At 72.0% G+C, this 43958-nt stretch carries 43 protein-coding genes and 1 pseudogene (1 of these 44 cut by a window edge); 25 read left to right on the forward strand and 19 right to left on the reverse strand.

What is annotated here, in order from left to right:
* The 5 genes from IEZ00_RS22105 to IEZ00_RS22125 all read right to left on the reverse strand — a co-directional run.
* Window positions 1–263 carry the 5' end (the start) of a nuclear transport factor 2 family protein gene (locus IEZ00_RS22105; RefSeq protein WP_229795976.1) on the reverse strand. 532 nt of this gene lie to the left of the window's left edge, so only the first 263 of its 795 coding nucleotides appear in the window; its start codon is at window positions 261–263; the stop codon falls past the left edge of the window.
* Complete coding sequence (locus tag IEZ00_RS22110) at window positions 260–607, reverse strand: VOC family protein (RefSeq protein ID WP_189225216.1); 348 nt, start codon at window positions 605–607, stop codon at window positions 260–262. Before IEZ00_RS22110 ends, IEZ00_RS22105 begins: the two co-directional genes overlap by 4 nt.
* Before the next feature lie 4 nt (window positions 608–611).
* Window positions 612–1022: a hypothetical protein gene (locus IEZ00_RS22115; protein ID WP_229795977.1), complete on the reverse strand. Its 411-nt coding sequence runs from the start codon at window positions 1020–1022 to the stop codon at window positions 612–614.
* 12 nt (window positions 1023–1034) lie between these two features.
* A complete protein-coding gene (locus IEZ00_RS22120) occupies window positions 1035–1655 on the reverse strand; it encodes a hypothetical protein (RefSeq protein ID WP_189225217.1) in 621 nt (206 codons plus the stop codon).
* A 299-nt stretch (window positions 1656–1954) separates the two neighbouring features.
* Window positions 1955–3451 carry an LVIVD repeat-containing protein gene (locus IEZ00_RS22125; RefSeq protein ID WP_209620017.1) on the reverse strand — a complete coding sequence of 499 codons (1497 nt, stop codon included), beginning with the start codon at window positions 3449–3451 and terminating at the stop codon, window positions 1955–1957.
* Window positions 3452–3598: 147 nt separating this feature from the next.
* Between IEZ00_RS22125 and IEZ00_RS22130 the strand changes: the two genes are divergently transcribed.
* A complete protein-coding gene (locus IEZ00_RS22130) occupies window positions 3599–4234 on the forward strand; it encodes a DUF305 domain-containing protein (protein WP_189225218.1) in 636 nt (211 codons plus the stop codon).
* Here IEZ00_RS22130 and IEZ00_RS22135 read toward each other — a convergent pair.
* The 7 genes from IEZ00_RS22135 to IEZ00_RS22165 all read right to left on the reverse strand — a co-directional run bounded on the left by IEZ00_RS22135 (window position 4221) and on the right by IEZ00_RS22165 (window position 11430).
* Entirely contained in the window at window positions 4221–4796 is a 576-nt protein-coding gene (locus IEZ00_RS22135; RefSeq protein ID WP_189225219.1) for a DUF3558 family protein, read from the reverse strand. The two genes, IEZ00_RS22130 and IEZ00_RS22135, sit on opposite strands and share 14 nt — an antisense overlap.
* 478 nt (window positions 4797–5274) lie before the next feature.
* Window positions 5275–5922 (reverse strand): hypothetical protein, encoded by a 648-nt coding sequence (locus IEZ00_RS22140; RefSeq protein WP_189225220.1) that lies wholly within the window; start codon window positions 5920–5922, stop codon window positions 5275–5277.
* A 48-nt stretch (window positions 5923–5970) separates the two neighbouring features.
* The gene (locus tag IEZ00_RS22145) at window positions 5971–6453 is read right to left on the reverse strand and encodes a nucleoside deaminase (protein ID WP_189225221.1); all 483 of its coding nucleotides are present in this window, start codon (window positions 6451–6453) and stop codon (window positions 5971–5973) included.
* 16 nt (window positions 6454–6469) lie between these two features.
* Window positions 6470–8707, reverse strand: coding sequence for a xanthine dehydrogenase family protein molybdopterin-binding subunit (locus tag IEZ00_RS22150; protein ID WP_229795978.1), 2238 nt, complete (start codon window positions 8705–8707; stop codon window positions 6470–6472).
* A complete protein-coding gene (locus IEZ00_RS22155) occupies window positions 8704–10080 on the reverse strand; it encodes an 8-oxoguanine deaminase (protein ID WP_189225222.1) in 1377 nt (458 codons plus the stop codon). Before IEZ00_RS22155 ends, IEZ00_RS22150 begins: the two co-directional genes overlap by 4 nt.
* The gene (locus IEZ00_RS22160) at window positions 10077–10538 is read right to left on the reverse strand and encodes a (2Fe-2S)-binding protein (RefSeq protein WP_189225223.1); all 462 of its coding nucleotides are present in this window, start codon (window positions 10536–10538) and stop codon (window positions 10077–10079) included. The genes IEZ00_RS22155 and IEZ00_RS22160 overlap by 4 nt, the downstream gene beginning before the upstream one ends.
* 1 nt (window position 10539) lies before the next feature.
* Entirely contained in the window at window positions 10540–11430 is an 891-nt protein-coding gene (locus tag IEZ00_RS22165; RefSeq protein WP_189225224.1) for an FAD binding domain-containing protein, read from the reverse strand.
* A gap of 171 nt (window positions 11431–11601) precedes the next feature.
* Between IEZ00_RS22165 and IEZ00_RS22170 the strand changes: the two genes are divergently transcribed.
* Window positions 11602–13086 (forward strand): PucR family transcriptional regulator, encoded by a 1485-nt coding sequence (locus IEZ00_RS22170; protein WP_189225225.1) that lies wholly within the window; start codon window positions 11602–11604, stop codon window positions 13084–13086.
* 190 nt (window positions 13087–13276) lie between these two features.
* Here IEZ00_RS22170 and IEZ00_RS22175 read toward each other — a convergent pair whose 3' ends face one another.
* Window positions 13277–13627, reverse strand: coding sequence for an Imm1 family immunity protein (locus tag IEZ00_RS22175; RefSeq protein ID WP_189225226.1), 351 nt, complete (start codon window positions 13625–13627; stop codon window positions 13277–13279).
* Window positions 13628–13631: 4 nt separating this feature from the next.
* The gene (locus tag IEZ00_RS22180) at window positions 13632–15041 is read right to left on the reverse strand and encodes a DUF1996 domain-containing protein (protein ID WP_189225227.1); all 1410 of its coding nucleotides are present in this window, start codon (window positions 15039–15041) and stop codon (window positions 13632–13634) included.
* Window positions 15042–15306: 265 nt separating this feature from the next.
* On the opposite strand from IEZ00_RS22180, the gene IEZ00_RS22185 reads away from it, so the two are divergent.
* The 5 genes from IEZ00_RS22185 to IEZ00_RS22205 all read left to right on the forward strand — a co-directional run bounded on the left by IEZ00_RS22185 (window position 15307) and on the right by IEZ00_RS22205 (window position 20353).
* Entirely contained in the window at window positions 15307–16233 is a 927-nt protein-coding gene (locus tag IEZ00_RS22185; protein WP_189225228.1) for an SMP-30/gluconolactonase/LRE family protein, read from the forward strand.
* Window positions 16234–16462: 229 nt separating this feature from the next.
* Window positions 16463–18934: a sensor histidine kinase gene (locus IEZ00_RS22190; protein WP_189225229.1), complete on the forward strand. Its 2472-nt coding sequence runs from the start codon at window positions 16463–16465 to the stop codon at window positions 18932–18934.
* A 42-nt stretch (window positions 18935–18976) separates the two neighbouring features.
* Entirely contained in the window at window positions 18977–19408 is a 432-nt protein-coding gene (locus IEZ00_RS22195) for a roadblock/LC7 domain-containing protein (protein WP_189225230.1), read from the forward strand.
* Entirely contained in the window at window positions 19408–19779 is a 372-nt protein-coding gene (locus tag IEZ00_RS22200) for a DUF742 domain-containing protein (RefSeq protein ID WP_189225231.1), read from the forward strand. The genes IEZ00_RS22195 and IEZ00_RS22200 overlap by 1 nt, the downstream gene beginning before the upstream one ends.
* A complete protein-coding gene (locus IEZ00_RS22205) occupies window positions 19760–20353 on the forward strand; it encodes a GTP-binding protein (protein WP_189225232.1) in 594 nt (197 codons plus the stop codon). The genes IEZ00_RS22200 and IEZ00_RS22205 overlap by 20 nt, the downstream gene beginning before the upstream one ends.
* Before the next feature lie 208 nt (window positions 20354–20561).
* Here the strand turns inward: IEZ00_RS22205 and IEZ00_RS22210 are convergent, their stop codons facing one another.
* The 3 genes from IEZ00_RS22210 to IEZ00_RS22220 form a co-directional block, all read right to left on the reverse strand.
* Window positions 20562–21926, reverse strand: coding sequence for a tryptophanase (locus IEZ00_RS22210; RefSeq protein WP_229795979.1), 1365 nt, complete (start codon window positions 21924–21926; stop codon window positions 20562–20564).
* Between the two features lie 11 nt (window positions 21927–21937).
* Window positions 21938–22930: a tryptophan dimethylallyltransferase family protein gene (locus IEZ00_RS22215; protein ID WP_189225233.1), complete on the reverse strand. Its 993-nt coding sequence runs from the start codon at window positions 22928–22930 to the stop codon at window positions 21938–21940.
* Window positions 22931–23372: 442 nt separating this feature from the next.
* Window positions 23373–24236 carry a 3-hydroxybutyryl-CoA dehydrogenase gene (locus IEZ00_RS22220; protein WP_189225234.1) on the reverse strand — a complete coding sequence of 288 codons (864 nt, stop codon included), beginning with the start codon at window positions 24234–24236 and terminating at the stop codon, window positions 23373–23375.
* Between the two features lie 142 nt (window positions 24237–24378).
* Here IEZ00_RS22220 and IEZ00_RS22225 point away from each other — a divergent pair, with 142 nt between their 5' ends.
* Window positions 24379–25401 carry a serine hydrolase domain-containing protein gene (locus IEZ00_RS22225; RefSeq protein ID WP_189225235.1) on the forward strand — a complete coding sequence of 341 codons (1023 nt, stop codon included), beginning with the start codon at window positions 24379–24381 and terminating at the stop codon, window positions 25399–25401.
* 94 nt (window positions 25402–25495) lie between these two features.
* Here IEZ00_RS22225 and eat read toward each other — a convergent pair whose 3' ends face one another.
* The gene (eat, locus tag IEZ00_RS22230; protein WP_189225236.1) at window positions 25496–26914 is read right to left on the reverse strand and encodes an ethanolamine permease; all 1419 of its coding nucleotides are present in this window, start codon (window positions 26912–26914) and stop codon (window positions 25496–25498) included.
* 134 nt (window positions 26915–27048) lie between these two features.
* Here eat and IEZ00_RS22235 point away from each other — a divergent pair, with 134 nt between their 5' ends.
* The 5 genes from IEZ00_RS22235 to IEZ00_RS22255 are packed head-to-tail and all read left to right on the forward strand — an operon-like array spanning window position 27049 to window position 31940.
* On the forward strand, window positions 27049–28389 hold the full coding sequence (locus IEZ00_RS22235; RefSeq protein ID WP_189225237.1) for a glutamine synthetase family protein: 1341 nt from the start codon (window positions 27049–27051) through the stop codon (window positions 28387–28389).
* Window positions 28370–29074, forward strand: coding sequence for a gamma-glutamyl-gamma-aminobutyrate hydrolase family protein (locus IEZ00_RS22240; protein WP_189225238.1), 705 nt, complete (start codon window positions 28370–28372; stop codon window positions 29072–29074). The genes IEZ00_RS22235 and IEZ00_RS22240 overlap by 20 nt, the downstream gene beginning before the upstream one ends.
* A complete protein-coding gene (locus IEZ00_RS22245; RefSeq protein ID WP_189225239.1) occupies window positions 29071–30429 on the forward strand; it encodes an aldehyde dehydrogenase family protein in 1359 nt (452 codons plus the stop codon). The genes IEZ00_RS22240 and IEZ00_RS22245 overlap by 4 nt, the downstream gene beginning before the upstream one ends.
* A 45-nt stretch (window positions 30430–30474) precedes the next feature.
* A complete protein-coding gene (locus IEZ00_RS22250; protein ID WP_189225240.1) occupies window positions 30475–31242 on the forward strand; it encodes a 3-oxoacyl-ACP reductase in 768 nt (255 codons plus the stop codon).
* A complete protein-coding gene (locus tag IEZ00_RS22255; protein WP_189225241.1) occupies window positions 31242–31940 on the forward strand; it encodes a FadR/GntR family transcriptional regulator in 699 nt (232 codons plus the stop codon). Before IEZ00_RS22250 ends, IEZ00_RS22255 begins: the two co-directional genes overlap by 1 nt.
* 11 nt (window positions 31941–31951) lie before the next feature.
* Here the strand turns inward: IEZ00_RS22255 and IEZ00_RS22260 are convergent, their stop codons facing one another.
* Window positions 31952–32152 carry a hypothetical protein gene (locus IEZ00_RS22260; protein ID WP_229795980.1) on the reverse strand — a complete coding sequence of 67 codons (201 nt, stop codon included), beginning with the start codon at window positions 32150–32152 and terminating at the stop codon, window positions 31952–31954.
* 145 nt (window positions 32153–32297) lie between these two features.
* Between IEZ00_RS22260 and IEZ00_RS22265 the strand changes: the two genes are divergently transcribed.
* The 12 genes and pseudogenes from IEZ00_RS22265 to IEZ00_RS36950 all read left to right on the forward strand — a co-directional run.
* Window positions 32298–33158 carry a helix-turn-helix domain-containing protein gene (locus IEZ00_RS22265; protein WP_189225243.1) on the forward strand — a complete coding sequence of 287 codons (861 nt, stop codon included), beginning with the start codon at window positions 32298–32300 and terminating at the stop codon, window positions 33156–33158.
* A 1-nt stretch (window position 33159) separates the two neighbouring features.
* Window positions 33160–33333, forward strand: coding sequence for a DUF397 domain-containing protein (locus IEZ00_RS22270; protein ID WP_189225244.1), 174 nt, complete (start codon window positions 33160–33162; stop codon window positions 33331–33333).
* 92 nt (window positions 33334–33425) lie between these two features.
* Window positions 33426–35537, forward strand: coding sequence for an ATP-binding protein (locus tag IEZ00_RS37820; protein ID WP_268248824.1), 2112 nt, complete (start codon window positions 33426–33428; stop codon window positions 35535–35537).
* Between the two features lie 106 nt (window positions 35538–35643).
* Window positions 35644–35859, forward strand: coding sequence for a helix-turn-helix domain-containing protein (locus IEZ00_RS22280; RefSeq protein ID WP_189225245.1), 216 nt, complete (start codon window positions 35644–35646; stop codon window positions 35857–35859).
* Window positions 35860–35862: 3 nt separating this feature from the next.
* Complete coding sequence (locus IEZ00_RS22285; RefSeq protein ID WP_189225246.1) at window positions 35863–36552, forward strand: Clp protease N-terminal domain-containing protein; 690 nt, start codon at window positions 35863–35865, stop codon at window positions 36550–36552.
* Window positions 36553–37225: 673 nt separating this feature from the next.
* Window positions 37226–39274 (forward strand): threonine--tRNA ligase, encoded by a 2049-nt coding sequence (gene thrS / locus IEZ00_RS22290; protein WP_189225247.1) that lies wholly within the window; start codon window positions 37226–37228, stop codon window positions 39272–39274.
* Window positions 39271–39819 (forward strand): HIT family protein, encoded by a 549-nt coding sequence (locus IEZ00_RS22295; RefSeq protein WP_189225248.1) that lies wholly within the window; start codon window positions 39271–39273, stop codon window positions 39817–39819. Before thrS ends, IEZ00_RS22295 begins: the two co-directional genes overlap by 4 nt.
* A 159-nt stretch (window positions 39820–39978) precedes the next feature.
* Window positions 39979–40818: a helix-turn-helix domain-containing protein gene (locus IEZ00_RS22300; RefSeq protein WP_189225249.1), complete on the forward strand. Its 840-nt coding sequence runs from the start codon at window positions 39979–39981 to the stop codon at window positions 40816–40818.
* A gap of 61 nt (window positions 40819–40879) precedes the next feature.
* Window positions 40880–41488, forward strand: coding sequence for a phosphatidylinositol phosphate synthase (gene pgsA / locus IEZ00_RS22305; protein ID WP_189225250.1), 609 nt, complete (start codon window positions 40880–40882; stop codon window positions 41486–41488).
* Window positions 41485–42417, forward strand: coding sequence for a phosphatidylinositol mannoside acyltransferase (locus IEZ00_RS22310; protein ID WP_189225251.1), 933 nt, complete (start codon window positions 41485–41487; stop codon window positions 42415–42417). Before pgsA ends, IEZ00_RS22310 begins: the two co-directional genes overlap by 4 nt.
* Window positions 42414–43541: a glycosyltransferase family 4 protein gene (locus tag IEZ00_RS22315; RefSeq protein WP_189225252.1), complete on the forward strand. Its 1128-nt coding sequence runs from the start codon at window positions 42414–42416 to the stop codon at window positions 43539–43541. The genes IEZ00_RS22310 and IEZ00_RS22315 overlap by 4 nt, the downstream gene beginning before the upstream one ends.
* A pseudogene (locus IEZ00_RS36950) lies at window positions 43538–43958 on the forward strand (exopolyphosphatase); the annotation flags it as partial. The gene IEZ00_RS22315 and the pseudogene IEZ00_RS36950, both read left to right, overlap by 4 nt.

Raw genomic sequence — 43958 nt, forward strand, 5'->3', positions numbered from 1 at the left:
TTGCGCACCTCGTCGAACAGGCACCACTCGTCGAGGCGGCGGAGGAGGAAAGCGCGACCGGACAGCAGCGGGCGCACGGTGCTCGCCCAGGACGCGAAGTCCACTCCGGTCGCGGCGATTCGCCCGATGTGGGCGGCCACCGCCGACTCCGCCATGGCGGAGTCGGCATCCGCGAGCACCGCGGCGATGACGTCGCGATCGGCGAACGGGACCGCGGCGGCCAGGACGCGCTGGTGCGCCTCGTAGCGCGCGTGCTCGTTCACCGGCCCGCCGTGTTCACCACGCAGAACAGGTTGCCTTCCGGGTCCGCCAGCACCACGAAGTCGGCATCGGGCGGGTAGTCCCACGCAACGCGCCTGGCCCCCAGCGAGATGAGCCGCTCGACCTCCGACCGCTGCTCCGCCTCGCCGGTCACGTGCAGGTCGAGGTGCGTCCGGTCGGTTTCGTCCAGCGCGATGGCCTGGCCGTTCCCCTCCTCGGGCACGAGGACGGGCGTCTCGTCGCCGACCACGCCGTCGTGGACCTTGTAGCCGAGCGCCTCGGTCCAGAACTTCGTCGCCCGGCGGGCGTTCCCGACGTTCAGGACTACGGTTCCGATGCGCACCATGGCGTCATTGTGCGGCAAGTGGACCGGACCGCGCGATGATGGCGGGCAAGGCGTGCGCGAAGCTGGCGAGGCTCTTGTACGGCTCGCCGGACAGCACTTGGTCCGCGACGCCGAACGGGAAGCCGACGATGCCGCTGATGGCCACGGCGTACGCGCCCTGCGCCCGTTCGTGCGCGATCCAGTGCCCGCCGTACGCCTCGACCGCCACCTGCCCGGTGTAGGCGCCGACCAGTTCCCACCACAGGTCGAACCGCTCACCTCGCAACGGCTCGTCGGCCGACAGCTCGGCGCACACCTCGTCGAGCAGGGCGAGGCTGTCGACGGTCCGGTCCAGCTGTCTGCCGAACTGCGCGTCGACCAGCTCCACGCACTGGTTGGCGAGGCGGAGCATGTCGAAGTCCGGGGTGGTGTCCACGGGATGAGTGTGTCATCGGGCGGCAACGGCTTTTCGTCTCCGCGACGACCCGGCGATCCTGCGGGTCACCGGGTAGCAGACCACGAGCAGCAAGGACATCAGCGGGATGGACTGCCCGAGCAGGAACTCGCCCAGCGCGTAGTCGGCGAACGGCACGGCCAGGCACGCGGCGAACGCCCACGGGGGCGCGGTGGGCAGTCTGCCCGCCGAGGCCCACGGCGTGCGCCCACCCGGCTTGGCCACCGACAACCACACCTGGCAGGCCAGCGCGGAGGCCATCAGCAGTGCGCCGACGCGGGTCAGCGCGGCGGATCCGTCCGGGTGCAGGTTCGGGCTGAGCACGAAGATCCCGACGTAGAGCTGGATCAGCGTGATCCCGAACTTCAGCAGCACCCACCAGTGGCGGAAGTAGCCCCACGGCGTCAGGCCGGACAGCATCAGACCGGTGAAGGCCGCGGTCGTCGCGGCGAACTGGAGCACCTCGACGTCCAGCAGGTGCGCGATCTCGAACGCGTGCCGCCGTTGGTCGCCAACGGCGCCCGAGGCGTAGCCGACGACCGCGAACAGGGCCAGCGCCATGCACATCCACGTCGTGGAGCTGACCACGTGGGTCCACACCAAGAGCTTTCGCATCCGTCCCCCCCAACATGTAGGTGTACTACACATAGTACGCCTACATGTTACGTACATGGACTTGCAAGGAGTGCTCCCCGGTCGATTCGGCATACTTGCGGCGGCGCGGAACGGGAGAAGCGGGCTGCGGCCGGGAATGTCCGGCACGGCGAAGCCTTTGGCCATGTCCGACGAGTACACGTAGCTGTTGTAGTAGTAAGCCGACCCGAGCTCGCGTTCTTGCTCTCGGACAGCGGCAGGGAACGTGAAGAGGCCCGCCGCGGGCATCGCGGCGGGCCTCTCCTGCGTTCGGCGGATCGCTACCGGAACAGCTCCCGGTAGTGGCCCTGGGTCTGCACGTTCAGCTCGCCGACCCGCACCAGCTTCGCCGTGGCCACCCGCGGATCGCGGATGTCCAGCACGTCGAAGCCCTTGGCCATGTCCGACGAGTACACGTATCCGTTGTAGTAGTAGGCCGACCACGAGCCGCCGCCCGCGCCATTGGGCAGCGGGCCGCGCTCGAAGAACCCGATCTCCCTGGGCCTGGACGAGTCGGTGAAGTCCCACACCGAGATACCGCCCTGGTACCACGCCTGGACCATGATGTCCTTGCCCTGCACCGGGATCAGCGACCCGTTGTGCGCCACGCAGTTCTCCGTCTCACCCTGGTGGCGGGGGATCTTGAAGTAGCTGCGGAACACCAGCTTCCGGTCGTCGCCGCGACCGGTGATGTCGTAGATGCCGTTCGCGCCCCGGTTCGGGCCGATCGCCGCGTTGCAGGTCGCCGCGCCGCCGCCGCCCAGCTCGTCGGTGAAGACGACCTTGGTGCCGGTGTTGTTGAACGTCGCCGAGTGCCAGAACGCGAAGTTCACGTCGTCCTGGACCCGGTGGATCTCCCTCGGCCGCTCCCGGTCGGAGATGTCCCACAGCACGCCGTCACCCATGCAGGCGCCCGCCGCCAGGTCCTTGGACGGGTAGACGGTGATGTCGTGGCAGCCGGAGGTGGCCCGCACGTAGCCGCTCTCGATCGTGCCCTCGCGTCCGGGGTTGCCGCCGTCGGGGAAGACCACGCGCTCGTCGAGCAGCGAGGCCGCCGCCGGGTTGCGCAGCGGCACCTTCACGATGGAGATCAGGTCGTGCGGCGGCTTGCAGTCCGGGAACGCCGCGTCCGGTCCGTACGAGGAGACGTACAGGTAGACGTCGCGGCCCCGCTTGTCCGGCACCATGGTGTGGGTGTGCGAACCGCACTTGGTCTCGACCGCGGCGACGTAGCGCGGGTTGCGCTTGTCGCTGATGTCGAAGACCTTGATGCCCTCCCACGCGTCCTTGTTGGACGCGGGCAGCGATGTGCTGGAGCAGGAGCTGTCGCTGCGCGAGGAGTCGGTGGACAGGAAGAGCAGGTTGTCCTTGACCGAGATGTCGTTCTGCGAGCCGGGGCACAGCACCGAGCTGACGATCTTGGGCTGGTGCGGGTTGCGGATGTCGTAGATGACGAATCCGTTGTAGTTGCCGTCGAAGGCGTAGCCGTCCTGGAAGGCCAGGTCGGTGTAGGTGGACGAGGTGTTGTCGAACGGCGCCTGCTTGGGCAGGTTCGCCAGGTGCTTGATGTTGCGGCTGTTGCGGATCTCGTCGACGCCGGGAATTCCGGCGCCCTGCTGCTCCGCGCTCTCCAGCTGCGCTTCGGACAGACCAGCGAGGTCGTCGTCGGGCGCGGCGGTGGCCTGAGGACCCCACGCCACGGCCGACAAGGCCAACGCGAACGCCCCCACGGCCGCCGCGGTCGCCCGCCGACGGCTCGTGTCGCGATTGTTCTCCACAGGTTCCCCTTCCGACCTGGTGCAGGGAAGGGCAGTATTACCCTTTTGCAAGGCTAAGTACCAGACCCGAACGACCGGTTTTCAGTGGTTCTCACCGGGCGCGATGGCAGGTACCTTGGCGGCCGGGTGGCAGTGGAGGGGGCGAGGATGCGGATCGGGTTGGCGGCGGCGGTGCTGGTCGCGGTGGGCTCGGTGGCCGGGTGCACCGGTGGGGCCGCCCAGGACAGCGCCCCGATCATCGCGCCCCAGGGGCCGGGGGAGCAGGCCCAGACCCTGTCCCCGGACGACATCGGCACCGAGCGCTGGACCGCGCCCAGCGAGGCCGACCTGGCCTACGTGGCCAAGATGATCCGCCACCACGAGCAGGCGCTGGAGATGACCGCGCTGGCCCCCGACCGGGCCCAGCACGAGGCCGTGCGGGGGCTGGCCGCGCGCATCCACGACACCCAGGGCCCCGAGGCGCGGGCCATGGAGTCCTGGCGCGATCAGTTCGCCGCGCAAGCGCCCGCGCACGGCCACTCCGGCGGGCTGCCGCACGTGGACCACGCCTCGATGCCCGGCATGGCCACCCCCGAGCAGCTGGCCGCGCTGCGCGCGGCGGGCGGCGCGGACTTCGACCGGCTGTTCCTCCAGCTGATGATCGCCCACCACGAGGGTGCGATGCGGATGGCCGTGGAGGTGCTGACCACCGGCTCGGACGTGCGGGTGGAGGAGATGGCCACCGACGTGCTGGCCACCCAGACCGACGAGGTGGAGCGGATGAAGGCGATCAGGATCCCGTAGCGCGCAAGGTCTCCACCATGGCCGCCAGCGCGTCCACGCCCAGTTCGCAGGAGTCGACGGGGCGATCGCCCACCGTGGCGTGCGCCGCCTCGGTGGCCGAGACGAACACCGACACCACGCAGCTGCCGCTGTCGCTGCGCGAGGACACGCCGGGATAGCCCGCCACGTCCACGTCGCGGTACTCGTTGACCCGGGGCACGTTGCCGTCCGCGGCGTCCTGCCAGTCGCGGTACATCTCGTCCGGGGTGATCCCCGAACCCAGCGTGACCGACACCTGCGTGCCGTCGCCCGCCTCCAGGTAGCAGATCATCGCCGCGGACCCACCCGCGGGCGTCAAGTCCAGCCGTGCCAGCCGGTCCGCGCCGATCGCGTCGCAGGGCTGGGTGTAGTAGCGCTCCATGGCCGCGCCCAGGGAGGGCTGGTTCGGCGCGCCGCGCTGGGCGCTGGGTGGACCCCCGGTCGCGCCACCGGTGGTCCACAGCAGTAACACCGCCCCGGCGGCGAGCACCGCTGCCGCGATCAACGCGAACACCGGCCAGCGTCGGCGAGCGTTCCTGACCATCCTTGGCCCCTCCAGGGGAATCGGCTCCGGGCAGGATAGGGGCGCCACCCGGTGGCACGACCTGTTCCGGAGGACGGAGCTTCGGTCAACCGATCGGTTGAACCGGGGTTGACCGGGGTCAGCCGGAGGCCACGGCGCGGGAATCCGCAGCCCCTCGCCGACAGTGGTGTGCGCGGCATCGGTGGGAAGAGGTGGACGGAGGCGACGCGGCCCCGCCGTCCTTGTGGGACGAGACGGCAGGGTAGCGGTTCAGATCGACGTCCCGGTAGTCGTGCGCCGATGAATTTCCATCCCGCGCGGCTTCGGCCCGGTCGCGGCGCGTCCCGTCGGACGCGCGGGAGGGACCGGTAATCAACGACACCCGCACCTCGGGCACGCCTGCGAGTACCACCCGGAGTGCGAGCGCGGGCCGTTGACCGCTACCCGTTGCTCCGAACGTCCCATCCGCGGTGTCCGAACGCGCGGCTCGTGCGGCGGGTCAGGCGGACAGGCGCGGCACGACGGCGCGGCCCGCGGTCTCCAGCACCTCGGCCGCGGTGGTGTCGGCGCCGAAGTAGGTGAACGACACCATCAGGTCGGCCTTGCTCAGCACGAGCTGGCAGGCCGACTCCAGGCCGTTGCGGGCGCAGTAGGAGAACTGCGCGTCCGCGCCCAACTGGGGCAGGGACAGCTCCCCGGCGATGGTGTAGCTCGTGCCGCCGTACTCGAACGTGCCGCACTCCAGCGCCTTGCGGCTCAGCTCGACGGTTTCCGCGGCGGCGGCCACGCGCCAGTAGGAGACGCTGTACTGGTGCAGGTAGAAGCCGGACCGGTCGATCCAGTCGGCGGCCATCCGGGTCGCCGACATCGCGCCGTCGGTGGACAGCTCCCCTGGGCACAGCACGACCGTGTAGTTCTTCTGCTCGCCGCTTGAGTTGCGGGTGTAGCCCAGCGGCGCCAGCACGTCGTCGGGCAGTTGGGCCTGACGCAGCCGAGGCTCGATCAGCGCGGGGTCGGGCCGGGCCGCGGTGGTGGTCGTGGTCGTGGTGGGCGTCGCGCTGGACGACGTTGCGGTGGTCGATGCCACTGGTGCGGCCGAACAGCCTGCCAGCACCAGCAGGGCGAGGAAAGTCCCCCCGTGTCTCATGAGGGGGAACGCTAGCGCAGGGGTTCGCCCCGAAGATCACCCCCGGCGTCAGTAGTCGACGCGATCGGTGCGGGACAGCCACGCGGCGAAGGGCGCGGCGTCGTCATCGGTGGTGATCCGCTCCACCGCCAGGTTCCACGTCTCGCGCGGCCTGCCGAACAAGTCGTGGAACTCCCGGTCGTCGAAGCCCGCCGCGGCGGCGTCGTGCCGGTCCGCGGCGTAGACGATCCGGTCCACCCGCGCCCACAGCGCCGCCGCCAGGCACAGCGGGCACGGCTCGCAGGAGGACACCAGGACGCAGCCGGTCAGCCGGAACCGGCCCAGCGCCCGGCAGGCCGCGCGGATGGCCACCACCTCGGCGTGCGCGGTCGGGTCCAGCGTCGCGGTGACGCGGTTGGTGCCCTCGCCGACGACCTCGCCGTCGCGGACCACGACCGCGCCGAAGGGGCCGCCGCCTTCGGTCACGCTGCGGGTGGCCAGCTCGATGGCCGTGCGCAGCCAGGAGTGCTCGGCGGTGGTGGACGTGGTCAAGGGCGCGCTCCGGGGGTCAGGTGCCGGTGATGTGCTCGGGGCGGACCGGCACGCGGGTCAGGGCGAGACCGGTGGCGGCCCGGATCGCCGCCACGATGGCCGGGGTGGAGGATATGGTGGGCGGCTCGCCGACGCCGCGCACGCCGTAGGGCGCGTTCGGGTCGGCCAGTTCCAGCACGTCGACACCCATCGGCGGCATGTCCAGCGTAGTGGGGATCAGGTAGTCGGTGAACGACGGGTTGCGCACCCGGCCGCCGGAGGTGCGGATCTCCTCCATCACCGCCAGGCCCAGGCCCTGCGCGGAACCGCCCTGGATCTGCCCGACCACCGCCTGCGGGTTCAGCGCGCGGCCGACGTCCTGCGCGCAGTCCAGCCGGACCACCTTGACCAGGCCCAGTTCGGTGTCCACATCCACCACCGCGCGGTGGGCGGCGAAGCCGTACTGCACGTGCGCGTTCCCCTGGCCGGTCACCGGGGCGATCGGCTCGGTCCGGCGGTGGCGGTACTCGGCGGTCCGGTCGACCACCCGGTCGCCCAGCAGCTCCGCCAGGTCGACCTCGGACAGGTCCTCGGTGCCCGCCATGGCGGCCAGTTCGGCGCGGACCGCGGCGCACGCGGCTTTGACCGCGCCACCGGTGACGTAGGTCTGGCGCGAGGCCGAGGTCGATCCGCCGTCGCCGATGGTGGTGTCCATGGGCAGGATCGCCACCCGGCGCACGCCCAGTTCGGTCCGCACGATCTGCTGCACGACCGTGACCAGGCCCTGGCCCACCTCGCACGCCGCGGTGTGCGCCTGCGCCACCGGCTCGCCGTTGACGACCTGCAGGCGCACCCGTGCCGTGGAGTAGTCGTCGTAGCCCTCGGAGAAGCAGATGTTCTTGATCCCCACCGCGTAGCCCACACCGCGCACCACGCCCTCGCCATGCGTGGTGTTGGCGACGCCGCCGGGCATGTCCCGCAGGTCCAGCGCGCCGCTCGGCGGCGGCAGCGGCTTGTCGCGGACCAGTTCCAGCAGTCGCGCCACGGGCGCGGCCGAGTCGACGAGCTGGCCGGTCGGCATCACCGAACCCTCCGCCATGGCGTTGCGCAGGCGCAGCTCCACCGGGTGCAGGCCCAGCTCGGCGGCCAGTCTGTCCATTTGGGACTCGTAGGCGAAAGCCGCCTGCACCGCGCCGAACCCGCGCATCGCGCCGCAGGGCGGGTTGTTGGTGTAGAGGCCCCAGGCGTCCACGGTCACGTTGTCGACCTCGTACGGGCCGATGCCCAGTGTCGCGGCGTTTGCCACGACGGCTCCGGTGCTGGAGGCGTACGCGCCGCCGTCGAGGTAGATCTTCGCCTTGACGTACGACAGCTTCCCGGTGCGGTCCGCGCCGTGCTCGTAGTGCAGCACCGCCGGGTGGCGGTGCACGTGCCCGTAGAACGACTCCTCGCGGTTGTAGACCATCTTCACCGGCCTGCCGGTGCGCAGCGCCAGCAGACAGGCGTGGACCTGCATGGACAGGTCTTCGCGCCCGCCGAACGCGCCGCCCACCCCGGACAGCGTCAGCCGCACCTTGTCCTCGGGCATCCCCAGCGCGCGGGCGACCTGCTCCCGGTCCACGTGCAGCCACTGGGTGGCGACGTAGAGGTCCACCCCGCCGTCCTCGGCGGGCACCGCCAGCCCGGACTCCGGCCCCAGGAAAGCCTGGTCCTGCATGCCGACCTCGTAGCGGCCGGTGACCACCACCGCCGCGGTGGCCGCCTGGTCGCCGCGGCGGACCGGCACGTGCCGCAGCAGGTTCCCGCCGGGGTGCAGCGGGGCCGCCCCGGCCGCGGTCTCCACGTCCACCACGGGTTCGAGCACCTCGTAGGCGACCTTGACGCGCCGCATCGCCCGACGCGCGGTCTCGGGGTGGTCAGCGGCCACCAGCGCCACCGGTTCTCCCTGGTAGCGCACGACCCCCTCGGCCAGCACCGGCTGGTCCTTGCGCTCCAGGCCGTAGCGGTTGAGCCCCGGCACGTCCTCGTGCGTGAGCACCGCCCGCACGCCCGGCACCCGGATCGCCTCGGTGAGGTCGACGGAGACGATCCTCGCGTGCGGGTGCGGGCTGCGCAGCGTCGCGCCCCAGACCATGTCCTCGTGCCACAGGTCCGAGGCGTAGGCGAACTCGCCGCGCACCTTGAGGTTGCCGTCGGGGCGCCGGGGGCTGGTGCCGATGCCCCCGGTCACCTCGGAGGTCAGCGCGGAGGTCAGGGCGGTCCGGATCGGGCTCACGTGATCCCCCCTCGTCGTTCGGCGGTGGCCTTCAGGCGGGCGGCGGCGGTGCGCAGCTCGCGCGCCAGCTCGGTCGCGGAGGCGGTGCGCAGCTCCCCGTCGTCGACCACGGTCCGGCCGCCCACCAGCAGCAGCTTGAGCCGCGGGCGGGGACCGAGCACCAGCGCGGCCACCGGGTCGTCGACGCCCGCGTGGTCCAGCCCGTCCAGCCGCCACACCGCCAGGTCGGCCAGCTTGCCCGGCTCGATCGAGCCGATCTCGTCCTGCCACCCCAGGCACCGCGCGCCGCCCATGGTGGCCAGCCACAGCGCCTGCCGGACGCCCAGCGCCTCGGGACCGCCGCGCTGGCGGGCCTGCAGCAGCGCCTGGTGCAGCTCCTCGACCAGGCCGCCGGACTCGTTGGACGCCGCGCCGTCCACGCCCAGTCCCACCGCGGCCCCCGCGTCGAGCAGCTCGCGCACCGGGGCGATACCTGTGCCCAGTCTGCCGTTGGAGGTGGGGCAGTGCGCGGAGCCGGTCCCGGTGGCGCCCAAGCGCTCGACCTCCTCCGGCGACAGGTGCACGGTGTGCGCCAGCCACACGTCCGCGCCCAGCCAGCCGAGCCGCTCGGCGTACTCGGTGGGCGTGCAGCCGTACTCGGCCCGGCACCGGTGCTGCTCGTCGGTGGTCTCGGCGAGGTGCGTGTGCAGCCGGACGCCCTTGGCGCGGGCCAGCTCCGCCGCGCCGACCATCAGCTCCCGGCTGACCGAGAACGGCGAGCACGGGCCCACGGCCACGCGCACCAGCGCGTCGGGGGAGGGGTCGTGGTGGGTGTCGATCGCCTCCTCCGTCGCCGCCAGCGCGGCGTCGGTCTCCTCCACCAGGTCGTCCGGGGGCAGCCCGCCCCGCGACCGGCCGCGGTCCATCGAGCCGCGCACGGCGTGCAGCCGCAGGCCGATCCGCCGCCCGGCCGAGACCAGCGCCCCGAACTGGTCGCCCCCCTCGCGCGGGAACACGTAGTGGTGGTCGGCGGCGGTGGTGCAGCCGGTGGTGGCGAGCCTGGCCAGCCCGGCCGAGGCCGCACCGTGGGTGCTCTCCGCGTCCAGCCCCCGCCACACCGGGTACAGCGCGGTCAGCCACTGGAACAGCGGGACGTCCTGGGCCAAGCCCCTGGTGGCCCACTGGTAGAGGTGGTGGTGGGTGTTGACCAGGCCGGGCGTGACCAGGCAGCCGCTGCCGTCGACCCAGGTGTGCGGTCCGGACGGCCTCGGGGCCTGGCCGGGGCCCACCGCCGCGATCCGGCCGCCCTCGACCACCACGTGGCCGAACGCGAACTCGGTGCCGGCGGAGTCCACTGTGGACACGGCGACGCCGTCGATGACGGTGGGCCTCATCGCCTCCGCGCCGCCAATCGCACCGCGTCCAGGATCTTCTCGTACCCGGTGCAGCGGCACAGGTTGCCCGCCAGCGCCTCGCGGATCTCCGGGTCGCTGGGCGCGGCCACCCGGTTGAGCAGGTCGTGCGCGGCGACCACGAGACCGGGGGTGCAGAACCCGCACTGCACCGCCCCCGCCTCCACGAACGCCTCCTGCACGGGGTCCAGCTCGTCGCCCACGGCCAGGCCCTCGACCGTGCGCACCTCGCGCCCGTGCGCCTGCCCGGCCGCCACCAGGCACGCGCACACCGGCACGTCGTCCAGGTACACCGTGCAGGAGCCGCACTCGCCCTGCTCGCAGGCGTTCTTGGCACCGGGCAGCCCCAGCCGCTCGCGCAGCAGGAACAGCAGGCTCTCACCCTCCCAGACGTCGTCGGCCCGCCGGGCCTCCCCGTTTACGGTTACGTCCACGCGCATGTCAGACGCTCCCTCCCCAGCGGTCCCGGTGGTCCTGGTAGTCCTGCCACGCCCAGCCCAGCGCCCGCCGGGCCAGCACGGCCAGCGCGTGCCCGCGGTATGCCGCGGTGCCCCGCACGTCGTCGATCGGGCTCGCGGCCTCGGCGACCAGTTCGCCGAACCGGCGCCGCACCGGTTCCGGCAGCGGCCGCGGCGACCGCCACTGGTCCGCGGCGGTCAGCTCGCCGGACAGGAACTCCTCGGCGGCGCTCGCCCGGCGCGGGGTCGGCGCGGCCGAGCCGATGGCGGCGGCGACGCGCGCGGCGGCCGGGTGCAGCGCGATGGCGAACGAGCACACCGCGATCACCATGGCGTTGCGCGTGCCCACCTTGCAGAACTGCTGTGGTCCCCGCGCCCGCGGTATCAGCACCGCGGCGATCAGCTCGTCCGGCTCCAGCGCGTTGCGCTTGACGCCCAGGTAGAACTCGGTCGCCGGGATGAGCCGGGTGCCGCGCGCGGACACCGCCTCGACCACCGCGTCGACGGTCAGCAGCACCGGGTGCGCGTCACCCGCCGGGGAGGCCGCGCCGAGGTTGCCGCCGACCGTGCCCCGGTTGCGGATCTGCGGCGAGCCCACCGTGCGCGACGCCGCCGCCAGCCCCGGCAGCGCCCCGCCCAGCTCGTCGATGACCCGCGCGTAGGGCACCCCGGACCCCAGGCGCACCACCCCGGCCCGCTCCGACCACTGGCGCAGCTCCGCCACGCGGGTCAGGTCCAGCAGCGCGGCGGGCCTGCGGTGGTCGAAGTTCAGCTCCACCATCACGTCCGTGCCGCCCGCGATGGGGACCGCGTCGGGGTGCTCGGCCTTGAGCGCCAGCGCTTCGGCCAGGGTGTCGGGGCGGAGGAAGTCCATCGGCGACCTCGGGTGTGTGCGGTGCGTGCGGGCCAGTACACCGATTCCGGTGGCGGATCAGCTACGGCGGCGGTGCATGAATTCCAGGCTCCTACAGGGTGTTGATTTGTGCTTTCCTACAAACACGATCGGGTGACCGTAAGTGGTGGTTGTGACAGCGGGGAGGCAGGCGTGTTGCTGGTGCGCGGCCTGCTGGGGGCGCCGGAGCTGCGGCTGCGCCTGGTGACCGGCGAAGACCTGCTCGACCGACCGGTCACCGGTCTGTACGGCACCGAGCTGCCCGACCCTGCCCGCTACCTGAGCGGCGGCGAGCTGGTGCTGTCGGGGCTGCTGTGGCACCGCACCGCGGCCGACTGCGAGAGGTTCGCCGCCGCGCTCGCGGGCGCGGGCGTGGCGGCGCTGGCGGCCAGCGGCACCGACGGCAGCGGCCTGCCCGCCGCGCTGGTGGACGCCTGCCGCAGGCACCGGGTGCCGCTGCTGGAGGTCCCCGTCGACCTCTCCTTCGCGGTGATCACCGAGCGGGTCGTGCTGGCGCTGGCGGCCGAGCGCGGCGGCGCGCTGCTGGACGGGCACCGGCGGCTGCTCGCGGTGGCGGCGGGCGAGGGCGGGCTGCCCGCGCTGCTGGCCGCGGGCGCGGCGGAACTGGACGCGCCGTGCCGGGTGCTGTCGACGACCGGGCGCGTGGTCGCCGGGCCGGAGCTGGACCCGCGGGTGTGCACGGCGCTGGTGCGGGAGTTCCTGCGGGCCGACCGGCTGCCGGTGGTGGTGCGCCGCACCACGCTGCTGCCGGTGGCCGAGCGGGGTGGTGACCGGATGACCGGGTGGGTGCTGGCGGTGGACGGCGACCGGGCGCGCGACGAACTGGCCGCCGAGCTGGCCAGCCTGGTCGGCCTGGAGCGGGCGCGGGTGGTGCAGGCCCGGCGGATCGGCAACCGCGCCGCCGGGCCGCTGCTGCGCGAGGTGCGCTCGGGCACCGGCGAGCTGGCCGCGCACGTGGCCGCCGCCGGGTGGGAGCCCGACGTGCCGCTGCGCGTGGTGTCGGCGTCCGCTTCGGACGGTCGCACCGAGCTGGTCGCCGCCCTGCTGGAGGAGGTGCTGGCCGCGGTGACCCCGCACGCGCTGGTCTGCGCGGTCGGCGCGGAGGTCTGCGCGGTCGCCCCGTCCGGCGCGGGCTGGGCGGAGGCGGCGCGGTCGGCGCTGCACACCGTCGAACCGGCGCTGGGCTCGACCTGCGTGGCGGTCGGCATCTCCTCCCCGGTGCTCGCGGCGGGACTGCGCGGTGCGGCGGTGGAGGCCGCGCACGCGCGCCGGCTGGGTGCCCGGCGCGGCGGCCGGACCCGCGTGGTGGCGGGGGAGGAGATCGCGGCGCACCAGTTGCTGCTGGCGAGCGCGCCCGAGGAGCTGCGCGGCTCGCTGCGCCGCCGGGTGCTGGGCCCGGTGCTGGACTACGACGCCGAGCACGGCTCGGACCTGGTGGGCACGCTGCGGGTGTTCCTGGACTGCTCCGGCTCCTGGACCACCGCCGCCGCCAGGCTGCACGTCCACGTCAACACGCTGCGGTACCGGGTCGGCCGGGTGGAGCGGCTGCTCGGTGCGGACCTGTCGGACTTCGCCCGCCGCGTCGACCTGTACCTGGCGTTGCGAGCGGGCGGATAACCGGCGCGCGGTGTTGTGGGGCGATCCGGCGGTGTGTGACGGCTCTCCCGCGCGGCCCGGAACGTCGTACGCCCGCCGCGCCGGGGCGAGGCAGGCGTACGACGTGCTGCCGGGGTCGACCTGCGCGGCGCTCGGGGTGCCGCACCGGTCGGCGGGGCCCCTGACCCGCCGGGGCACGGGAGAGGCTCCCTCACCTCACCCGCTGCCAGGGCACCAGGGTGGGCCGCTGACCGGTGGTGAGGAACTCGTCGATCGCCACCGCCAGCTCGGTGACCGGGATCTCGCAGTGCGACGGGAAGCGCAGACCCGCGTAGCGGGGGCCCATCCGGGGTCCTTCGCCCAGGCTGGCCCAGGAGCCCGTCATCGCGTCGGCGAACAGGATCGCGCCCCGATCGCCGCGCACGCCCACCCACGCGGTGTGCTCGCAGTCGCTGTGCACCAGCGCGGCGTTGCGGGCCACGACCAGCCTGTCCAGCAGCCGGTGCACGTCCTCGGTGCGGCGGACCTGCTCGACGCCGCTGTCGTAGTGCGCCTGGATCACGGGGTCACTCCTTGCAGCGCTTGCCGGTGTTCACGCAGTCGACCAGCCGGTTCATGATCTCCTCGCCCATCACGTTGGCGAAGTCGTCGTGGTCGGAGAACGGGTTGTGCTCCTCCTCCGGGAAGGCGTCGACCGCGTACTGGCCGTTGACCTGGACGTCCCTGGGGATGTTGTAGGTCAGGCTGATGCGCAGCTGCGGCACGGCGGTGAAGCCCTGCGGGCAGCGGCCGTTCTGGTCGGGGTAGACGATGTGGTCGCGGTGGTTGGCGCTGTCGGTGTTCTTGCCGTCCCAGCAGCTGGCGAAGTCGTGGATGCGCTTGACCTTGCTGCCCTGCGGGCAGATCGGGTACTTGTTCATCAGCACCTTGTCCTCGAAACCGGTGCAGGTCCACGAGTTCCGGGCGTTCTTCGGGCCGTTGGTGGTGACCTTGGCGTCGCCGTAGAGGATGCGCAGGAACTGCGGCATCGCGGTGACCTTGCCGACCGGGCTGCCGCGGAAGGTCAGGTCCACCACCTCCGGGCGCTGGATCTCGCCCTCGTTGCCGGGCAGTTCGTTCTCGTCGCTGGCGCTCTTGCCCTCGCCCTTCTCCACCGCATCGGGCTCGGCGGCCCGCTGCTCCTCGGCGACCTGCGCGTCGGCGGCGTCGCCGTCCTTGACCGTGCACGGCGACAGCCGCAGCAGGTTGCGGGTCCGCGCGCCCGCGCGGTTCATCGCCTGGGAGATCTGGACGATCGTGCCGACGCGCTGGTTGCGCAGCGGCCGCAGCACCTGGTTGTTGACGAAGTTGGCGTCGTCGACGTTGCCGCTCTGCAGCTTCTGGTTGGCCTGGGTGACCTGGTCCTTGAGGGCCTGCAGGCCGCGGTCGACCTCAGCGCGGGCGCGCTGCGGGACGTTGCGCAGCTTGCGCCGCAGGTCCGGGCACTCGACGGTGGCCTTGGCCGGTTCGCCCGGCTCCTCCTCCTCGTTCTCCCGGTCGATCCGGACCACGGGCCAGAAGTAGGTGGACTTGTCGCCGTTCTTGCAGGTGGTGTCGGCCTCGGCGAGGCTCTCGTTGGTCGAGTCGGCGTCGGTGGACACGTTGCCCACGTAGTCGTGCAGGTGCTGGGCGCCGTTGCGCACGCCGGGCTGGGCGATGAAGTTGTCCGGGTTGAAGTGGCCGTTCTCGTTGCGGCCGCAGTCGACGGTGAACGTCCCGGTGGAGGCGTCGCGCTGGGGGCGGGGGGTGTTGACGTTGCGGGCCTGCTTGGTGATGTCGACGAACAGGGAGATGTCGGCCCCGTCCGCCTGGGCCGTGCCCTGGTCACCGGCGCTGGAGATCGCGACGGCCAGGCCGATCGTGAGCGCCAGCCCGGTCGCGCCTGCTGTCAGCTTCGTGCGCCGGGAGAAGCGGTGCCGCCCCTGGTTTCGCGTCATGGAAGTGTCACCTCGTCGTAGGTACGCGCATCGATCGCTTGCTTCGAACCCCGACCGCCGGTGGGCGGTGGACACCGGGGCATACGTACCGGTGCCAGTCCGCGACCTGGCCGTTATTGTTTCGTTATATTTGGTGACCCCTATCTTCGGCCCAGGTCGGCGCGCGGCCTGCCCCCGCCGGTGTTCCTGTCGGTTGCACGTGAGGTCTTCACCCGCGCCCACGCCTGCGGAAGACTCGCGAACCGGACAACCGTAAGGAGTGGCCATGTCTCGCACTTTCGGCGTGCTGGCGGCGGTAGTGGTCGGGTTCGCGCTCGTCACCGCCACTCCCGCCGCCGCTGAGCACGTCCATCCGTTCCCCACCGAGATCCCGCTGCCCGAGGGCTTCAGGCCGGAGGGCATCGCCATCGGCGCCGAACCCATCGCGTACTTCGGCTCCCTCGCCGACGGCGACCTCTACCGGGCCGACCTGCGCACCGGTCGGGGCGAGGTCTTCAGCCAGGGGCCGGGAACGCAGTCGGTGGGTCTCCAGATCGACCGGCGTGAGCGGCTGTTCGTGGCGGGCGGCGCGACGGGTGACGCGCGGGTCGTCGACGCCCGCTCCGGCGAAATCCTCAAGTCCTACCGGTTCTCCAGCGGTGACACGTTCGTCAACGACGTGGTTGTCACCCCTAGTGCCGCGTACTTCACGGACAGTTATAGGGCGACCCTTTACAAGGTGCCGTTCGGGCGTTTCGGGCAACTACCCGACACTTTCGTCAGCGTGCCTCTAACGGGTGATTTTGTGCTGACCCCCGGAGTCATCAACGCGAATGGCATCACCACCACCCCGGACGGCCGGGCGCTGCTGGTGGTGCAGAGCAACACCGGCAAGCTGTTCCGGGTCGACCCGGACACCGGGCACTCCGCCGAGGTCGACCTCGGCGGCGAGGTGCTGACCAACGGCGACGGGCTGCTGCGCGAGGGGCGGACCCTGCGCGTGGTGCTGAACCGGGTCAACACGCTGGCCTCCTTCACCCTGAACAAGGCCGGGACCAGCGGAAAGCTCACCTCCGCGATCACCGACCCGCGCTTTGACGTGCCGACCACGGTCGCCGAGTTCGGCACCCGGCTGTACCTGCCCAACGCCCGCTTCACCACCACGCCCACCCCCACCACGCCGTACAACGCGGTTTCCGTGCCCAAGCCCTGAACACCAGGGGGTCGACGGGAATCCCCTAATCGCCCCTAGTTCCCGCCGACCCCCTGTCCGGTGCCGCGCCCCAGTGGGTAGCCTGACCGTCGCACGGTGCGAGTGATCGCTGTCTCTTCGTAGTTTTGATCTTCAGTGTTACCGTTCTGTAGCCGATCTGGTGACGAGGAGGCGGCGCGCTCGCGCTGCACCTGACCTGGCAACGGAGTTCACGAGGCTGCGGAGCGCTGTGAAGCAGAAGAGCACAACGGAGACGAACTACAAGACCATCCGTTCACGTCTCACGGGTGTCGTCGTCGTCCCCAGCATCGTCTTGCTCGTGATGTGGGCGCTGTTCTCCTCGTACACCGTTTTCGACGGTTACTACCTGCGGACGGTCGCCGCGGGCGTGAAGGACGCGTCCATCCCCGCGCTGCAGACCTTCGCCGCGCTGCAGAAGGAGCGCGAGCTCAGCCTGACCAGCCTGAGCCAGCCGGAGACCGACAAGACGGCGCTGCGGACGCAGTACGAGGAGACCGACCGGGCGCTGGGCGCGATGAACAGCGCGCTCGACGAGCTGGCGACCTCGGCGCCCCAGGAGATCGTCGACCGGATCAACGGTCTGGACGTCCTGCTCGGCCAGCTCTCGCAGAAGCGGTCGCAGCTGGAGACGGGCAAGGCGTCCAAGAGCGAGATCTACACCTACTACAACAGCCTGCTCGACGCGGGCACCGCGCTGTTCAACGTGCAGGCGCGCACGGTGCCCGACGCCGAGTCGGTGCAGAACGCCATCTTCGCGCCCGAGTTCTTCAAGGCGGCCGACTGGATGTCCAGGGCCACCTCGATCGCCTCGGCCGCGCTGGCGGCGGGCTCGTTCAGCCCCGAGGAGCACATCGAGTTCGCCAACCTCGTCGGCGCCTACCACGCGACCTACGAGTCCGGCCAGCCCTACGCGCTGCCCGAGGTGCGCAGGCACTACCAGGCCATGGTCGAGAGCGAGGCCTGGAGGAAGCTGGTCGAGTTCGAGAACAGGCTGGTGCAGAACCAGAGCAGGCCCGCGAACGCCGGGTCGCTGTCGGACTGGCAGGGCATCAGCGGCCCGATCGCGGCCGAGCTGAACGCGCTGACCAGCGAGCAGGCCGCGGGCGCGGTGGACATCACCATGGCCAACGGCGAGAGCAAGTTCCGCACCGTGCTGATCGGCAGCCTGGTCGGCCTGCTCGCGGTGATCATCGGCATCCTGATCGCGATCCGCACCTCGAACCGGCTGGTCAACCGCGCGCTGATCACCCGTCTGGCGGCGCTGCGGAAGGACTCCCTGGCGCTGGCCCACGAGCGGCTGCCCGACATCGTCGACCGGCTGCGCGAGGGCAAGCACGTCGACGTGGAGGCGGAGGTCCCGCCGCTGGACTACGGCAGCGACGAGATCGGCCAGGTGGCCGACGCGTTCAACGCCGCCCAGTTCACCGCGGTCGCCGCGGCGGTCAAGGAGAGCCAGGCCCGCGAGGGCGTCAACCGGGTCTTCCTCGACATCGCCCACCGCAACCAGGGCCTGGTGCACCGCCAGCTCAAGATCCTGGACAAGCTGGAGCGCGAGGAGGAGAACCCCGACCAGCTCGACGCGCTGTTCCAGCTCGACCACCTGGCCACCCGCGCCCGCCGCAACGCCGAGAACCTGATCATCCTGGCGGGCGAGCAGCCGGGCAGGCAGTGGCGCAAGCCGGTGCGGCTGCTGGACGTGCTGCGCGCCGCGGTCGCCGAGACCGAGCAGTACGTCCGGGTCAAGGTCAACCCGGTGCCCGACGTGGCGCTGGTGGGCGCCGCGGTGGCCGACACCATCCACCTGGTCGCCGAGCTGGTGGACAACGCCACCGCGTTCTCCTCGCCGCGCTCCCAGGTGCAGATCCACGCCAGCGAGGTGCCCCAGGGCGTCGTGGTGGAGATCGAGGACCACGGACTCGGCATCAGCCCGGAGGACCGCGAGCAGCACAACGCGATGCTGGCCGACCCGCCGGAGTTCGACGCGGTGCGGCTGCGCGGCGAGTCCCGCCTCGGCCTGTTCGTGGTGGCCCGGCTGGCCGCGCGCCGGGGCATCCACGTGGAGTTGCGCGAATCCCCCTACGGCGGCACGCTGGCCTTGGTGCTCATGCCGACGTCGATCGTGGCGAGCCCGAACTCGCCGACCGAACCCGCGGACACCACCCTCCTGCTGTCCCGGCGCAGCCTGCACGACCACGCGGTCGCCGAGCGGGACGAGGACGAGGAGGAGCCGGTGGTCGCCGCGGGGAACAACGGGTCGGTGCCGGAGGCCAGGTTTCCCGAACCCTCCCAGCTGGAGGGCTTCTGGGCCCAGGCCGAGGCGGCCGCGAACCAGCAGCACGATCCCCAGCCCGAGGACGAGCGACTGAGCGGTGGGCTGGACCTGACGCCGCACAGCGGCTCCCTGGAGCTGCCGCAGCGCACGCGGACCGGGGGCGACCTCGCGGCGGAGTCGCCGCGGCCCGACGCGGGCGATCCCGCGGGGGGCAAGCCCGAGCTGCCCCGCAGGCGCAGGCAGCAGCACATCGCGCCGCAGTTGGTGCGCAACGATTTCCACCCGACGCCCGAACCGCTCGCCGAGGTCGACGTCGAGCAGGCCGCCGAACGGGTCCGCAACGGCCTGTCGGCGTTCCAGCGGGGCACTCGCAACGCCCGCCGCTCCGACGACGCCTTCGAGAAGTGATCCGCAGTGGACGGACGACTGGAAACCGGAAAGGCAACCCCGATGAACGACATGACCAGCCAGCACAACGAACTGAACTGGTTGTTGGAGGACCTGGTCGGCCGTGTGGTCGGTGCCCGGCACGCGGTGGTCCTGTCCGCGGACGGTCTGCTGCTGGGCCGCTCCGCCGGCCTGTCCAAGGACGACTCCGACCACCTGTCCGCGATGGCGTCGGCCTTCCAGAGCCTGGCCCGCGGCACCGGCCGCCACTTCGGCGGCGGCAAGGTCCGGCAGACCATCGTGGAGATGGAGCACGCCTACCTCTTCGTCACGGCGGCAGGCCACGGGGCGTGCCTGGCGGTGCTGGGCGAGGAGGACTCCGACATGGGCATGATCGCCTACGAGATGAACATGCTCGTGAAGCGGGTGGGCACCTACCTGTCGTCCGCGCCGCGGGGCACCTCGGTGTTGCCCACCGCACGCAGGTCGTCCTGATGTCCAGGCGCGAGGACTGGTGGTACGACGAGGCGGCGGGTCCGCTGGTCCGCCCCTACGCGATGGTGCGCGGCCGGACCCGGCCGCTGCGCCCGGAACTGCACCTGGTGACGCAGGTGCGCGCGATGCCGTCGCCGTCGGACCCGGATTCGCTGTCCGTGGAGCACCTTGAGATCATGGAGCTGTGCAAGCGGCCGCTGTCGGTGGCAGAGGTCGCCGCTTACCTCGACGTCCCCCTCGTGGTGGTCAAGGTGCTGCTCAGCGATCTCATCCAGCGCGGTGACGTCGTGATCAGGGACCCCTCGCGGATCGCCGAGGTGCCCGACCGGAACCTGTTGCAGGCAGTGCTGGATGGTGTGCGTGGAATCTGAGCGGCCGGGCGGGGAACTCCTCGTCCCCACCCCAGTCAAGATCGTCATCGCCGGGGGCTTCGGCACCGGGAAGACGACCATGGTCAACTCGGTCAGCGAGATACCCCCGCTGCACACGGAGGAGCTGCTCACCGAGGCGGGCGTCGGCGTGGACGACGTGGCGGGCCTGGAGAACAAGGAGACCACCACGGTCGCCCTGGACTTCGGCCGCATCACGATCAACCCCGAGGTCGTGCTGTACCTGTTCGGCACACCGGGCCAGAACCGCTTCTGGTTCATGTGGGACGAACTGGCCTACGGCGCGATCGGCGCGGTGATCCTGGTCGACACCCGCAGGCTGGACAGCAGCTTCCCGTCGATCGACTTCTTCGAGCGGCGGGGCATCCCGTTCATCATCGCGGTGAACTGCTTCGAAGGCGCGCACAGCTACGCCGTCGACGAGGTCCGGCGCGCACTGGACGTGGACGACGCGATTCCCGTGGTGCTGTGCGACGCGCGGAAGCGGGAGTCCAGCAAGACTGTGCTGGTGAGCCTGATCCAGCACACCATGGACCGCCTCGACGCGATGGCCTGAGCGGAAAACCGTTGGCGCGCCCAACCCCGCGCCAACGGTTTCCACCCGAACGCTCAACTCGCGCGGAACCCGGTGGGCACCGCGCGAGGCCGCGTCGGCCTGTCGGCATGCCTTTCGCGGAAAATCACGCTCTTCGATTTTCCGCGAAACGCGTGCCGATGGGCCGACTTCCGGGCGGCCGAGCCTGCCGCGCCGGAGGCGCGGCAATTCAACACGGCTCCAGTCGGCAGTTGAAGTGGCGCAGCAGGGCGGGCACTTCGACCAGGCGGTAGCCGGGCACCCGCTCGGGGCGCTTGGCGATCTCACCGAGGGTTTCGGCCACGTACTCCAGGTGGCTCTTGGTGTAGACGCGGCGCGGGATGGCCATGCGGACCAGTTCGTAGGGCGCCGGGGTGATCAGCTCGCCCGACTCGTCCAGCTCGCCCAGGTACAGCGATCCCAGTTCGGCGCAGCGGATGCCGCCCGCCAGGTACATCTCCTGGGCCAGCGCGTGGCCGGGGAACCGGCTGGGCGGGATGTGCGGCAGCAGGCGTCCGGCGTTGAGGTAGAGCGCGTGCACGCCCGCGGGGCGGACGCTGTCCACGCCGACGTCGGCGATCAGCTCGGCCAGGTAGGCGGTCTGCTCGGCGCGCGAGCGCAGGTAGGCCGGGTCGGTCACCTCGACCAGGCCCTGCGCCAGCATCTCCAGGTCGCGGCCGGACAGCCCGCCGTAGGTGCGGAACCCCTCGGTGGCGATGAGCAGCAGTTCGCAGCGCTTGGCCAGTTCCGGGTCGCGCATCGCCAGCAGCCCGCCCATGTGGACGATGCCGTCCTTCTTCAGGCTCGCCACGCAGCCGTCGGCCAGTGCGAAGGCCTCTTGGGCCACTTGCCGGGGGGTGCGGTCGGCGTAGCCGGGTTCCCGCTGGGTGACCAGCCAGGCGTTCTCGGCGAAGCGGGCGGCGTCGAGGAAGAACGGCACGCCGTGCTCGCGGGTGAGCCGGGCCACCGCCTCCAGGTTGGCCATGGACACCGGCTGGCCGCCGCCGCCGTTGTTGGTGATGGTCATGATGACCAGGCCGACCTCGTCGGGGCCGGAGAGCACGCGCTGCAAGGCTTCCAGGTCGATGTCGCCCTTGAAGGGGGAGTAGCTGTCGAGGTCCTTGGCCTCGGCGCAGGGCAGGTCCAGCGCGACCGCCCCGACCAGTTCCACGTTGGCGCGGGTGGTGTCGAAGTGGGTGTTGCTGACCGACAGCTGTCCCGGTTTGAGCAGCGCGTTGAACAGGATGCGCTCCGCGGCGCGGCCCTGGTGCACGGGGAACAGGTGCGGGTAGCCGGTCAGCTCCTCGACGACCTCCCGGAACCTGAAGAAGGAGCGCGCGCCCGCGTAGCTCTCGTCGCCGCGCAGTCCGGCCGCCTGCTGGTCCGCCGACAGCGCGCCGGTTCCCGAGTCGCTGAGCAGGTCGATCGTCACGTCGGCCGCGCTGAGGTTGAACGGGTTGTACCCGGCGGCGGCCAGGGCGCGTTCGCGGTGTTCGCGCGTGGTGATCGGGATCGGCTCGACGGCCTTGATCCGGTAGGGCTCCATCAGGGGCATTCAGGAAACTCCTAGTTCGCCAGGCTGCTCTCGCGGGGGGAGGCCACGTCGTAGGCCTCGGAGGAGAGGTAGACGGTGATGCCGGGTCTGGGCTTGCCGGTGCGCAGGGAGACGTGGGCGATCAGGCCCACTCCCTCGTCCAGCGGGCGTTGGGCGATGCTGCGCAGCGCGGTGTCGAACTGCGCGGTGTCCAGGCCGTACGCCGCCATCGCGGCGTGCACGCGCGCCACGGCTTCCGCGTCGTCGCTGACGTAGTCGCGCACCGGCAGGTACAGCGAATAGCCGCTCGGCCGGGAGGTGTCGCCGTCCAGGAAGGTGTAGCTGGAGATCAGCGGTCTCCGGTCGAAGGTCCTGGTGCCGCCGCCGACGATGCGGCAGAAGTCGTCCAGTCGCTCCGCGTCGACGTCACGGGCGGCGTGCGCGGCTCGTTGCGCGACAGCGGCTTCGGCGTCGTGGTGGGAGACGTAGACCTTCACCCGCGCGCGTCTGCGGTCGAGCAGGTCGAGCGCGAAGAAGGAGTACCGGTCGGCGCCGGGCCTGGTCATCGCGTGGTCGAGCAGGGTTTGGTGTCCGCCCGCGAAGCCGGTCCGCGCCAGTCCTTCCCGCACCAGGTCGTCGGCGGCGTGCTCGCCGCGCACCTGCGGGTTGAAGTACACCTTCACCGCGGGCGGTTCGCCCGCGCGGAAGACGAGCGAGTACCAGAAGGTGAAGTCGCTGTGCGGCTGGTCGGGGAGGAACAGCTCCCGGACGTGGTCGAAGCGGCTGAGGTCCAACCGCTGCCTGCGTCCCATCGCGGCCAGGGCGTCGAGCGCGCTCTGCGTGTTCGCCCGGCGGGACGGCGTGCCCGCGGTGGGTTCGACGATGGCGCGCACCACCGGCGGAGCGCCTGCTTCGAATGCTGTGGAGAACTCCACGGGGGTGTGGTCGTCGGCGACGTCAGACGGCCAGGTGGGTGGTTGGGACAGTGGTCGCGAGCCGCCGGGGCCGAGCGCGTCACCGAGCATTCCGAGGGAATCCTCGGTGTTCCTGGTAATGCCCAGGGAGTGCAGGAGAGCGTGCAGTTGGCGGCCCGTGAAATCGCGTACCGAATCCTCGTGTGCGTCCAAGACTGGGTCTCCTCGTGGGGTGCGAAGGAGAAAGTACGCCATGCGAACCAATCTTGTCCACCGTATGCCCCAATTGTGACATAACGCGGTGGAAGGGCATCACCGGCGTGTCGCAAGCCTTACGGAATGCCTGTTCCAAGTAGCGAGGAATACTCCGAACGGCCGATTGACGACCTCTCTGTTCATTCGTTCGCACCAATGCGCCACGAGGTGTCATAACGCATGGTGGCATTATGGGAAAAGTGCTCCCGTGCGATACGCTGGAAGTTTCCCGGCACGCTTTGCGCTGACGGCCGTCAGGGGCGCGGGACCGCTCGGAGCGGTCCCGCACCCCTCGACGTCAGTCCGCGTAGCTGTGAAAACCGCGTCCGCTCTTCTTGCCCAGCAAGCCCGCGTCGACCATGCGCAGCAGCAGCGGCGGCGGCGAGTACAAGGGCTCCTTGAACTCCTCGTACATCGACTCGGCGATGGCCTTGGTGGTGTCCAGGCCGATCAGGTCGGCCAGCCGCAGCGGGCCCATCGGGTGCGCGCAGCCCAGCACCATGCCGTTGTCGATGTCGTCGGCCGAGGCGAAGCCCGACTCCAGCATCCGGATCGCCGAGAGCAGGTAGGGGATCAGCAGGGCGTTGACCACGAAGCCCGCGCGGTCCTGCGAGCGGATGACCTGCTTGCCCAGCACACCGGTGACGAAGGCTTCGGCGCGTTCCCGCGTCCGCTCGCCGGTCAGCAGCGACGGCACCAGTTCCACCAGCTTGAGCACCGGCACCGGGTTGAAGAAGTGCACGCCGATGACCTGCTCGGGGCGCTCGGTGGCCATGCCCAGCTTCATGATCGGGATGGAGGAGGTGTTCGAGGCGAAGATGGCCGCCGGATCTTCGACGACCTTGTCCAACGCCGTGAACACCTCGGTCTTGACCTGCTCGTTCTCCGCGACGGCCTCGACGACCAGGTTGCGGTCGGCGAAGTCGGCGAGGTCGGTGGTGAACCGCAGCCGCTCCAGCGCGGCGTCGCGGTCCTCGGCGCTGAGCTTGCCGCTGCGCACGCCGCGGCCCAGCGAGGAGGCGATCCGCGCCTGCGCCGCCTCGGTGGCGTCGGCGCTGACCTCGGCGATCAGCACGTCCAGTCCCGCGCGGGCGCACACCTCGGCGATGCCGGAGCCCATCAGGCCGGAGCCCACCACACCTACACGTTGAATGTCACTCACACCCCGATCCTGCCAGGGGCGACGGCGGGCGGCGCACCCCGCACCGGCGGGGCTCGCCCGACCGGGGTGGGGTTTTCCACAGCGGATCGGGTGGCGGACCTCATGGTCGGGATCACCGCGCGTCCCTAGCGTTGTCGTCGTGATGATCAAATCCTTGGTCCTGGCCACCAGCATGGCCCTGACCAGCCAGTTCCCCGCCGCGGAGCTCGACTCCTGGGTGGCGGGCGGCTGGGCGTCGGCGGCCCTGCTCAAGGTCGAGGACGCCGCGGGCGTGCGGGGGCACGCCGCCGGGGAGGCGCACGAGGACGGCTACTTCCGCATCGGCAGCGCGACCAAGACCTTCGTCGCCACCGTCGTCCTGCAGCTGGTCGACGAGCGGAAGGTGGGTCTGGACGACCCGATCGACCGGTACGTCGCGGGGGTGCCGATGGGCGACCGGATGACCGTGCGCCAAGTCCTCAACCACACCAGCGGCCTCTACGACTACGCCCACGAGCAGGGCTACTCGACCAACCGGTGGCGCGGTGACGCGCGGTTCCGCTCCTACCGGCCGCAGGAACTGCTGGACGTGGCCGCAGGCAGGCCGTCCTACTTCGATCCCGGCGAGGGCTGGCACTACTCGAACACCAACTACGTCGTCGCGGGTCTGCTCGTCGAGCGGGTCACCGGCAACCGATACGGCGACGAGATCGCCGACCGCATCCTGAAGCCGTTGCGGCTCAAGCGCACCAGCGTGCCGGGCAACCGCGCCGGCCTGCCGGAACCGCACGCGCGCGGCTACTCCGAAGTGGACGGACGACTGGTCGACGCCACGCTGATGAACCCGTCGCTGGACTGGGCGGCGGGGGAGATGATCTCCACCGCAGACGACCTCAACACCTTCTTCGGCGCGCTGCTGAGCGGGCGGTTGACCAGCGCGGCCTCGTTGGCGGCCATGCGCGAGGCGGTGCCGACCGGCACCATCTTCCGCTACGGACTCGGGCTGCAGAGCTTCGACCTGCCCTGCGGTCGCCAGGTGTGGGGCCACGGCGGGGAACTGATCGGCTACCTCACCTACGCCGTCCGCGACGACACCGGCCGGACTGCCACCCTGTCCTACAACCCGCTGCCCGCCGAAGTGCCCGGCGAAGCCGTCATCGGGCTCTTCGCCTCGCTCTACTGCTGACCCCGAACCACCGCGCCTGCAAGTACCACCCGACCCCTGAGGGTGGGCCGGTAACTACTACCGGCCCACCCTCAGGCCCGATTCGGCGACCGCGTCAGCCGCCGAGTTCGCGCTCGGCCTGGGCGATGGCGGCGAACTCCTCCTCCGGGGCCGCGGCGACCAGGTGGCGGCGGCTGTAGAACCAGAAGTAGGCCAGCGCCACCACGACGATGCCCGCGGTGATGCCGGCGGCGAGCTCGTCCACGAAGAACGTGGCCACCACGGCGGCGACCGCCAGCACCAGCGCCACGCCGGTGGTCACCGCTCCGCCTGGGGTGCGGTAGGGGCGCTCCAGGTCGGGTTCGCGGACCCGCAGCACGATGTGCGACACCATCATCAGCACGTAGGACAGGGCCGCCCCGAACACCGCGATGTTGATCAGCAGCGCCCCGTCGCGGGTGATCGCGGCCAGCAGGAAGCCGATCGCGCCGGGCACGATCAGCGCCAGGTAGGGCGTCTTGCGCCGTCCTGTGCGCGACAGCCAGCGGGGCAGGTAGCCCGCCCGCGACAGGGCGAACAGTTGGCGGGAGTAGGCGAAGATGATCGAGAAGAAGCTCGCGACCAGCCCGGCCAGGCCGACGTAGTTGACGACCTGCGCGAGCGCGTTGTCCCCGCCGTAGGCCGCGCGCACCGCCGCGGGCAGCGGGTTGTCCGACGCCTTCAGCGCCTCCGCGCCCGCACCGCCGGGGGCGAACACCAGGATCGTCGCGGCGAACAGCAGCAGCACGGCCATCGCGGCGATGATCCCGCGCGGCATGTCCCGCTTGGGGTCGCGCGCCTCCTCGGCCGCCAGCGGCACGCCCTCCACGGCGAGGAAGAACCAGATCGCGTACACCAGCGCGCCCAGCGCGCCCGTGACGCCGAAGGGCAGGAACCCGTCGCCCTCGGCCAGGTCGAACAGCTTTGCGGAGTCGAACCTGCCGATCATGCCGATCACGAACGCCAGCAGCGCCACCACCGCGATGCCGGTGATGACGAACATCAGCCGCAGCGCCTCGCCGACGCCGTAGAGGTGCACACCGACGAAGATCGCGAAGCAGGCCAGGTACACCGGCCAGGAGTTGGTCAGCCCGAACAGCCCCAGCGTCTCGACGTAGCCGCCGATGAACACCGCGATGGCGGCGGGCGCGATGGCGTACTCGATGAGGATGGCGATGCCGGTGGCGAAGCCGCCCAGCGGTCCCAGAGCCCGCCGGGCGAACCCGTAGCCCGCTCCCGCCACGGGCAGCGCCGCGGCCAGTTCGGCCAGGCCGAACACCATGCACGTGTACATCGTGGCCATCAGCACGGTGGCGATGAGCAGACCGCCCCACCCGCCCTGCGCCAGGCCGAAGTTCCACCCGGCGAAGTCGCCGGAGATGACGTAGGAGACACCCAGCCCCGCCAGCAGGACCCAGCCCGCCGCGCCGCGCTTGAGCTGCCGGTGCTCCAGGTAGTCGCCGCCCACCTTCTCGTACTCGACGTGCTTGGCCATCTGCGCCCCTCACTGGGTGTGCCAATGGGTCGGCCGCGCTCCTTTGCAGGACTGGTCGAGGGTGGCGCGGGTCACCCTGTGGTGTCAAGATGAGGCGTCCAATGGCTCGCTGTCATACCTTTGGAGGACTGCGGATGCTCACCGTCGAGGAGTTGCGCGAGCTCGTGGACAGCGGGGAGATCGACACGGTCCTGGTGGCGATCGTGGACATGCAGGGCCGCCTGCAGGGCAAGCGCTGCGCCGCGCGCTACTTCGTCGAGGAAGTGCTCCCGCACGCCGCCGAGGGCTGCAACTACCTGATGGCGGTGGACGTGGAGATGAACCCGGTCAGCGGCTACGCCATGTCCTCCTGGGAGCGGGGCTACGGCGACTTCACGATGAAGCCGGACCTGTCGACGCTGCGCCGCGTGCCCTGGCAGGAGGGCACCGCGATGGTGCTGTGCGACGTGCGGTGGGACAACGGCGACCCGGTTCCCCCTTCGCCGCGCCAGGTCCTGCGCCGCCAGCTGGACCGGCTGGCCGAGCGGGGGCTGCGCGCCTACGTCGGCACCGAGCTGGAGTTCATCGTCTTCAACGACACCTTCGAGGACGCCTGGTCGCGCGGCTACCGCGACCTGACGCCCGCCAACCAGTACAACGTGGACTACTCGCTGCTGGGCACCGCGCGCGTCGAGCCGCTGCTGCGCGCCATCCGCAACAACATGGCGGGCGCCGGGCTGTACGTCGAGTCGGCCAAGGGCGAGTGCAACCCCGGCCAGCACGAGATCGCCTTCCGCTACGACGAGGCGCTGTCCACTTGCGACAACCACAGCATCTACAAGAACGGCGCCAAGGAGATCGCCGCCCAGCACGGCAAGTCCTTGACGTTCATGGCCAAGTACAACGAGCGCGAGGGCAACTCCTGCCACATCCACCTGAGCCTGCGCTCGGCCGACGGGGAGCCGGTGTTCGCCGAGGGGGAGGGCATGTCCCCGCTGATGCGCCACTTCCTGGCGGGCCAGCTGGCCTGCCTGCGCGAGCTGACCTACTTCCTGGCCCCGAACATCAACTCCTACAAGCGCTTCGTGCAGGGCAGCTTCGCCCCGACGGCGGTGGCCTGGGGTCGCGACAACCGCACCTGCGCGCTGCGCGTGGTCGGCCACGGCCAGTCGCTGCGCTTCGAGAACCGCGTCCCCGGCGGGGACGTCAACCCGTACCTGGCGGTGGCCGCGCTCATCGCGGCAGGCCTGCACGGGCTGGAGAACGAGCTGCCGCTGGAGGAGGAGTTCGTCGGCAACGCCTACGACTCGGGCCGGGCGACCGTGCCGACGACGCTGCGCGACGCGGCGTCGTTGCTGGCGCGCAGCGACATCGCGCGCGACGCCTTCGGCCAGGACGTGGTGGACCACTACCTCAACGCGGCCCGCGTGGAACTGGCCGCCTACGAGTCGGCGGTGACCGACTGGGAGAGGGTCCGTGGCTTCGAACGGCTCTAAGCCCCTCATCGGCGTGACCACCTACCTGGAGCGGGCCCGCTTCGGTGTGTGGGACGTGGACGCGGCCGTGCTGCACCGCGACTACCTGGACTCAGTGGTGCGCGCGGGCGGCAACCCGGTGCTGCTGCCGCCGATGGGCGAGTGGGACGCCGGGGCCGTCGGCTTCCTCGACGGGCTGGTGCTCGCCGGCGGCGCGGACGTGGACCCGGCCCGCTACGGCGCGGCCAGGGACCCGCGCACCGGTCCGGCGCGCCCGGACCGCGACGCCGCCGAGCTGGCGCTGGCGCGGGCCGCGCTGGAGCTGGACCTGCCGCTGCTGGCGGTGTGCCGGGGGATGCAGGTGCTCAACGTGGCGCTGGGCGGCACGCTGCGCCAGCACGTCGACGGCCACAACCCCGCGCCTGCGGTGTTCGAGCGCACCGAGATCACCGTCGCCCCCGGCACCGCGCTGGCCGCGGTCGTCGGCGATCGCACCGGGGTCAACTGCCACCACCACCAGGCGCTCGACGAGCTGGGCAAGGGCTTGGAGGTGGTGGCCGTGGCGCCGGACGGCGTGGTGGAGGCGGTGGAGCTGCCGGACGCGAGGTTCGCGCTCGGCGTGCAGTCGCACCCGGAGACCGACCGCGAGGACCTGCGCCTGTTCGGCGCGCTGGTGCGCGCGGCGCAGGAAGGACGGCAGAGGTGACCGCTTTCGAGGTGATCAACCCGGCGACCGGGCGACGGGTGGCGGAGGTCGAGCCGACCTCGCTGGAGGAGACCGACGCCGCCATCGCGCGCGCCCAGGCCGCTTTCCCAGCGTGGCGCGAGGTGGCCCCCGGTGACCGCGCCCGGCTGCTGCGCCGGTTCGCCGAGGCGGTGGACGGCGCGGTGGAGGAGCTGGCCCGGCTGGAGGTGCTCAACTCCGGCCACACCATCGGCAACGCGCGGTGGGAGGCGGGCAACGTCCGCGACGTGCTGCACTACTACGCCGCCGCGCCGGAACGCCTGTTCGGCAAGCAGATCCCGGTGCCCGGCGGGTGGGACGTGACCTTCCAGGAGCCGCTGGGCGTGGTCGGCGTGATCGTGCCGTGGAACTTCCCGATGCCCATCGCGGGCTGGGGCTTCGCGCCCGCGCTCGCGGCGGGCAACACCGTCGTGCTCAAGCCCGCCGAGCTGACCCCGCTGACCGCCGTGAAGCTGGCCGAGCTGGCCCGCGAGGCGGGCATCCCCGAGGACGTGTTCCAGGTGCTGCCCGGCAAGGGCAGCGTGGTGGGGCAGCGTTTCGTGACGCACCCGGCGGTGCGCAAGGTGGTGTTCACCGGCTCCACCGAGGTCGGCAAGCGGGTCATGGCGGGCTGCGCGGACCAGGTCAAGCGGGTGACCCTGGAGCTGGGCGGCAAGAGCGCGAACATCGTCTTCGCCGACGCGGACCTGGAGCGGGCCGCCGCCACCGCGCCCTACGGCGTGTTCGACAACGCCGGGCAGGACTGCTGCGCCCGGTCGCGCATCCTGGTGCAGGCGTCGGTCTACGACCGGTTCATGGAGCTGCTGGAACCGGCGGTGCGCGGTGTCGTGGTGGGCGAGCCGGGCGACGAGCGGACCGAGATGGGGCCGCTGATCTCCGCGGCGCACCGCGAGAAGGTCGCCTCCTACGTGCCGGAGGGCGCACCGGTGGCGTTCCGCGGGTCCGCGCCGGACGGTCCCGGTTTCTGGTTCCCGCCGACGGTCCTCGCGCCCGTGGCGGCCACCGACCGCGCCGCGGTGGAGGAGATCTTCGGCCCGGTGGTGGCGGTGCTGCCGTTCACCGACGAGCAGGACGCGGTGCGGCTGGCCAACGACAGCGAGTTCGGCCTGTCCGGCTCGATCTGGACCCGCGACGTCGGGCGCGCGCTGCGCGTCTCGCGGGCGGTGGAGTCGGGCAACCTGTCGGTCAACTCGCACTCGTCGGTCCGCTACTGGACCCCGTTCGGCGGGTTCAAGCAGTCCGGCCTCGGCCGCGAGCTGGGGCCCGACGCCCTGGACGCCTTCACCGAGACCAAGAACGTCTTCATCGCCCACTGAGGCGTCCGCTGAGACGCCCACTGGGGCACCGCTTCGAGGAGAGACATGGCACAGCGACTCGACGGCCGGGTGGCCGTCATCACCGGCGGCGGCAGCGGCATCGGCCTGGCCTCGGCGCGCAGGCTGGCGAGCGAGGGCGCCAGGGTGGTGGTCGCCGACGTCGACGGCGACGCGGGGCGGGCCGCCGCGGACGAGGTGGGCGGCCTGTTCGTCCAGGTCGACGTCACCGACGAGGAGCAGGTGGAGGCGCTGTTCCAGACCGCGGTGGACACCTACGGCTCGCTGGACGTGGCGTTCAACAACGCGGGCATCTCCCCGCCCGACGACGACTCGATCCTGACCACCGGGATGGCGGCCTGGCAGCGGGTGCAGCAGGTCAACCTGACCTCGGTGTACCTGTGCTGCCGGTTCGCCATCCCGCACATGCTCAGGCAGGGCAGGGGATCGGTCATCAACACCGCGTCGTTCGTGGCCACCATGGGCGCGGCCACCTCGCAGATCTCCTACACCGCTTCCAAGGGCGGTGTGCTGGCGATGAGCCGCGAGCTGGGCGTGCAGTTCGCCCGGCAGGGGGTGCGGGTCAACGCGCTGTCGCCGGGGCCGGTGAACACCCCGCTGCTGCGCGAGCTGTTCGCCAAGGACCCCGAGCGCGCCGCGCGGCGGCTGGTGCACGTGCCGCTGGGCCGGTTCGCCGAGCCGGAGGAGATCGCCGCCGCCGTGGCGTTCCTGGCCAGCGACGACTCCTCGTTCATCACCGCGTCGAACTTCCTGGTCGACGGCGGCATCTCCGGCGCCTACGTGACACCGCTCTGATGGCGCTGCGGGACGCGTTGTTCCGCCCGGTGCGGGCGGGCAACGCGTTCGAGGAGACCGTGGAGCGGCTGGTGCAGGCCATCCGGCTGGGCGTGGTCGCGCCGGGGGAGCGGCTGCCCGCCGAGCGCGAGCTGGCGGGCAGGCTGGGGATCAGCCGGGTCACCCTGCGCGAGGCGATCAAGTCGTTGCAGGACAACGGTTACGTGGAGTCCCGGCGGGGCCGCTACGGCGGCACGTTCGTCAACGCGGAGCTGCCCGCCGCGCAGCCGGTGGGGCGGATCTCGGGGGAGGAGCTGGCGGACGCGCTGACGCTGCGCGCCGTGCTGGAGACCGGCGCGGCCGAGTGCGCGGCGGGCCGGGCGCTGGGGCCGGGGGAGCGGCGCGAGCTGGGCGCGCGGCTGGCCGAGTGCGCCCAGGCCGGGCGGGCGGACTACCGGCGCAAGGACTCCCGGCTGCACCTGGCCATCGCGGAGGCGGCGGGCTCGCCGTCGCTGACCGCCGCCGTGGCCGACGCGCGGATGCGGGTCAACGAGCTGCTGGACCGGATTCCGCTGCTGCCGCCCAACCTGGCGCACTCCAACGAGCAGCACGAGCTGGTCGTGTCGCACATCCTGCACGGCGACGCGGACGCCGCGCGGCGGGCGATGGCCGAGCACCTGGACGGCACGGCCTCGCTGCTGCGCGGCTTCCTCGCCTGACGACCCGAAAATCACTCTTTCGAGTATTCTTCGAACCGCGCGTCGGCTTTGGCGAGCACCTCCGCCCACTGCTCCCGGAATTGCTCGAACCCCCTCCTGGTGAACGACAGCAACACCTCGGTGCCGCCGGAAAAGGCCAGCTCAACGATCTCTCCTTCGTCGCAGACGGTACTGCTGAGGGAGAAGTCCTCGGAGATGTCGACCTGGGCCATGACCTGCACCGGACCGCTCTCGTACACGGGGCCTCGCTCACGTATAGTCGGTCATGAGAAATTTTACGGGGTTAAGTACGGCTTGGTCTCTTCATTTAAGTCATACATTCCCCATAAGTCAGTGCCCTGGAAGAGTGAGGTTCGCGTGGCGGACGCGCAGCAGACGGTCGAGCGGATGCAACTGGGCTTGGTGCTGCAGGAGTTGCGCTCCCGGTCGGGCAGGTCGCAGCAGGAGGCGGGCCAGGCCATCGGCCGGGCGTACGTGCGCATCAGCCAGGTCGAGCACGGCAAGGGCGCGCTCAAGCAGGAGGAGCTGGTCGTCCTGCTCGACCTGTACGGGGCGAGCCGCGCGGAACGCGAAACCGTGCTGGCGCTGGGCGTCCAGGCCCGCCGCCGCGCACCGCGCCGGGCCTACACCGACGTGCTGCCCGACGCCTTCCAGCGCTTGGCCGACCTGCAGGCCAACGCCTCGCGGATCAGGCACTACACCAGCGGCGTGTTCCCCGGCCTGCTCCAGTCGGCCGAGTACGTCGAGGCGGTGATCCGGGCGTGCGACGGCGTCTGGTGGGACGCCGCCAGCGGCCAGGCGGAGACCAGGATCGCCTTCCGGCTCGACCAGCAGCGGCGGGCGCTGGCGGCCCAGCCGAAGTCGATGTCCTTCGTCTTCACCGAGGACGCGCTGCGCACCGTGGTCGGCAGCGAGTCGGTGATGCGGTCGCAGATCCTGCACGTCCTGCAACTGGCCGAGCGGCACCCCTCGACCAGCGTCCAGATCCTCCGCTCCACCACCGTCGGCAATCCCGCGCTGGGTGGCAGCCTGATCGTCCTCGACTTCTCCAACGCACCGCGAATCGGCTACGCGCCAACGCTTTACGGCCCCACGACCTACTACGATCAGCCTGCCGACACCACCTCGATGGCATGTGCGTTCGACCGGGCCAGCGAGCTGGCCCTGTCTCCGGCCGAGTCGAGAGCGCTGCTGATCGAGAGCCTGAAGGAGTTCTGAGATGCCCCACGACACGGGCTGGTTCAAGAGCAGCTACAGCGCGGGCAGCAACAACGACTGCGTCGAGGTCCGCATCACCACCACCCGCGTCGGGGTCCGCGACTCCAAGAACCCCCACGGCCCCCGCCTGACCCTGCCCACCACCGCGTGGACCGCCTTCCTCGCCAGGCTCTGACCACACCGCCGTCCGACTCCACGGGAAGCCGCGCGGAGCCAACAGGGTGACGTTGACCGCTCCTGGTCCCGCTGACCGACAGACTGGGAGGCGTGACTGATCGGCCGGATGTGCGCAACGTGGCCAGCGGCCAGGTGAACGGGTTCCTCCTCCAGGCCGGATCGGTGGGGCACGTCTCGGTCGCGGCGCCACCGCCTGCCGAGCGGCCCAGGCAGTTGCCCCTGGCGGTGCGCGGTTTCACCGGACGGGCCCGCCAGCTGGCCGCGCTCGACGCCCTGCTGGCCGACGAGGGCGGGCCGGTGGTCGCCACCGTGGACGGCACGGCCGGGGTGGGCAAGACCGCGCTGGCCGTGCAGTGGGCGCACCGGGCGCAGCACCGCTTCCCCGACGGCACCCTGTACGTCGACCTGGGCGGCTGCGGTCCGGACGAGCCGATCGCACCCGGTGACGCGCTGGGCGGGTTCCTCGCCGCGCTGGGACTGCCACCGGAGCGGGTTCCGGCGGGGCTGGGGGCGCGGGCGGCGCTGTACCGGTCGGTGCTGGCCGGGCGGCGGGTGCTGGTGGTGCTGGACGACGCGGGCAGCGCCGAGCAGGTGCGGCCGCTGCTGCCCGGCGGGGCGGGGTGCGCGGTGGTGGTGACCAGCCGGGCCACGCTGACCGGGCTGGCGGTCGACGCGGGCGCCACCCGGATCGCGCTGGACCTGCCCGGTCCGCAGGAGGCCGCGGCGCTGGTGCGGGCGGTGCTGGGGCCGCGCGCCGACGCCGAGCCGGACGCGGTGGCCGGGCTGGTCCGGGGGTGCGCCCGGCTGCCGCTGGCGCTGCGCGTCGCCGCGAGCCGGGCCGCAGCCCGGCCGCACTCGACGATCGCCGACCTGGTGGCGGAGCTGGGCAGCGAGCGGGGCCGCTGGGAGGCGCTGAGCGTCCCGGCGGACGAGCGCACCGCGGTCCGCTCGGTGTTCGACTGGTCCTACCGCAGGTTGACCGACGAGCAGGCGCGGCTGTTCCGCCGCTTGGGCCTGCACCCCGGCCCCGAGTTCGGTTCCCACGTCGCCGCGGCCGTCGCGGACCGCGGCCTGGCCGAGACTCGACGGCTGCTCGACGCGCTGGCGGACGGGAACCTGGTCGAGCCGGTCGCCGCGGACCGCTACCGGCTCCACGACCTGCTGCGCGCCTACGCCGCCGACCGCGCGGAGCGCGACGAAACGCGCGCCGACCGGGACCACGCCCGCATCGCCGCGCTCGGCTGGTACGCCCACCACGCCCGCACCGCCTACCGGGCCGTCGCGCCGGAACTGGCCGAGTGGCACGCCGCGGCGGGCCTGAACACCAGCGCCCACCCGGAGATCGCCTTCCCCGACCCGGTGCGGGCGTGGGACTGGGCGGACCGCGAGCACGTCAACGCGGTCGCCGCCGCCCGTGACTGCGCGCGCCACGACCTGCACCGGTTCGTCGTCCTGCTGGCCAACGCCGCCGTGGTGCCGCTGGGCCAACGGGGGCTCAAGGACGACGCGCTGGAGGTCTGCCGCCTCGGCCTGGCCGCCGCGCGCCGCATGGGCAACCGCCTCGCCGAGCACCACATGCTGCTGTGCCTGGGGCACGGCTACCGGTTGGCGCGGCGGCTGCCGGAGGCCATCGGCGTCCTGCGCACCGCGCTGGCGCTGACCGAGGACCGCCGGATGCGGTCGGGCGTGCTGGCCGACCTGGGCTGGATGTGCGTGGACGCGGGCTGGCACGCGCAGGCGCGGGAGCACTTGGCCTCGGCGCTGCCGCTCAGCCGCGAACTGCCCGACGGCGGACACCTGGAGTCCTTCGTCGAGTACAACCTCGGCGGGGCGCACCTCGGCCTCGGCGAGGCCGCGCGGGCGCGCGGGCACCTGGAGCGCTGCCTGGCGCTGCTGCGCGCGGCGGGCCGCCACGACCGGGAGGCGTACGCGCTGCACCGCCTGGCGCAGGTCCACCAGGCGCTCGGCGAGCACGGCGAGGCGATCGCCCTGTGCGAGCGGGCCCTGGCCTGCGAGCACCCCCGCTTCGACCCGCGCGAGCACGCGGTCACGCTCGACACCCTGGCCATCTCCCTGCGGCACAGCGGGGACAGCGCTCGCGCGATCGCCTGCTGGCGCGAAGCCCTGACCGTCTTCGACCAGTTCGCCGACGACCGGGGCGGCGGCGTGCGCGACCGCCTCCGCGCGGCGGTCAGCGGGTGAAGCGCCGGTCGTGGCGGCGCTCGTCCCGGCCGCTGTCGATCGACTGGAACCCGACGGCCGTCAGCATGTGTTGACGTTCAGCAGGGCGTCAGCATATGCTGACGACATGTCCGCGATCGGCGACCTCGGCGAGGACGCGCACGGCACCGACCCCGACGCGGGGCTGCGCGCCGTGGCCAGGCTGCGCGCCCTGGTCGAGCAGTTGGAGGCCGAGCACGTGCGGGCGGCGCGCCGGGCGGGCTGGTCCTGGCGCGACATCGCCACCCGGCTCGGCGTCACCAAGCAGACCGTCCACCGCAAGCACGGCCGCGAACAGGAGTGACCGGTGTTCCGAGGAGACCACCCCGAGCTGACCCGCGCGACGGGCCGCGCCCTGGCCCGTGCCCGCGACCTGGGCCACCCCCGCGCGGGCAGCGAGCACCTGCTGCTCGCGCTGGTCGACCACGTGCCCGCCTTCGCGCGGCACGGTGCCACCGCCGAGGCGATCGAGGACGCCGCGCACCTGGCCGCCCCGATGGGCGCGGGCGCTGCGGCGGACCGGGCCACCCTGGCGCCGCTGGGCGTCGACCTGGACCGCCTGCTGGGCGGTTCCGCCGTGCTGGACCGGCCCGCGGGGCGGGAACCGCTGCTCCCGCTGGGCGCGGCTCGGGCCAGGCGGCGCTGCGCCCGGACGAGCCCGCCGCTGGGGCTGGACGCCCAGGCCGCCCACGCGGCGTCGCTGCGGCTCGCGCTGGCCCGGCGGGAGCGCGAGCACCGGGTGGAGCACCTGGCGCTGGCGCTGGTCGCCCTGGACCCCGGCGCGGCGTGGGTGCTGCGGACCGCGGGGGTCGACCGGCGGGCGTTGCTGGCCGACCTCGCCGAGGCGTTCCCGCCGCCGCGCCGCAACCCGGTGCTGCGCGCCGAGCGGTGGCTGGGGCGCCGAGCGCGGCACGGCGACCTGGTCCGCCGCTACCAGCGCACCACCGGCCGAGCCGTGAGCACCCCCGCCGCCATCCCGGCCCTGATCACCGGCTGACCTCGAGCGCGCCTGCAAGTACCACCCGGTGGGCGTCCCGGGGCCGGTGGCCACTCCCCGAGGTGCTCGAACGCTCGGTTCGTGGTGTCGGAACGCTCAACTCGCGGTGTCCGGACGCGCGGCTCGCGGGAGTTCGAGCCCCTGGGTCACCGGGTCCGGTCGTCCGCGGCGGCAGCCGTTGAGGCTGAGGACCCGCAGGTCCAGGTCGGCCAGCGCGGCCACTCCCGCGCCAGCAGCGGCGCAACCAGTCCACATCGGACAGCGGTTCGGCCTCGTGCTCCCACCGCCGGTGCGGGCCTGCGTGCCCGGCCAGGTACCGGTGCGGGTCGGCGAACGTCGCGAAGCGCCACTCGTCCGGGTCGAGTTCCACCACGTGGTCGGCGAGGAACCCGCCGCCTGCCCCGGTCGGCCGCCACCCCCATGAGGTCCGGTCGCGGTAGTCGAGCACTTCCAGGCGTAACAAACCAGACCACCCCGTTCCGGCAGGCGGCGGCCGCGAGCCCAGTCCGGCCCCGGAGGGGGTGGCCGCGTTTCGGTGGGTCGCGACCTGAACGTTGAACTCGGGGGGCCTGGGCGTTCGACTCGCGGGGGGCGCGTGGTCCGGCCGGGAAGGCTCGGGTGAGCACCGATAACATCTGGGGAGCTCTGACCGACCGCACACCGAGGAGTCACCGTGTCCCAGCCGCGTCCCGCAGCCGCTCCCACCCCGCCGCGCGTGGTGGTGCAGGCCGGGACTACCGCGGGGGCCGCGGTGCGCGAGGCCGGGCTGCCCGGCAAGGGGCCGGACGCGGTCGTGGTCGTCCGCGACGCCGAGGGCCACCTGCGCGACCTGTCCTGGACCCCTCAGGTCGACGTCGAGGTGGAGGCGGTGGCCGCGAACACCGAGGACGGCCGCGCGGTCATCCGGCACTCCGCCGCGCACGTGCTCGCCCAGGCCGTGCAGCAGCAGTTCCCCGAGGCCAAGCTGGGCATCGGCCCGCCGGTCAAGGACGGCTTCTACTACGACTTCCAGGTCGCCAAGCCGTTCACCCCGGAGGACCTGCAGGCGCTGGAGAAGCGCATGAAGCAGATCGTCAAGGGCTCCCAGCGGTTCTCCCGCCGGGTGGTCGCCTCGGTCGAGGCGGCCAAGGCCGAGCTGGCGGCCGAGCCGTTCAAGCTGGAGCTGGTGGACATCAAGAGCGATGTCGACACCGCCGAGGTCATGGAGGTCGGCGGCGGCGAGCTGACCATCTACGACAACCTCGACCCGCGCACCGGCGACCGCGTGTGGGGCGACCTGTGCCGGGGTCCGCACGTGCCGACCACCAAGCACATCCCGGCGTTCAAGCTCACCCGCGTGGCCGCCGCGTACTGGCGGGGCAACGAGCGCAACCCCCAGCTCCAGCGCATCTACGGCACCGCGTGGGAGTCGCAGGAGGCGCTGGACGCTCACCTGGAGCTGCTGGCCGAGGCCGAGCGCCGCGACCACCGCAAGCTCGGCGTCGAGCTGGACCTGTTCAGCTTCCCCGACGAGATCGGCTCGGGCCTGGCCGTCTTCCACCCCAAGGGCGGCGTCGTCCGCAAGGCCATGGAGGACTACTCGCGGCGCCGCCACGAGGAAGAGGGCTACGAGTTCGTCTACTCGCCGCACATCACCAAGGGCAACCTGTTCCAGACCTCCGGCCACCTGGACTGGTACAAGGACGGCATGTACCCGGCGATGCACCTCGACGCCGAGTACGACGAGGACGGCAAGGTCCGCAAGCCGGGCCAGGACTACTACCTCAAGCCGATGAACTGCCCCTTCCACGACCTGATCTTCCGGTCGCGCGGGCGCTCCTACCGCGAGCTGCCGCTGCGCATGTTCGAGTTCGGCTCGGTGTACCGGTACGAGAAGTCCGGTGTGATCCACGGCCTGACCCGCGTGCGCGGCATGACGCAGGACGACGCGCACATCTTCTGCACCCCCGACCAGGTGCAGGACGAGCTGAAGTCGCTGCTGGGCTTCGTGCTCGGGCTGCTGCGCGACTACGGCCTCGACGACTTCTACCTGGAGCTGTCCACTCGCAACGAGGAGAAGTACGTCGGCTCCGACGAGGTGTGGGAGCAGGCCACCGAGGCGCTGCGGGCGGCGGCCGAGGACTCGGGCCTGGAACTGGTGCCCGATCCCGGCGGCGCGGCGTTCTACGGCCCGAAGATCTCCGTGCAGGCCAAGGACGCGCTGGGCCGCACCTGGCAGATGTCGACCATCCAGGTCGACTTCAACCTGCCCGAGCGGTTCGAGCTTGAGTACACCGGCCCGGACGGCTCCCGGCAGCGGCCGGTGATGATCCACCGCGCCCTGTTCGGCTCGATCGAGCGGTTCTTCGGCGTGCTCACCGAGCACTACGCGGGCGCGTTCCCGGCGTGGCTGGCCCCGGTGCAGGTGGTGGGCATCCCCATCGCCGACGAGCACGCCGACCACCTGTTCGCCGTGGCGGCGGAGCTGCGCAAGCACGGCATCCGGGCCGAAGTGGACGCCTCCGACGACCGGATGCAGAAGAAGATCCGCACGCACACCACGCAGAAGGTGCCGTTCATGCTGCTCGCGGGCGGCAAGGACGTGGAGTCCGGCGCGGTGTCCTTCCGGTTCCGCGACGGCACCCAGGTCAACGGCGTGCCGGTGGCCAAGGCCGTGGCCACCGTCGTGGACTGGGTGGCCCGCCGCGAGAACGCCTCACCCACGGCGGAACTGGTCAAGTGACGACCGGGTACGAGGAGCAGGACGGCGTCGGGGTCCACGACGGGTTGCAGCGGCTGTGGACCCCGCACCGGCTGTCCTACGTCAAGGGTGAGGGCAAGGCGGTGGGCGACGAGCCCGAGGGGTGCCCGTTCTGCCGCGTGATCTCGCTGGACGACCCCGACGGCCTGGTCCTGGCCCGCGGTGAGCTGGTGTTCGCGGTGCTGAACCTGTACCCGTACAACCCCGGTCACCTGATGGTGCTGCCGTACCGGCACGTGCCGGACTACACCGATCTGACGAAGGAGGAGACGGTCGAGTTCGCCGAGTTCACCCAGACCGCCATGCGGGTGATCCGCACCGCGGCGAACCCGCACGGCTTCAACATCGGCATGAACCAGGGGGTGGTCGCGGGCGCGGGCATCGCCGCGCACCTGCACCAGCACGTGGTGCCCCGGTGGGGCGGGGACGCCAACTTCATGCCGGTGATCGGCCAGACGAAGGTGCTGCCCCAACTGCTCGGCGAGACCCGCGCCCTGCTGTCGAAGGCGTGGGCCGCGCAGCGCTGAGAACGCGCTGCGGGACGGGTGCGCTCGCACCTGCACGTGCGCCTGGAGGTGCACGTGCTTCGGCGTGCCCGCAGCCGCCTCCCGAGGGCCGGGGAGCCGCCCGTAATTCCCTGTGATGGCCGATCGTCACGGGGCGCACACGCCGATACGGTGCGTTTCATGACCGCACCAGAGCGTTCGCGGCTGGCCCGAGAACGGCTCTCGCGCGAGTTACGAAGGTTGCGCACGGAGGCCAGGATGACCGGAACGGCCACCGCGCGCGCCACCGGGATGAGCCAGTCGAAGCTGTCGAAGATAGAGAACGGCATGCTCCTCCCGTCCGTGACCGACGTGGAGCGATTAGTCGCCGAGCTCTCGGCGACCAGGGAGACCAGGATCGAACTGGTGGAGCTGGCCCGCCAGCTGCACGCCGAGGCGGAGACCCGCCGCGTCGTGCTGCACCGGGGGGCGCACCGCCACCAGCAGACCGTTGCCCGCATCGAGGCCCGTGCGACGACCAGCCGCTTCTTCCAGAACGCGGGAGTACCCGCACTTTTGCAGAGCGAGGACTACCTGCGCGTGGTCTTCTCCGCCATGCCGCCCCACGAGCAGGACACCGCCATCGCCACGCTGCGCACCCGCCGGGCGCGCCTGGACGACCAGGGCAAGCGGTTCGTCTTCCTGCTCAGCGAGGGAGCGCTGCGCTGGCGGATGGGCAACGCCGACCTGATGTGCGACCAGATCGACCACCTCGTGCAGATCATGCGAAGACCGAACGTGCAGCTGGGCGTGGTGCCGTGGACGGCGGAGACCGGCATGGTGGCGCTGCACGGGTTCCAGGTCTACGACGAGCGCGTGGTGACGCTGAGCGTGCTCACCGGCAACGCCACCATCACCGACCCGCACGACGTGCGCGAGTACCTGGCGCTGTTCGGGCGCTTGGAGCGGCTGGCGGTGCGCGGGGAGGAGCTGGAGGAGCTGCTGGAGGGGATCTCCAGGGACCACCGCAAGCTCGGCTGAGCTGGGTCGTTAGGCTGCCGGGGACCAACTCGTCCCCGCCGGTAGGTGCAGTCCCCGCCCCATGCTGAACATCTTCGCCCGAGCGTCCGTCTCCCGCGTCACCGATCCGGTCGGGGCGTGGCTGGTCCGGCGCGGCCTCACCCCGAACGCCGTCACGGTGCTCGGCACCGTCGGCACCGTCGTCGCGGCCCTGTGGTTCATCCCGCGCGGCCAGCTGTTCGCCGGGGCCGCGCTGGTGGCCGCCTTCGTGCTGTTCGACCTGCTCGACGGCGCGATGGCGCGGGCGCGCGGCGGCGGCACGCGGTACGGGGCCGTGCTCGACGCCAGCTGCGACCGGATCGCCGACGGCGCGCTGTTCGGCGCGATCGCCTGGTGGGCCTTCGGGGCGGGGGAGCACGGCCTGGCCGCGGCCACGATGGTGTCGCTGGTCGGCGCCCAGGTCACCTCCTACGTCAAGGCACGTGCCGAGGCGTCGGGGCTCAGCGCCGACGGCGGACTGGCCGAGCGGGCGGAGCGGTTCATCTTCGCCCTGGTCGGCGTGGGCCTGCACGGCCTGGGGGTGCCGTTCGTGCTGCCCGTGGCGCTGTACGTGCTGGCCGTGCTGGTGGTGGTCACGGTGGCGCAGCGGCTGGTGGCGGTGCGGCGGTCGGCGAAGGAGATCGGGGCATGAGGGAACGGCTGGCCGACCTGGCTTACGCGGCCGGGTGGCGGCTGGTGCGGGTGCTGCCCGAGCCGGTGGCGCGGGCGCTGTTCGACCGGGCCGCCGACTGGGCGGCCCGGCGCGGCGGCGAGGGCGTGCGGCAGCTGCGGGCCAACCTGCGCCGGGTCGTGCCCAAGGCGGGCGAGCAGGAGCTGGACGAGCTGGTGCGGCTGTCGCTGCGCTCCTACGCGCGGTACTGGCGGGAGGCGTTCCGACTGCCGTCGATGGACCTGGAGGCCGCCTACGCGGCCTGCGACGAGATGATCAGCGGCCACGAGAACCTGGACGCGGCGCTGGCCGAGGGCCGGGGCGTGGTGGCGGCGCTGCCGCACTGCGGCAACTGGGACATGGCCGGGGTGTGGCTGGTCGGCCACACCGGCGGCTTCACCACGGTCGTCGAGCGGCTCAAGCCGGAGTCGCTGTACCGGCGGTTCGTGCGGTTCCGGGAGAGCCTCGGCTTCGAGGTGCTGCCGCTGACCGGCGGCGAGCGCCCGGTGGCGGCGGTGCTGGCCGAGCGGCTGCGCCAGAACAAGGTGGTCTGCCTGCTGGCCGACCGGGACCTGACCGCGGGCGGCATCCCGGTGACCTTCTTCGGCGAGCGCACCATGATGCCCGCCGGTCCCGCGCACCTGGCCGCCACGACGGGCGCGGCGCTGCTGCCGGTGGGGCTGTGGTTCACCGAGGACGGCTGGAGCTTCCGGGTGCACCCGCCGATCCGGGTGGCCGGACCGGACGGGGTGGCCGCGGCGACCCAGTCGCTGGCCGACGTGTTCGCCGCCGACATCGCCGCGCACCCGGCCGACTGGCACATGATGCAGAAGCTGTGGCTGGCCGACCTGCCGCCGAGCAGGCGCAGGGCGCTGGAACGGGTGCTGGCCCGCAGGAGGGACACCGCGTGAGGATCGGCATCGTGTGCCCGTACTCCTTCGAAGTCCCGGGAGGGGTCCAGGCGCACGTGGTCGACCTGGCCAGGGCGTTGCGCGGGCTGGGCCACGAGGTGGACGTGCTCGCGCCCGCGGACGACGACACGCCGGTGCCGGAGTTCGTCACGCCCGCGGGCCGCGCGGTCGGCATCCCGTACAACGGGTCGGTGGCGCGGCTGTCGTTCGGGCCGGTGTCCTTCGCGCGGGTGCGCCGGTGGATCGCCGAGCACGACTTCGACGTGCTGCACCTGCACGAGCCGACCGCGCCGTCGCTGTCGATGCTGGCGCTGATGGTGGCGGACGGCCCGATCGTGGCCACCTTCCACACCTCCACGCCGCGCTCGAAGATGCTGGCCGCCTTCCAGGGCGTGCTCCAGCCGTTCCTGGAGAAGGTCACCGCCCGGATCGCGGTGTCCGCGCTGGCCCGCCGGGTGCAGGTGGAGCACCTGGGCGGGGACGCGGTGGAGATCCCCAACGGCGTGGACGTGTCCTTCTTCGCCGACGCGACGCCGCTGGAGGGCTACCCGCGCCCCGGCGGCACGATCGGGTTCGTCGGCCGCTTCACCGAGCCGCGCAAGGGGATGCCGGTGCTGCTGGAGGCGATGCGGCGGCTGGACCTGCCCGACGCGCGGCTGCTGGTGGTGGGCCGGGGTGACCAGGACGAGCTGCGCGAGCAGGCGGGGCCGAGGCTGGCCGAGCGGATCGACTTCCTGGGCATGGTCGACGACGAGACCAAGGCGCGCGCGCTGCGCAGCGTGGACGTGTACTGCGCGCCCAACACCGGCGGGGAGAGCTTCGGCATCATCCTGACCGAGGCGATGTCGGCGGGGGCGGTGGTGGCGGCCAGCGACCTGGACGCCTTCCGCCGGGTGCTCGACGACGGCAAGGCGGGCGTGCTGACCCCGGTCGGCGACCCGGCGGCGCTGGCCGCGGCGCTGCGCGGGCTGCTGACCGACCCGGCGCGCCGGGCGGGCTACGCCGACGCGGCGCGGCAGCGGGTGATGGCGTTCGACTGGTCCGTGGTCGCGGGGCAGGTGCTGCGGGTCTACGAGAGCGCGATGGCGGCCGACCCGCGCCGAGTGGCGGAGGCGGACCGGTGACCAGCGCCGCCACGGCCACCACGCTGCTGGTGGTGCTCGGTCTCGTGCTGCTGGTCGGGCCGTGGCTGCTGGGCGTGGCCAGCAGGCTGGACCGGCTGCACGTGCGCACCGACGCGGCGTGGGCGGCGCTGGACGCCGCGCTGGCCCGGCGCGCGGTGGTCACCAGGGCGGTCGCGGCGGTGTGCGGGACGCCCGAGCTGGCCGAGGCCGCCGACCGGGCCGAGCGGGCGCCCCGCGTCGACCGCGAGGCGGCCGAGAACGAGCTGAGCACGCTGCTGGAGGACCTGGACCGGGGCAAGCTGGCCCCGGCGCTGGCGGCCGAGCTGGCCGACGCCGAGCAGCGGGTGGTGCTGGCCCGCCGGGTGCACAACGACGCGGTGCGCGACACGTTGGCGCTGCGCCGCAGGCGGCCGGTGC

The sequence above is a fragment of the Saccharothrix coeruleofusca genome (assembly GCF_014648515.1).
GTDB lineage: Bacteria > Actinomycetota > Actinomycetes > Mycobacteriales > Pseudonocardiaceae > Actinosynnema > Actinosynnema coeruleofuscum.

Excerpts from the sequence above, each read along its gene's own strand:
- IEZ00_RS22110 (WP_189225216.1), bottom strand. The coding sequence starts at position 607 with ATGGTGCGCATCGGAACCGTAGTCCTGAACGTCGGGAACGCCCGCCGG.
- IEZ00_RS22120 (WP_189225217.1), bottom strand. The coding sequence starts at position 1,655 with ATGCGAAAGCTCTTGGTGTGGACCCACGTGGTCAGCTCCACGACGTGG.
- IEZ00_RS22130 (WP_189225218.1), top strand. The coding sequence starts at position 3,599 with ATGCGGATCGGGTTGGCGGCGGCGGTGCTGGTCGCGGTGGGCTCGGTG.
- IEZ00_RS22135 (WP_189225219.1), bottom strand. The coding sequence starts at position 4,796 with ATGGTCAGGAACGCTCGCCGACGCTGGCCGGTGTTCGCGTTGATCGCG.
- IEZ00_RS22140 (WP_189225220.1), bottom strand. The coding sequence starts at position 5,922 with ATGAGACACGGGGGGACTTTCCTCGCCCTGCTGGTGCTGGCAGGCTGT.
- IEZ00_RS22155 (WP_189225222.1), bottom strand. The coding sequence starts at position 10,080 with ATGAGGCCCACCGTCATCGACGGCGTCGCCGTGTCCACAGTGGACTCC.
- IEZ00_RS22160 (WP_189225223.1), bottom strand. The coding sequence starts at position 10,538 with ATGCGCGTGGACGTAACCGTAAACGGGGAGGCCCGGCGGGCCGACGAC.
- IEZ00_RS22165 (WP_189225224.1), bottom strand. The coding sequence starts at position 11,430 with ATGGACTTCCTCCGCCCCGACACCCTGGCCGAAGCGCTGGCGCTCAAG.
- IEZ00_RS22180 (WP_189225227.1), bottom strand. The coding sequence starts at position 15,041 with ATGACGCGAAACCAGGGGCGGCACCGCTTCTCCCGGCGCACGAAGCTG.
- IEZ00_RS22185 (WP_189225228.1), top strand. The coding sequence starts at position 15,307 with ATGTCTCGCACTTTCGGCGTGCTGGCGGCGGTAGTGGTCGGGTTCGCG.
- IEZ00_RS22195 (WP_189225230.1), top strand. The coding sequence starts at position 18,977 with ATGAACGACATGACCAGCCAGCACAACGAACTGAACTGGTTGTTGGAG.
- IEZ00_RS22200 (WP_189225231.1), top strand. The coding sequence starts at position 19,408 with ATGTCCAGGCGCGAGGACTGGTGGTACGACGAGGCGGCGGGTCCGCTG.
- IEZ00_RS22205 (WP_189225232.1), top strand. The coding sequence starts at position 19,760 with ATGGTGTGCGTGGAATCTGAGCGGCCGGGCGGGGAACTCCTCGTCCCC.
- IEZ00_RS22210 (WP_229795979.1), bottom strand. The coding sequence starts at position 21,926 with ATGCCCCTGATGGAGCCCTACCGGATCAAGGCCGTCGAGCCGATCCCG.
- IEZ00_RS22215 (WP_189225233.1), bottom strand. The coding sequence starts at position 22,930 with ATGCTCGGTGACGCGCTCGGCCCCGGCGGCTCGCGACCACTGTCCCAA.
- IEZ00_RS22225 (WP_189225235.1), top strand. The coding sequence starts at position 24,379 with ATGATCAAATCCTTGGTCCTGGCCACCAGCATGGCCCTGACCAGCCAG.
- eat (WP_189225236.1), bottom strand. The coding sequence starts at position 26,914 with ATGGCCAAGCACGTCGAGTACGAGAAGGTGGGCGGCGACTACCTGGAG.
- IEZ00_RS22235 (WP_189225237.1), top strand. The coding sequence starts at position 27,049 with ATGCTCACCGTCGAGGAGTTGCGCGAGCTCGTGGACAGCGGGGAGATC.
- IEZ00_RS22250 (WP_189225240.1), top strand. The coding sequence starts at position 30,475 with ATGGCACAGCGACTCGACGGCCGGGTGGCCGTCATCACCGGCGGCGGC.
- IEZ00_RS22255 (WP_189225241.1), top strand. The coding sequence starts at position 31,242 with ATGGCGCTGCGGGACGCGTTGTTCCGCCCGGTGCGGGCGGGCAACGCG.
- IEZ00_RS22260 (WP_229795980.1), bottom strand. The coding sequence starts at position 32,152 with ATGGCCCAGGTCGACATCTCCGAGGACTTCTCCCTCAGCAGTACCGTC.
- IEZ00_RS22270 (WP_189225244.1), top strand. The coding sequence starts at position 33,160 with ATGCCCCACGACACGGGCTGGTTCAAGAGCAGCTACAGCGCGGGCAGC.
- IEZ00_RS22280 (WP_189225245.1), top strand. The coding sequence starts at position 35,644 with ATGTCCGCGATCGGCGACCTCGGCGAGGACGCGCACGGCACCGACCCC.
- IEZ00_RS22300 (WP_189225249.1), top strand. The coding sequence starts at position 39,979 with ATGACCGCACCAGAGCGTTCGCGGCTGGCCCGAGAACGGCTCTCGCGC.
- pgsA (WP_189225250.1), top strand. The coding sequence starts at position 40,880 with ATGCTGAACATCTTCGCCCGAGCGTCCGTCTCCCGCGTCACCGATCCG.
- IEZ00_RS22310 (WP_189225251.1), top strand. The coding sequence starts at position 41,485 with ATGAGGGAACGGCTGGCCGACCTGGCTTACGCGGCCGGGTGGCGGCTG.